Here is a 56,068-nt window from a genome sequence, read left to right on the forward strand (position 1 = left end):
GGCGGTTCGCCTCCAGCCTGTCAGCCGTCGCGGCGGCGCGGATCAGGTCGGAGGAGACCAGCACCGCCGGTTCCGGAAGGAAGGCGTGCAGCCGGGCGATCCGGTTGTCGTCGGAAAGATCAGCGGGCACATCGCGCCAGCCGACCATGGTCTTTTCATGGGTCGGGCCGTGACGCACCCACCACCAGCGGGTCACCATCGCGGCTCACCCTCTGGCAGCGTGCCCTTCAGAACCTGGGGTAGCCCGGCGATGATCTGCACGACAAGGTCCGCCTCCGCGGCAAGGCGCTGGTTCAGGAGACCCTGAGCGGTGAGAAACCGCCTGCCGAGACGGGTTTCGGGCACGATGCCCTGGCCGACCTCGTTGGTGACGACGATCACCGGCGCCGCGCTTTCGGTCATGGCCCCGATCAGGCCGGTGGCCTGTTTGTCCCAGTCCATCTCCGCCAGCATGACATTGGTCAGCCAGAGGGTCGCGCAATCGACAAGCGCGATCTCCTCGCGGCCCATGGCGGCCAGCACCGGGGCCGCCTTGATCGGGGCCTCGATCACACGCCAGCCCTGTCCGGAGCGGCGGGCCTGATGCAGCGCGATCTTGCGTCGCATCTCATCGTCGAAGGCCTGCGCGGTCGCGAGATAGGTCTTGGTCAGCCCTGCGGCGTGGACCAGCCTTTCGGCAAAGGCCGATTTGCCCGAGGACGCCCCGCCGATCACAAGGCTGAGAGAGGGTAGGCGCAATTATTTGTCCCTTTCAGTGAACCAAACGGCATATTGCTTCGTATCCCTCATAGAACCGCGATCAGCGCGGTCCAACATCAAACACTTACCGGGGGGTGAGTTATGGCTTTGGATATGGGTGGAGACCAGTCGCTTTCGCGCCGCGCCATGCGCGCCGAATTGCTGGATGCGGAAACGGAGTTGCGTCTGGCATATGCCTGGCGGGACCACCGCGACGAGGCGGCGCTGCACCGGCTGGTAACCGCCTACATGCGTCTGGCGATCTCGATGGCGGCGAAATTCAAACGGTATGGCGCCCCCATGAACGACCTGATCCAGGAAGCCGGGCTGGGCCTGATGAAGGCGGCCGACAAGTTCGACCCCGACCGCGGCGTGAGATTTTCAACCTACGCGGTGTGGTGGATCAAGGCGAGTATCCAGGATTACGTGATGCGAAACTGGTCCATGGTCCGGACCGGATCGACCAGCAGCCAGAAATCGCTGTTCTTCAACATGCGCCGGGTGCAGGCCCGGCTTGAGCGCGAGGCGATGGCCGCGGGCGAGCGGCTGGACAAGCACCAGTTGCGCCAGATGATCGCGACAGAGGTAGGCGTGCCGCTTCACGATGTGGAGATGATGGAGGGCCGTCTGGCCGGGTCGGACTATTCGCTGAACGCCACTCAATCCGTGGATGACGAAGGCCGGGAGTGGATCGACGCGCTGGAAGATGACAGCGAGCAGGCCGCCGAACTTGTGGAGCAGTCTCACGACACCGAACAGCTTCGCAACTGGCTGGTCACGGCGATGAATGCGCTGAACGACCGGGAACGGTTCATCGTGCGCGAACGTAAGCTGCGTGACGACCCCAGGACGCTGGAAAGCCTCGGGAACGAGCTTGGCTTGTCCAAAGAGCGGGTGCGCCAGCTTGAGGCTGCCGCCTTCGGCAAGATGCGTAAAAACCTCGAAGCGCAGTCGAAAGAGGTGTTGTCATTCTTCGCCGCGTAGCATTTCAGGCACCATTGGGAATGCTGGCAGGGCTGTTTGTGGCAGCTCTATTTGTCCTTCCGATATGAGCGTTCAACCAATGCTTTGAGCCGTCTTTGCCGGCGCCGGTAAAAGGCGCGGGCAAAGGCAGCGACGAATGGCGTTTTCCAGCCGGCTTCCACTGCCACCTCATCTGTATACCGCGTGCCGCTTCCCTCGGGTGTCAGGCTGATCAGGTGATCCCAAAGGCGGGCCATTTGTCCTTGGCCCTGATCACGTATGAACCTGGTGTCGCCCCTGGGCGGCGGGAAGCTGACGCGGAGGATCTGCAGGCCGAGCGGGATGCCCAGAGGCCCGGTTAACGCGGCGCGATAGGCGCCTTCCTTCCAGGTATCGGGCCAGTCTGGCAGATCGAGCGGGCGAAAGCTCAACCAGCCTTCAGTGATATGGATCAGCGTATCGGTCCGCTGCAGCAACTCCCAAACGAGATCCGGCGGACCGGGCAAGTGGCAGGTTTCGCGGATCACGCGCGGGGTCATTGCAGTTGTGTCCAGACGGTGGTGCGCCTACACCGGAGCAGGAGACCTGAGAAGAGGGCCGCCATGCTGACCGGAAAACGCATTTTGCTCATAATTGGGGGTGGAATCGCCGCGTTCAAGACGTTGGATCTGATCAGGCGTTTGCGGGATCAGGGCGCCAGTGTGGTGCCCGTTCTGACGAAGGCGGGCGAAGAGTTCGTGACCCCGCTCAGCGTATCGGCCCTCGCCGCGCAGAAGGTCTACCGGGATCTGTTCGATCTGACCGACGAGGCCGAAATGGGCCATATCGAGCTTAGCCGCGCGGCGGATCTGGTGGTTGTGGCGCCTGCCACCGCTGATCTGATGGCCAAGATGGCAGGCGGGCATGCAAACGATCTGGCCTCCACCCTGCTGATGGCGACCGACAAGCGTGTGCTGATCGTGCCCGCTATGAACGTGCGGATGTGGGAGCATCCGGCGACGCAGCGGAATCTGGCCGTGCTTCTGGGCGATGGCCTGCTTGTGGTGGGGCCGGACGAGGGCAACATGGCCTGCGGTGAATTCGGCCCCGGACGCATGGCGGAGGTGCCCGATATCGTCGCCGCGATCGGCGCTGCACTGGGCGACGGGCCGCTGACAGGACGGCATGCGATCGTGACATCGGGGCCGACCCACGAGCCGATCGACCCGGTACGATACATCGCCAATCGCTCGTCGGGCGCACAGGGCGCGGCCATTGCCGCCGCGCTGCGGGATCTCGGCGCGCGAGTGACATTCGTGACCGGCCCTGCAGCGGTGCCGCCGCCCGAGGGCGTGGCGGTGACGCGGGTCGAGACCGCACGCGAGATGGCCGAGGCCGTGGCGGCGGCGCATCCCGCGGATGTGGCGGTTTTCGCGGCGGCGGTGGCCGACTGGCGTGTGGAAAACGCAGCGGCCGAGAAGATGAAGAAGGGCACCGGTGGGCTGCCGGTTCTGGCCTTCGCGGAGAACCCCGATATCCTGGCCGATGTGGCGAAAATGAGCGAAGGCCGACCCGCGCTGGTGGTGGGTTTCGCTGCCGAGACCGAGGATGTGGTGGCCCATGCGCGTGCGAAACTGGATCGCAAGGGGTGCGACTGGATCGTGGCGAACGACGTCTCGCCCGAAACCGGGATCATGGGCGGGGCGGAAAACGCCGTGCATCTGGTGACCGCAACCGGCGTCGAGGATTGGCCGCGGATGGCCAAGGGCGAGGTTGCCCGGCGGCTCGCCTCACGGATCGCGGCGGAACTCGGCACCGGTTGAGGACGCCGGAGCCTCCGGCGAGGATTTTTTGAAGCAGAGAAGCTGGCGGCGATGGGCATTGATGTGCGGGTAATGCGGGAAGACTGGGCTGATCCGGCGGTGGCGCTGCCGGATTATGCCACGAGCGGTGCGGCAGGCGCCGATCTGCGGGCGAATTTCGCGCCGGAGGAGCGGGCGGCGGGCCTGATCCTGCGACCGATGGAGCGGCGGATCGTTCCCACCGGGCTGCGCGTGGCGGTGCCGAACGGGTTCGAGATGCAGATCAGGCCGCGCTCCGGGCTGGCGCTCAAGCACGGAATCACCTTGCCCAACACACCCGGCACGATCGACAGCGACTATCGCGGCCCTTTGGGTGTGCTGTTGGTCAATCTTGGCTTGGAAGCTTATCGCATAGCCCATGGTGACCGGATTGCGCAGGCCGTCGTGGCGCCGGTGGTGCAGGTGGAGTTTCGCGCCGTCGACAGGCTGGAGGATACCGTGCGGGGCGCGGGCGGCTTCGGCTCCACAGGTGTCGGCTGATGCTGTTCGTTCTTGGCATTGCAGGCGTGATCTGGGGTATCGGGGCGCTCATGGGCGCGCCGCGTCAGGCGCGGTTCTACATGTTGGGCCTGCTTTATGTTGCGGTTCTGGCGGTGCAGGTTGCCCTGCCCGACGGGCATCCGCTGCGCGAGACCACGGGAAGCTCGCCCGCGCTGTGGCTGATCCTTGGTGGCATGGTGGTGCTTGTTCTGGCCTATCGGGCCGTGCTGGGCCGGGTCCGGGATCGTGCCAGAGCGGCGGAGCGGCGCATGGAAGGGGCGGCCCCCGCTGCCCGTGGAGAGCCGTTTTCGGGCGATGAGCTTGAGCGATATGCCCGCCACATCACCCTGCCCGATATTGGCGGGCGCGGGCAGCGCGCGCTGAAGGACGCGCGTGTGCTGGTCGTGGGGGCCGGAGGGCTTGGCTCGCCGGCGCTGCTCTATCTTGCGGCGGCAGGGGTCGGAACCATCGGCGTGATCGACGGCGATGTGGTGGATCTGTCAAACCTTCAGCGGCAGGTGATCCACACCGATCAGCGTCAGGAGATGCCCAAGGTCTTTTCCGCCGAGATCGCGATGAAGGCGCTGAACCCGTTCGTCGCGGTGAAGCCCTATAATCGCCCGCTGAGCGCCGAGATCGCGGAAGAACTCTTCGCCGAATACGATCTGATACTGGACGGGACCGACAGCTATGCGACCCGCGCCCTGATCAACGCCGCCGCGCAGGCCAGCGGACGGCCGGTGATGGCCGGGGCGATCTCCGCCTGGGAGGGGCAGGTGACGCTTTACGATCCCTCGGGCGGTGCGCCCTGTTTCGCCTGCATCTTCCCGCAGGCGCCCGCTCCGGGCCTGTCTGCGACATGCGCCGAGACCGGCGTGATCGGGGCGCTGCCGGGCGTGATCGGGGCGATGATGGCTCTGGAGGCGGTCAAGGAGATCACCGGTGCGGGCGAAGGCCTGCGGGGAAGGATGCTGATTTACGATGCGTTTCACGGCGAGACGCGGATCATTTCGCTGAAACGGAGGGCAGATTGCATGGTTTGCGGGCAGGACTGACCGCGCCGCCCCTTGCCCTTGTCCAGCGGCTCGCCATACTCAACCGCCATAACCAATAGGGAGTACCTGACCCCATGAAACATCTGCTTGCCGCCACGGCCCTGCTGGCCGCCACCGCCACGATTGCCGCTGCCCAGGATCTGCCGGATCTTGATGGGCGCGAGGTGGTGGTGGTGACCGAAAACGCCTATCCGCCGCTGCAATTCGTCGATCCCGCGTCGGGGGAGGCGATCGGCTGGGAGTATGACGCGATGGAGATCATCGCCGAGCGGCTGAATATCAATGTCGTCTACGAGAACATCAGCTGGGACGCGATGATCCCGGCGGTGTCCGAGGCCCAATACGATATTGGCATGACGGGCATCACCATCCGGGAGGACCGGGACGAACTGGTGGACTTCTCGGACCCCTACATGGTCAGCCAGATGCGGATGCTGGTCCGTGCCAACGAAGACCGGTTCGCCACTGCCGAGGAATTCGCCGCCGATGACGGCCTGCTGCTTGGCACGCAGGCCGGAATTACACCCTTCTACGTGGGGGTTTACGAAGTGCTGGACGGCAATGAAGCCAATCCGCGGATCGTGCTTCTGGAAACCATCCCTGCGGCGGTTCAGGCCCTGCTCAGCGATGATGTGGACATGGTGCTGAGCGACAGCGCCGGCGGCGAGGCCTATGTCAACGCCAACCCCGAGCTGTTGAAAATGGTGGGCGAGCCGCTTGGCACCGAGGAGTTCGGGTTCATCTTCCCCAACGGCTCCGATCTGGTGGCGCCGATCAATGCGGCCATCGCCTCGATGCGGGCCGACGGGACGCTGGACATGCTCAACCAGCGCTGGTTCGTAGAATACTCGCTCGGCCAGTAAGGCGTTCCCGATGCCGCGATTTTCTGCCCTGGCCCGTTCGGGCCGGGGCCCGTTCCGCACATGATGCCGTCCGCGCCGCCGGATCGCGATTTCCCTTGGTGGCTGGTGGCGATCGTGGGCCTCGGGGCCTATGCGCTGTGGCAGGTGCTGACAGATGCGGTCTATCTGCAAGTGCTCGACACGCTGCGTCAGGGTATCCTGATCACGATTTTCGTCACGCTGGTCGGGTTTGCCATGGCCGCCTCGATGGGGATGCTGCTGGCGATCGCCAGCCTGTCTCGGAGCCTGATCCTGCGCCAGATGGCGCGGTTCTATGTGGAGATCATTCGCGGCATCCCGATCATCGTCCTGCTGCTCTATGTGGCCTTCGTCTTCGCGCCCGCTTTGGTGGCGTCCTACAACTGGGTGGCCGAGCTGGTGGGGGCCGAAGCGATCCGAACCCGCGATTTTCCGCTGCTCTGGCGCGCGATCATCGCGCTGGCCATCGGTTACTCCGCCTTCATCGCCGAGGTGTTCCGCGCAGGTCTGCAATCGGTGGACCGCGGCCAGATCGAGGCCGCCGAAGCCCTGGGCATGGGCCGTTGGCTGCGCTTCCGCTTCATCATCTTTCCGCAGGCGATCCGTACGATCCTGCCGCCGCTTGGCAACGACTTCGTTGCGATGGTGAAGGATTCCAGCCTTGTCTCGGTTCTGGGCGTGCTGGACATCACGCAACTGGGCAAGGTCACCGCGGCCAGCAATTTCCGCTATTTCGAAACCTACAACGTTGTGGCGCTGATCTACCTGATGATGACCATCACTCTGTCGATGGGGCTGCGGCGGCTGGAACGCTATATGCGGCAGGGGCAGGATCGCGGGACTTGAGCTGCGGCCGCGCTATCTTTCCTTGGGTCACATGAAGACAGAGGAGGAGGATGTCACATGCGGTCACTTCTGTTCGCGGCGGCGCTTGTCATGGCCGCGCCTGCCTTGGCGCAGGACACGCCCTCGGCGGAAGGCGCGGAGTTGTACTTCATCGGTCTGGAAGACGGCGATACGGTCAGCAGCCCGCTGACGATATATTTCGGGCTGCGCGGGATGGGTGTGGCGCCGGCCGGCACCGAGGTGGACAATACCGGCCACCACCATCTGCTGCTGAACCGCCCGCCGCTTGGCGAAGGGTTCTTCGGTGAGGAGGAGTTCGAGCTTGCCCTGCCGACGGATGAAAACCACCGGCATTTCGGGGGCGGCCAGACGCAGATGACGCTGGAGCTGCCGCCTGGCGATCACACGCTGCAACTGGTTCTGGGCGATCATGGGCATGTACCGCACAACCCGCCCGTGGTCAGCGAGGTGATCACGATCACGGTGGAGTAGCGCGGGCCCCGCCAATGTGCTCGGCGACCGGCCTGCCGGCCGGATATTGGTGGCACCAAACCCCGGGACATGGCGGATATCCGCGTTTCGGGGCAGAACGGGTCTGGCATGTCGGGCGCGTATCCTTACCTTCTGGAGCAAAGGAGACCCGCACATGACCAACCCGCTCTTGCAAGACTGGACCACGCCTTTCGAACTGCCCCCGTTCGAGGCGATCCGGGATGAGGATTTCGCCCCCGCGCTGGATGCGGCGCTCGATGCGGGCCGCGCGGCCTATGAGGCGATTGCGGAAAACCCCGAGCCCCCCACATTCGCCAACACGATCGAGGCGATGGAACTGGCCGATGAGACGCTGGACCGGGTCGCGGGCGTGTTCTTCAACCTCGTCGGAGCCGATGCGACGCCAGCGCGCGAGGCGTTGCAGCGCGATTATGCCCCGAGATTTTCCGCCTATTACTCAGAGATCACCAACAATCGCGCGCTCTGGCAGCGTATCAAGACGCTGTGGGAGACCCGCGACACCCTGAACCTGACGGCCGAGCAGGCCCGGGTTCTGATGCTGACCCATCGCAGTTTCACCCGCGCAGGGGCCGCCCTGGAAGGGGTGGCGTCGGAGCGGCTGACGGAGGTGAAGAGCCGTCTGGCGGTTCTGGGCACCAGCTTCATGCAGAACCTGCTGGCGGACGAGCGTGACTGGTACATGGAACTGGATGAAGCCGACCTTGAAGGGCTGCCGGACTTCGCCATCGCCGCCGCGCGCGCCGCGGGTGAGGAAAAGGGCGTGGACGGCCCGGTGGTGACCCTGTCGCGGTCGATCATCGTGCCGTTCCTGCAATTCTCGCCGCGGCGCGATCTGCGCGAGATCGCCTACAAGGCCTGGACCGCGCGCGGGGCCAATGGCGGCGAGACCGACAATCGCGAGATCGCGCGCGAGACATTGCGCCTGCGAGAGGAGCGGGCCGGGCTGCTTGGCTATGACACATTCGCGGATTTCAAGCTGGAAACCGAAATGGCCAAACATCCCGGCGCGGTGCGCGATCTGCTGATGCAGGTCTGGGAACCGGCGAAGGCACAGGCGGACGCGGATGCCGAAAAGCTGACCGCGATGATGCGCGCGGAGGGGGTGAACGGGGATCTGGAACCCTGGGACTGGCGTTACTACTCCGAAAAGCGGCGCAAGGCGGAGCATGATCTCGACGAGGCGGCGCTGAAGCCGTATCTGCAGCTCGACGCGATGATCGACGCGGCGTTCGATTGCGCCAACCGTCTGTTCGGGCTGGAGTTTTCACCACTCGATGTCACGCTTTACCACGCCGATGCACGAGCCTGGGAGGTTACGCGGAACGGCGAGCATCTGGCCGTTTTCATCGGCGATTACTTCGCGCGCGGCTCCAAACGCTCCGGCGCGTGGTGTTCGGCCATGCGGTCCCAGAAGAAGCTGGGCGGGGAGACCCGGCCTGTCGTGGTGAATGTCTGCAACTTCGCCAAGGGCGATCCGGCGCTTCTGTCCTATGACGATGCGCGGACGCTGTTTCACGAGTTCGGCCATGCGCTGCACCAGATGCTGAGCGACGTGACCTATGGCTCGATCTCGGGCACCTCGGTCGCTCGGGACTTCGTGGAGTTGCCGAGCCAGCTCTACGAGCACTGGCTGGAAGTGCCGGAAGTTCTTGAAAAACATGCAAGACATGCACGCACCGGGGAGCCGATGCCGAAGCAGCTTCTGGACCGGCTGCTGGCGGCGCAGACCTATGACATGGGCTTCCAGACGGTCGAGTATGTCGCCTCGGCCCTTGTCGATCTGGATTTTCACCATGGGCCGTCCCCGTCCGATCCGATGGCCGCGCAGGCCGAAACGCTGGCCCGGATCGGCATGCCCCACGCCATCGGCATGCGCCACGCGACGCCCCATTTCGCCCATGTTTTCGCGGGTGATGGCTATTCTTCGGGCTATTACAGCTACATGTGGTCCGAGGTGATGGATGCCGACGCATTCGAGGCGTTCGAGGAGGCGGGCGATCCCTTCGATGCCCAGACCGCGAAACTCCTTGAAACGCATATTCTTTCCGCCGGCGGAAGCCGGGAGGCGGATGCGCTTTACACGGCCTTTCGTGGGCGGATGCCGGGGGTGGAGGCGCTTCTGAAGGGTCGGGGTCTGGACAAGGTCGCCTGAGGCGCGGCGGCGGCACAGGTATAACAATCGTATATCAATTTGCCGCCGGACCGGGATCGGCCCTCCGCCGTGGACCGGGTCTCAGACCAGCCCCTTGCCGATCAGGTCGCGGGCGCAATCCCTGACGCTTTCTGCTGGCGGCCGGGCGCTCCAACCCAGCATCCGACGCGCCTTGTCGGCGCTGACCCGGCGGCGCACGCCAAGTTCCGGGATCACCTGCTGCATGGCGGGCGTGACCGTGGCCAGAAGCCGGAACAGCCAGCTTGGCAGGTTCCGCGACGGGATCTTGCGGGCGCGGTCCGGCAAGGTCGCTTTCAAGACGTCGCCGATCTCGCGGAACATCATGTAATCGGCACTGACCAGAAACCGCTCGCCCGCCGCCTCGGGGCGTTCCATCGCCAGAAGATGCGCCGCGGCCACATCGCGCACATCCACGATCTCGAAACCGAAATCGGGATAGGCGGGGACCTTGCCGGTCAGAAGCTGCGTCACCAGTTCGAGCGAGGCGGATCCGTCGCGCCCGACCAGCGGGCCGAGCACGGCGGAGGGGTTGATGGTGGCCAGTTCCATCGGGCCGCCATCGCTGTCCATGAATGCCCAGGCGGCGCGTTCGGCTATGGTCTTGGAGCGGGTATAGGCGGTGTTGTCGGCGAGATTGTCGGGGTTCGACCAGTGCGTTTCATCGGCCATCGCGGGCCGGTCCGGCGCGTGGCCATAGGCGACGGCGGCCATGGAGGAGGTGAGCACCACCCGTTTCACCCCGGCAGCGCGGGCAAACCCCAGGGCGCGCAAAGCGCCGTCGCGGGCCGGCGCGATCAGCTCCTCCGGATCCTTCGGCTGGTTCGGCGGAAAGGGGGAGGCCACATGCTGCACGAAGCTGACGCCCTCCATTGCCTCGGCCCATCCGTCATCGGCACCGAGATCGACGGCGGCGAAGTCGAGCCCGGCGGCGCGGTCGCTATGGGCGGCGAAAGCGGCGCGCAGATCCGGGGCCTTATCGAGCCTGCGCAGCGTGCCGCGCACACGGTAGCCTTTGTCCAGCAATTGCAGGATCACATGCTGCGCGATGAACCCGCTGGCGCCGGTCACCAACACAAGGGGGCCGGCGGGGCCGTCTTCGGTGGCATCTGTCATCGCGGCCATCCTTCCGGTGCTTGGTCTTGCCAGAGCAACTCTGACAGTCTAGGCAGAAAATGTCAGCCAAGGACTGACAAAATTTACAATAACTGTCAATAACGTTTGTGGCCATGCCTGACGAAAAACACACCCATCTGATCCATGCCGCGATGGAGGCGTTTCTGCTTTACGGCTTCCGGCGCACGTCGATGGAGGATATCGCGCAGCAGGCAGGCGTGTCCCGGGCCGCGCTCTATCTGCATTTCAGAAACAAGCGCGATGTGTTCCGGTCCGCCACGGCGGTGATGTTCGCCGAGGCGGTGGAGCGGTTCCAGGCCGCGCTGGTGCCCGGCGACGATGTGGCGGAGACCTTGCTGCGGGCCTTTCTGGAAAAGAACGGCCCGCTGACCGAACGTGTGTTCGCCTCGCCCCACGGGGCGGAACTGATGGGGACGGGGCTGGAGGTGGCCTGCGATATCGCGGCCGAGGCCGATGCGAAGTTCATCGCCGCGATGACCGCCTATTTCAGCGCGGTCCAGACCCGTCTGGGGGCCGATGGCAGCGTTGCCCCCGACGCGCTGGCCGATATGGTTCTGCGCGCGCTTTATGGCGTGAAGGAGCCCGGCGCCGCGACGGAGACATATCATGAGCGGCTGAGGCTTCTGGCGGCGTCGGTGGCGGCCTTGCTGAAATCCTGAAGGGGCGGGTGCCGCCGTTCGGGCGGCCGGCGGCTGGAGGCTGGGTCCGCGTCAGTCGACGATCTCGCCCGGTTCGACCCCCCAGAGCGCGCTGACAGGCACCCAGCCCCAATGCCCGCCGGTGCTGATCCGGCACCATTCGCCGTTGCATTCCTCCAGCCGGGCGACCACGCCAAGCTCGGCCTGCGCACGCACGGGCGACGCGGGATCGGGGCGCTGATGCATCTGGAGCATATCGGATTCGACAATCGCGGTGCGCACGCCCGACAGAAGCGAGTAATGCATCCAGCCGCCGGCCCCGTCGCGGTCCACCACCCGGCGCCAGTGGCCATATTCGGCCACCACCATCATCGGCATGTTCCTGCGTTGGAAGACCCAGTCGATCCGGTGGCTGCGTGACGGGCCGCGCCGGGCGTTTGCCTCGCCCGCCTTGAGCGACACGTAGCGCGGGATCGGAAAGCCGGTGACGGCGCCGGTGCGCGGCGTGGCGGTGGCGATCACGCCGGTGATCTCGACCTCCGGGCGAGGAGTGGGCGCAGTGTCCTGCGCCACGCCGGGTGTTGTGACGGCCAGCGCCATCGCGAAAAGGGCAATACGGGAAATGGTCCGCATCGGGGATGTGCCTGTCATATTGTCCCGGCCGGTGTCGCGCCGGCTTCAACTGCTGTTTTTGTCGCGGTTTTCGGGCCGCATCTTGCGCCGCCGCCTTGGATCAGAGAGTGTCACGGCAGGCGCAGAAATGCCAGCGAAGGGATTGCCGGGATGCCAGGTCAGAAGCTGAGTGTTGTCGTAACGCGACGGTTGCCCGAGGTCGTCGAAACGCGGATGAGCGAGTTGTTCGATGTGGAACTGCGCGAGGCCGATACCAAGATGGACAAGGCCGAACTGGTGGCGGCCATGACCCGGGCGGATGTTCTGGTGCCTTGCGTGACTGACCAGATCGACGCTGGCATGTTGGGCCAGGCGGGCAACCGGCTGAAGCTGATCGCGAATTACGGCGCGGGTGTGGACCATATCGACGTGTCCACCGCCCGGCAGCGGGGCATTCTGGTCAGCAACACGCCGGGCGTGATGACCGACGACACGGCGGATATGACCATCGCGCTGATGCTGGCGGTGACCCGGCGGATCCCTGAGGGGCTGTCTGTCATGCAGGAGGGGCGCTGGACCGGGTGGGCGCCCACCGCCTATATGGGCAGCCGGATCGGCGGCAAGCGGCTGGGCATTCTGGGGATGGGCCGGATCGGTCAGGCGGTGGCGCGCCGGGCAGCGGCCTTCGGCATGCAGGTGCATTACCACAATCGCCGGCGGCTGCATGAGGATATCGAGACCGCGCTGGAGGCGACCTATTGGGAAAGCCTGGACCAGATGCTGGCGCGGGTCGATGTGCTGAGCATCAATTGCCCGCACACGCCCTCGACCTTCCATCTGATGAATGCGCGGCGTCTGAAACTGATGAAGCCCGGCGCGGTGATCGTGAACACGTCGCGCGGCGAGGTGATCGACGAGAACGCGCTGACCCGGATGCTGCGCACGGGCGATCTGGGCGGGGCGGGGCTGGATGTGTTCGAGCGCGGCCATGAGGTGAACCCCCGGCTGCGAGAGCTGGAGAATGTCGTGCTCTTGCCGCATATGGGCTCGGCCACGCTGGAGGGCCGCGTCGAGATGGGAGAGAAGGTACTGATCAACATCAAGACTTTCGATGACGGGCACCGTCCGCCCGATCTGGTCGTGCCGTCGATGCTGTGACGGGACGGTGTTGTCCGTCCGGGCGGCGTCGCGCCGTTCCGGACCGGGCAGTATCGAAGGATGTGGTGTAAGGGAGCGGTTCACGGGCGGGTGCCTTTGCGGCAAGGTCAGGATCGTGGCGTCAGGGCCGCCGCGCCGCGTGGGGACCTGCCATTGCCTTGACTGCCGCAAGCATCACGGAGCGCTGTTCTACGCCGCCTCGATGTTCCCGTCGGAGGCGGTGACGGTGGAGGGAGACCCGCGAGATTATCGGGGGCGGTTCTTCTGCCCCGTATGCGGCGGGTCGGTCTTCGCGCGCAGCGGCGACGAGGTGGAACTGCATCTGGGCGCGCTCGACGCGCCGGACCAGTTGAAACCGGATTATGAATGCTGGACTGTGCGGCGGGGGCATGGCTGCCGGCTTTCCCGGGGGCGGAGCGCTTCGACCATGACCCTGACGATACGGACGCCGCCGGCGCGTAGGGCGCGGCCGGCCCGCGGGCGGCCGGCCCATGCGCTCCTCAGGTCCAGGGCCCGCCTGTCCCACGCGTCCCACCTGCCATCTCCCGCAGCTTGGCAATTCGGTTGGCCGTGTCCGGATGGGTGGAGAACAGCCGGTCATGCGCGTGGGCATGCAGCGGGTTGATGATGAACATATGCGCCGTGGCCGGGTTCCGTTCGGCGGTGTTCATGTCGATCCGCTGGGCGAAGGTCGCGATTTTCGACAGCGCCGAGGCGAGCCAGAGCGGCTGGCCGCAGATCTCCGCCCCGATCCTGTCGGCCTCGTATTCCCGGGCGCGGCTGATCGCCATCTGCACCAGCGCGGCCGCCAGCGGCGCCAGGATCATCGTCGCCAGTAGCCCGATGATGCCAAGCGGATTATCCCGCCCGCCGCGAAAGAAGAAGGCGAAGTTGGCAAGCAGGCCGATCGCGCCCGCCAGCGTGGCGGTGATGGTCATGATCAGCGTGTCGCGGTTCTGGATATGAGCAAGCTCATGGGCCATGACGCCCGCGATCTCTTCGCGCGACAGGCCGCGCAGGAGGCCGGTGGTAGCCGCGACGGCGGCGTTCTCGGGGTTGCGGCCGGTGGCGAAGGCGTTCGGCTGATCGGTGTCTATCAGATAGACTTTCGGGCGGGGCATCCCGGCATTGTCGGCCAGTTCGTGGACCAGCCCCACCAGATCGGGCGCGGTCTGCGCGCTGACCTCGTGCGCATTGTGCATCCGCAGGACCATTTTGTCCGACTGCCACCAAGCGAAGAGGTTCATCGCAGCCGCCAGAGCCAGGGCGACGATCAGGCCGGTCTGGCCGCCCAGCATCAGCCCGACGCCGCCGAAGAGCGCCGTCATCGCCGCCAGAAGCATCGCCGTGCGCAGATATCCCATTCTCAAAATCTCCAACTACCCGGGTGGAAACGCATGTGGGGACCGGTTGGTTTCCACTCAAGAGGCCCCCTTGCCATGCCGGACGACGGGGCTAGGGTGCCTTCATGGGCAAGCTGAGCGCGGATCATCTGATTATCGGACGGAGCGGGCTGGCCCGCGCGCTTTACGACACCGTGCGGGACTTGCCTGTCATCAGCCCCCATGGCCATTGCGACCCGGAATGGTTTGCCGCCGACGCGCCGTTTTCGGACCCCGCAAATCTGTTGATTGTACCCGATCACTACGTGTTGAGGATGCTGGTGAGCCAGGGTGTGCGCCTGGAGGATATGGGCGTGGCACGGCGCGACGGTGCGCCGGTGGAGACCGATCCGCGCGCCATCTGGCGGCGGTTCGCGGCGCAGTACCATCTGTTCGCGGGCACGCCGACCCGGCTCTGGCTGGATTACACCTTCGAGACGCTTTTCGGGCTGGAGACGCCGCTTGGCCCGGAGACGGCGGATGCCACCTACGACCGGATCGCCGCCTGTCTGGCGCAGGACGGGTTCCGGCCCCGGGCGCTGTTCGGGCGGTTCGGGATCGAGGTGCTGGCCACCACCGAAGGCGCGCTGGACCCGCTGGAGCACCACGCCGCGATCCGCGACAGCGGCTGGGGCGGACGGGTGATCACGACCTACCGGCCCGATCAGGTGACCGACCCGGAGCATGAAGGCTTTGCCGGGGCGCTGGACCGGCTGGCGGAGATCACCGGGGGCGAGACCGACACCTATGCCGGCTATCTGGAGGCGCATCGCGTCCGCCGCGCCCAGTTCCGTGCCCATGGCGCGACGGCGACGGATCACGGCCACCCGACTGCGGACACTGCCGATCTGTTCGCAAGCGACGCCGCCGAGCTGTATGACCGGATCCGGGCGGGGCGGGCCGAACCGGGGGATGCGGGCCTGTTCCGGGCGCAGATGCTGACCGAAATGGCGCGGATGAGCGCCGAGGACGGGATGGTCATGCAGATCCATCCGGGCAGCTATCGAAACCATAATGCGGGCGTGTTCAGAGCATTCGGGCGCGACAAGGGCTTCGATGTCCCGACGCGCACCGACTATGTCACCGCCCTCCGCCCGCTGTTGAACGCGGTCGGGATGGAGCCGAACCTGACCGTGATCCTGTTCACGCTGGATGAAAGCGCCTATGCGCGCGAACTGGCGCCGCTGGCGGGCGCCTATCCCTGCCTGCGGCTGGGGCCGGCATGGTGGTTCCATGACAGCCCCGAGGGGATGCGCCGGTTCCGCGAGATGACGACCGAGACGGCGGGGTTCTACAACACCGTGGGTTTCAACGACGACACCCGCGCCTTCCCGTCGATCCCGGCGCGGCATGACATGGCGCGCCGGGTCGATTGCGCCTATCTGGCAGGTCTGGTGGATGACGGACGCCTGCGCGAGGCGGAGGCGTTCGGGCTCGCCCGGACCCTGACCGTGGATCTGCCGCGGCAGGCGTATCGGCTGTGAGACTGTCGCCCCGGACACTGGCCGAGACGCGGAATGCGGCGCGGCCCGCCTATGACCGCGCGCGGGTGACGCCGGGGATCGTGCATCTGGGGCTGGGCAATTTCCACCGGGCGCATCAGGCGGTCTATGTGGATGACTGTCTGGGCGCCACGCCCGACTGGGGCATTCGCGGCGTGTCGCTGCGCCGGCCCGATATGCGCGATGCGCTGGCCCCGCAGTCGGGGCTCTACACGCTGGCCATACGGGATGGGGAGGGGACGCGGGCGCGGATCATCGGCGCGGTTCTGGATGTTCTGGTCGCCACGGAAGCGGGGGGCGGTGTTCTGGCGGCCCTTTGCGACCCGGCGATCCGGATCGTCAGCCTGACAGTGACCGAAAAAGGGTATTGCCGCGATGGGGCGGGCGATCTGGCGGTGGAACATCCGGCGGTTGCCGCCGATCTGGCGACGCCCGAGAGCCCCGGTTCGGTGCCCGGCCTGCTGGTCGAGGCGCTCAGGCGGCGCCGGGCGGCGGGCGTCGCGCCCTTTACGGTGCTGAGCTGTGACAACCTGCCGGACAATGGCGCGACGCTGGCCCGGATCGTGGCGCAGTTCGCCCGGCAGCGCGACGCGGGTCTGGCCGACTGGATCGCCGCCGAGGTGGCCTTTCCCGGAAGCATGGTGGACCGGATCGTGCCCGCCACGGGCGATGGGGATCTGGCCGAGATCGCCGCGCTGACCGGGGTGGAGGATGCCTGGCCCGTGGTGACGGAGCCGTTTTGCCAATGGGTGATCGAGGACCGCTTTCCCGCCGGGCGGCCCGATCTGGCGTCGGCAGGCGTGGAGTTCGTGGACGATGTGGCGCTCTATGAAAAGATGAAGCTCAGGATGCTGAACGGAGCCCATTCGACCCTGGCCTATCTGGGCCATCTTCGGCATCACGAGACGGTCGCCGATGTGATGCAGGATGCGGAACTGGCCGCGCTGGTGGCCGAGGTGATGCGGGAGGCGGCGGGCACGCTGCCCCTGCCCGCGGCCGATCTGGCGGGTTATGCGAAGCGGTTGCAGGCGCGGTTCCGCAACCCGGCGCTGCATCACCGGACGGCGCAGATCGCCATGGATGGCAGCCAGAAACTGCCGCAGCGTCTGCTGGCCCCGATCGCGGAGGCGCAGGCGGCGGGCAGGCCATGGGCGGCGATGGGCCGGGGCGTGGCGGGCTGGATCGCCTATCTGCTGGCCCGGGACGGCACGGTGGAGGATCCGCTGGCCGGGCAGTTGCGGGCCGCAGCCGCGGCGGGGCCGGAGACGATCCTGTCGCTGCGGGCGGTGTTCGGCGATCTGGCCGATGCGCGCTGGTTCACCGATGCGATCCTGGCGGAGGTTGCGCGGCTGCGGGACTAGCGGGGTTGCCCGGTGTTCAGACCGCGCAAAGCGCGCCGCGCTCGCAGATGACCTTGCCGGCAAGCGCATGGGCGCCGCGCGCGGCCTCCGGCTCGGGCGCGCCGGTCAGCCGGGCGGCCAGATAGGCGGCGTTGAAACTGTCCCCGGCGCCGGTGGTGTCCACCGGGGCGACACGGCCCTCGGGCGCGACCTGCCACGTGCCCCGGTCGCTGACGATCCGGGCGGGGCCCGGCCCGCTTTTCACCACCACCTCGGCCACACCCGCGCCGCGATAGCGCGCGATCACGGCCTCTTCGTCGGCATCGTCGCAAAGCGCGGTCTCGTCGGGCCATGTGGGCAGGGCGATCGTGGCGGCGGCGGCGGCGGCCATCAGCGTTTCGCGCATGATCCGGGGCGTTTCCCAGAGGCCGGGGCGGATATTGCTGTCGAAGGCCACATGCCGCCCGGTTGCCTTGACCTGAGCGAGGATCGTGAGCAGCGTGTCCCGCGCCTGCGGCGACAGGATCGCCAGGGTGATGCCCGAGACATAGACCAGATCGGCGCCTTCCGTGGCGCGGGCCAGTCGATCGGGGTCATCGGCCAGATGCCGCGCCGCCGACGCGCTGCGCCAATATGTGAAGCTGCGTTCGCCGCTGGCGTCGGTGTCGATCATGTAGAGACCGGGCGTTGTGCGGGGCAACTGCGTGACCGCATCGGTCGCGATTCCGCTTTCGGCCATGAAGGCCAGCATCCGGTCCGACATCGGATCGGTGCCGATGCAGGTCAGATATGCCACCTCCCAGCTTGCGGGCAGCACACGGCGCATGTGCCAGGCGGTGTTGAACGTGTCGCCGGCGAAGCCCTGCCGATAGGTGCCGGGCGCGCTTGCGGCCAGTTCGACCATGCATTCGCCGATGGAGAGGATGCGTTTGTGTGACATGGGCCGCAGTGAACAGGCAAATCCCGGGAGAGGCCAGCAGGTTTCTTGCGCGCACCCCGGCGGGGGCGGATGGGGCGCATGTCGTTTTCGCGCGGGCTTAGGTCGAATAGCGCAGGATTGTGGCGCGGCGCTCTGGCATGGAAGATGGAACGATCTTTCCGACCGGAGTGCGGCGCCCATGAAAACCCAAGTCAAAGCCCTTGTCGTCGGCGGCGGTGCTGTCGGCACCTCGATTGCCTATCATTTGGCCAGGGCCGGTTGGGACGATGTGATGCTGCTGGAACGCGACGAGCTGACTTCGGGCTCCACCTGGCATGCGGCGGGGCTGTTGCCGCTGTTCAACATGTCCTACGCCACCACCCACATCCATGACTACTCGGTCCGGTTCTACAAGACGCTGGAGGCGGAGACGGGGCTGAACGCGGGATTTGCGGTGGTGGGCAACCTGCGGATGGCGCAGACGCAGGAGCGGATGGACGAGTACATGCTCTATGCCTCCACCGCCGAGACCGTGGGTATTCCCTATGAATGGCTGACCCCGGAAGAGATCAAGGCACGCTGGCCGCTCATCGAAACCGCCGATCTGAAAGGCGCGCTCTACCACAACACCGATGGCTACATTAACCCCGCCGACGTGACACAGGCGATGGCCAAGGGCGCCCGCCAGCGCGGCGTGGCGATCGAGCGGAAATGGCAGGCGGACGGGTTCCACTGGACCGGTCAGGCGTGGGAGGTCACCTGCACGAAGATGGTGGAGAGGGGCGGTAATCTGGTGCCGTCGGACGAGCAGATCGTGATCACCGCCGAACATGTGGTGACCGCCTCGGGCAACCATGCGCAGCGCACGGCGCGGATGCTGGGCATCAAGATCCCGGCCATCCCTGTGGAGCATCAGTTCATCGTCATGGATCAGGATCCGGCCCTGCTGGCCTATCGCAGGGACGGCGGCGCCGAACACCCGGTGATCCGCGATGCGGATGCGCAGAGCTATGTGCGCGAGGAACGGGGCGGCTGGATACTGGGCGTCTACGAGAAGGGCGCGCCGGCGCGGTTCGAGTATGGGGTGCCGGAGAGTTTCCGCGCCGATCTGTTCCCGCTCGATCTTGAGCGGATCGAAGCGCAATACATGGCGATGATCCACCGCATCCCGTCCTGCGAGGAAAGCGGGCTGAAGGACGATTTCAACGGCCCGATCTGCTACACGCCCGATGGCAACCCGCTGGTCGGGCCTGCGCCGGGCTTGCGCAACATGTGGCTGGCCGAGGGGTTCAGCTTCGGCATCACCGCGGCGGGCGGCACCGGCTATTATCTGGCTCAGATGATGGTAAACGGAGAGGCCGAGATCGACATGGCAAGCCTCGACCCCAAGCGGTACGGCGACTGGATGACCACGGAATATGCCGCGCGCAAGAACGAGGAATGCTACGATCACGTCTATATTCTGCATCACCCGGACGAGGAGCGCCCGGCCTGCCGCCCGTTGCGCACAGCGCCCGCCTATGACCGGCAGAAGGCGGCGGGCGCGCAATTCGGGCAGGTGAACGGCTGGGAGCGGCCCAATTACTACGGCCCGCCGGACGCGCCCGGGAGTTTCGACCATGATGCGCGGTCGTTCCGGCGCGGAGGCTGGTGGGAGTATGCGAAGGCCGAGGCGGAGGCGATCCGCAACGGCGTGGGTCTGATCGACGCGACCGCCTTCACCAAGCATCTCGTGCGGGGGCCGGGGGCGACCGCGTTTCTCGACCGGTTCACCTGCAACGCCTTGCCGAAGGTGGGGCGGATCAACCTGACCTATGCGCTGACCGGCCATGGGACCACGCGGACGGAATACACCATCGTGCGGCTGGGAGAGAACGAATACTACCTCGTCAGCGCCGGGGCGTGGACGGCCTATGACGCGGATTTCCTGCGCAAATCCGTGGAGGATTTCATGGGTGCCGGCGGCGGCTACGTCGATGTGCATGATGTCACGACCCAATGGGGCGTATTCGCCATCGCCGGGCCGAAATCGCGCGATGTGCTGCGCGAGATCGTGAAGGACGCGGCCCCCGAAACGGTGCTGGGCAACAAGCGTTTCCCGTGGCTGTCGATGCGCAATATCGAGCTTGGCATGTGCCCTGTCCGCGCGATTCGCGTTGCCTACACCGGCGAGCTGGGCTGGGAGCTGCATCATCCGATCGAGATGCAGAATTACCTGTGGGATCAACTGGTTGCGGCAGGCGCGGGTCACGGGATGAAGCTGGTGGGCGCGCGGGCGCAGAACTGGCTCCGGCAGGAGAAATCCTACCGTGCCTTCGGGACCGAGCTGGGCCGGGACGCCACGCCGCTGGAGGCCGGGCTGGACCGGTTCGTGGACCTGTCGAAAGACTTTCACGGCAAGGAGGCGATGACGGCGCTGGGCATTCGTTCCAGATGCGTGACGCTTCTGATCGACGGGCCCGGGGATGCGGACCCCTGGGGCCGGGAGGCGCTGTATGGCGGTGAGACCAAGGTGGGCCGCCTGACGTCGGGCGGGTATTCCGTGGCCTTCGGCAGATCCATCGGGATGGGCTATGTGCGGCCCGATCTGGCCGTGACGGGACGAAAGCTTCAGGTGAAGATGCTGAACCGCCTCTGGCAGGCCGAGGTGGTGGAGGACAGCCCCTATGACCCCGGCAATGCGGCGATCCGGATGGATGGATAGACCGCAGGCGGCGCGCGGGGGCGGAGCGCGCGGATTGTCTGCTCCTAGCCTCCAGCGGATCGCTCAGGCAGCCATCAGCGACTTCATCACGTCGGACCGGGACATCGTCTCCATCAGGCCAGAGGCCCGTATCCGCTCCATCGAGACGTCCACTGACCGGGATCGTTGCGCCAGTTCTGCCGCCTTCTCCTCGTTGACGGCCGTCGGGGTTTCGGTACTCAACGACTCGACCGAGAGGATCTCCAGCCCGGCGAATGCCTCCATCCGGGCCACGTAATCGCCTGCGGCGGCGGGGAACAGCATGGCGAGGAGGGCGGCGAAGGGCTGGGCAAGGCGCATGTCGGAATCCTTGCAAAAAATGAGTTGCGCGCCGAATCCGGCGCGCGCGCAACCCGGTTACCGGCTATGACAGTGCGAATTCCTGATAAATCAGGCCATCGGCATGGTCCCGCTGCTCCCGCAGGGTCAGCACAGGGGGCCGCGCCATGGCGGCGAAAAGCGGCACGCCGCCGCCCAGAAGGATCGGGGCGCGTTTGAGCCGCAGACGGTCGATCTGGCCCATGGCCAGCAGATGCGCCGCCAGCACGCCGCCGCCGCAGAGATAGATCGGCCCGGCGCTTGCCTCGCGCAGAGCCCGCAGCGCGCTTTCGGGCGCCGCGCGCCAGATCTCCACATCCGCGGTTTCCGGCAGAGCGAGGCCCGAGGACACCACGATGCCGCGCGCCCATGGATAGGGGTTGGCCCCGGGCAGAAGCCCGAACCCGTAGCCGAACTCATAGGTCGCCCGGCCCATCAGGACCGTGCTGTAACCCCGCAGGCGGGCCATGTAGTCATCGACAACCGTTCCCTGATGGGGAAAGGCCGAGATATCGGCATTCGGGCCGGCAATGAAGCCGTCGGCGGAGACCGCCACGTCATAGATGATGGGATGCATGGAATGCTCCGTCTGATCGAGAAAGCCTTGGTCCGTTTCAGGACCGCAGAACGGGGGTCAGGCTGTCTTGATCACTGGCAGGGCACTCCTTTGAGTGGAGGTCTGATAGCAGGCGCCGGCGCGCCGGGCAAGCCGCGGCGTCAGTCCGCGGGCCGGGTCGCGCCGCTCAACTCGTCGAAACAGGCCAGCGCCTTGGCAGCATACATCAGCGACGGCCCACCGCCCATCTGCACCGCCATCGACAGGACATCGGCGATCTCCTCCCGGCTGGCGCCGGCGGAGATCAACGCCTCCACATGAAACCCGATGCAGGGCTCGCAGCGGTCCGCGACCGAGATCCCGAGGGCCACGAACTCCTTGGTCTTCAGATCCAGCGCCCCGCCCGTCTTGACCGCCTTGGACAGGGCGCCGAAGCCCTTGAGCGTGTCGGGTGCCGCGCCGTTCAACGCCTGAAGGTCGCGCCGCATGGCTGCGTTCTTTTCCATCCAGTTCATCGTCTGTCCCTTTTCAGATGTTTCCCGGGGGCGTTACGGGCTGATCGCGCCCTGTACCTTGATTGACATCAAATGCGCCGCTCCGCGCAGAGCATCAGGTTGTTGGCAGGCAGTTTCACCGTTTCGAACAGAGACAGGCCGTGCCGGTTAAGGGCCGCGGCGATATCGACCACATCCTTGTAGCCGATGGCCGGATCCTGGGCGCGCAGGCTGGCATGAAACCGGGCGTCGCCTTCGGAAGTCGCCTCCCCGTTCCGCAGGAACGGACCGTAGAGCGCAAGGATGCCGCCGGGGGACAGGGCCTTGCCGATTTCATCTATAAGAATGGCGGTTTCTGTATCCGAAATCAGATGGATCAGGTTGACCAGCACGATCAGATCGACCGGCCCTTGCCTTGCGGCCCAGCCGGGTTTGCAAGCGTCCAGCGCAATCGGCGGCAGCAGGTTCGGCGCCGGGTGCCGGGCCGCCCAGGCGGCAATGGAGGTGCGGCGGGCCGGGTCCGGGTCGCTGGGTTGCCAGATCAGCCCGGGCAGGGCCGGAGCGAAGGCCACCACATGTTCCCCGGTGCCGGAGGCGATTTCCAGCGCCCGGCCAGTCGGGGGCGCGATCCGGGTCAGGACCGACAGGATCGCCGCGCGGTTGCGCAGCGCCGACGGGGCGGACAGAGCGCCGTCGGGCGCCGGGCCGGGTGCATCGGGAAGGTCGAGCCTGCGCGGGCTCATGCGAACCGGCCCGGGCCAAGGCGGGCGACGGTTTCGAGCGAAAGCTCGGGCGGGCGGCCGGATAGCAGGTCACCCACCAGCCGCGCCGCGGCGGGGGCGGTCTGAAACCCGTATCCGCCCTGTCCGGCAACCCAGATGAAAGCGGCATTGTCCGGGGCCGGGCCCAGAACCAGACAGCGATCGGGCGCGAAGGTTCTCAGCCCCGCCCATGTGGCGGTGATGCGGGTCACCTCTTCGATGACGAAAGGCTGGTAGCGCGCGATCCCCTCGGCCAGCACGAGATCATCGGCCCAGGCATCATGGGGTTCGGCCGGGTCCTCTTCGGCGGGAGAGACGAGCCACGCGCCCGCGTCGGGTTTCGCGTACCAGCTTTCACCCGAGCCGATCACCATGGGCCAGCCGCTGACATCATGTCCCCCGGGTGCCGGCATCCGCGCCATGGACCGGCGGAGCGGCTTCAGGCCAAGCGGATGCACCCCGGCCAGCGCGGCAATGTGATCGGCCCATGCGCCCGCCGCATTGACCAGCACCCGCGCCTTGTGGGTCTGGCCGCCTGAGGCGGTGACCTGCCAGAGCCCGGAGGCGCGGGTGATCCCGGTGACCTTCGCGCCACTCCGGATCTCGCCCTGATTGTCGCGGATCGCGCGCACGTAGTTCTGCAGCAGCCGATCCGTGTCGATATCCCATGCGGCGTCGTGATAGGCGGCCATCGCCAGGTGGGAGAGGTTCAGGATCGGGACCATCGCGCGGGCGTCATCCGGGCTGATCTCGTCCAGATGCATCTGCGCCACATCCTGCGCGAAGCTGTCGGCCTGGGTGGCGCTGGCGACGAACATCAGCCCGCGGGGCGACAGGACGCCGCCATTGGCGGTCATGTGAAACGCATGGGATGCCTTGTTCAGCTCGATCGTAACCGGATGGCCGTAATGCGCCTCGAACAGCGCGGCCGATCGGCCCGAGGCGTGATAGGCCAGCGCGTCTTCGGCCTCCAGCAGCAGGACCGAGCCGAGGCGGCTGAGCTCCGCGCCGGTGGACACGCCCGCGATGCCGCCGCCGATGATGAGGAAATCATGGATCATGGGCCGGACGCTATGCGCCGGCCGCGCACTGTGCAAGGCCCCGAAACAGGGCCGGGCGATGTCATTTTCCGCGGGGCCATCGCGGAGCCGCGGCGGGCGGGTCCGTCTGCCCGCCGCGGCGTCTCATGCCGTGTCGGAGGCGGTGGAGAGGATTGGCGCGAAGCAGCCCATGATAAGACGTTTCTGATCGAACGGGGCGCCGCCCGGCGGATCGAAGCGCGGGTCTTCGGACATCGCTTTCTCGACCGCGTCCACGCTGGCCCTGTCCGGCCATTTTTGCCATGAGAAGACGATTTTCTCATCGGGTCTCGCCCGGACGGCGCGGCGAAAATCGGTGTGCTTTCCCACCGGCACATGGTCTTCCCATGCCTCCACGATTTCAAGGCATCCGTATTCCATGAGGAGACTTGCGGCCTGCCGCGACCAGAGCTTGTAATGCTCCAGCCTGTCTTCCGGAACGGGTATGACGAAGCCGACGATATACATGTGCGGGTGTCCCGGTGGGTCCGATAGCGGTATTCTCGGCGGGTCTCTGCCCCGGATCAACAGGTTTCGCAGCCGGATCGCGCCCTCGGCCACGCGGCGCCGGTATCGGGCGCCCGAATGTGGAAAGGCCCGCGCGAAACGGCGGGCCTTTCGGTATCCTGACCAGTCGATCCGTCCGGCCGGATCAGTTGGGGATCTCGCCGGTGATGCCTTCGACATAGAAATCCATGCCTGCCAGCGTACCGTCATCGGCCACTTCGCTCTCCGCCAGCCAGACGGTGCCGTCCTGCCGGCTGATCGGCCCGGTGAACGGGTGATAGCTGCCATCCGCGATGCTGTCGGCCAGTGCCTGCGCCGAGGCGCGGACATCTTCGGGGATCCGCTCGGAGAACTCGCCCAGTTCCACCATGCCCGGTGCGATCCCGTCCCAGGTGTCGACGCTTTCCCATGTGCCGTCCATCACCGCCTGCGTCCGGGCGATGTAATAGGGCGCCCAGTTATCGATGATCGAGGCGACGCGCGGGAAGGGCGCGAACTGCTCCATGTCGGAGGCCTGCCCGAAGGCCACCACCTCGGCCTCGGCGGCGACGGTCATCGGCGCGGTGCTGTCGGTATGCTGCATGATCACGTCGGCGCCCTGATCGATCAGGGCCTGGGCCGCATCGGCCTCCTGCGCGGGGTCGAACCATGTGTAGACCCAGACCACGCGAAACTCGACATCGGGGTTTACCTCGCGCGCGTGGAGATAGGCCGCATTGATGCCGCGGATCACCTCGGGGATCGGGTAGGAGGCGATATAGCCCACGATGTTGCTCTCGGTCATATGGCCCGCGATATGGCCGATGACCGCGCGGCCTTCATAGAAGCGGGCCGAGTAGGTGGAGACATTGGGGTGGTCGCGGCGGTATCCGGTGGCGTGTTCGAAATACACATCGGGAAAGCGCGCGGCCACGGCGTTGGTGGCATCCATATAGCCGAACGAGGTGGTGAAGATCAGATCGGCGCCGTTCAGCACCATCTGGGTCATCACCCGTTCCGCATCCGCGCCTTCGGGTACGTTCTCCACATAGGTGGTTTCGACCGCGTCGCCGAAATGCTCCTCCACCGCAAGGCGGGACTGGTCATGTTCGTAGGTCCAGCCCAGATCGCCGATCGAGCCGACATAGACGAAGCCCACCTGCAGCGGCTCGTCCTGGGCGATAGCCGGCGCGGCCAGCCCGAGCGCCAGCGCGGCGCCGGCGAGATATTTCAATTTGGGGTTCATTCCTTGGTCTCCTTGTTGGACGTGTTTTCCGTTTCGGTTGAGGTGCTCGGCCCCGCCTCGTATTTATCCGCCTCCAGCAGGGCGGTTGTGATAATGGCCGCCGGGCCCGCGACGATGCCCAGCCCGATGAACAGGACCAGCGTCGTGAACAGCCGTCCGCCAAGCGTGATCGGCACCAGATCGCCGTAGCCCACCGTGGTCAGCGAGGCGACGGCCCACCAGAGCGACATCGGGATCGAGGTGAAGGCCTCGGGCTGAGCCGGGTGTTCGAAGACATAGATCCCCACCGCCGAGACATAGAGCATCATCGCGGCCAGTACGCCGAAGACCGTCAACTCGCCCTTGACCGCATGGAAGGCGCGGGCCATCCGGTCCAGCGCCCGCGAGGTGCGGAAGAGTTTCAGCAGTCGGATCAGGCGCACGAGCCGCAGGATCCGCACCGCGGTCCATTGCGGTTGCAGGATCGCCAGAAGCGGCAGGATCGCCAGAAGGTCGATGAGGCCCCAGAAGCTGAAGACATATCTCAGCGGCCGGGGGGAACAGATGATGCGGGTCACATATTCCAGCGCGAAGATGACCAGCACCGCGATCTCGAACCAGCCGAGCAGGCGGGTGACCGGCTGCGGCAGGTCCGGCATCGTTTCCACCGCGATGGCGATGGCCGACAAGAGGATCAGCGCATTCAGCGCCAGCGCTACCCCGCGCCCGTCGCGCGGGTGCGTTCCATCGAGAAGCTGGATGATCCCGGCGCGTGTCATGGGCCCCCTTAACCGCTGGCATGGAACACCTTGCCCAATGCTGCGGGTGCATTCAATGCGGCCCGCCCCCTGTCGGAGGAAATAATGACCAGAACGATGATCGTCACGAGATAGGGCGACATGTCGAGAAACATGACCGGAATGTTGATTTCGGCGGCCTGCAACCGCAGTTGCAGCGCCGCGATGCCGCCGAAAAGATAGGCCCCGATCAGCGCACGCCACGGCTTCCAGCTGGCGAAGACCACGATGGCCAGCGCGATCCAGCCTGCGCCCGCGGTCATCCCCTCGGTCCAGGAGGGGACGCGGACAAGGCTCAGATAGGCCCCGCCCAACCCGGCGCAGGCCCCGCCGAACAGGATCGCGCAGATGCGGATGCGGATCACCTTGTAGCCCAGCGCGTGGGCCGCGTCGTGGCTTTCGCCCACCGCGCGCAGGATCAGGCCCATGCGGGTGTGGTGCAGGGCGTACCAGACCCCCGCCACCAGCAGAATGGAGAGATAGATGACGAGGTCATGGCCGAAGAGGATTGGCCCGGCGACGGGGATATCGCGCAGCGCCTGCGGGAACAGATCGGGGGTGAGCGGCGGGTTGATGCCGGTATAGGCCTCACCCATCAACGAGGACAGACCGAGGCCGAAGAGCGTGAGCGCCAGCCCGGTGGCGACCTGATTGGACAGAAGATACTGGGTCAGAAGCGCGAAGATCAGCGACAGGCCCGCGCCCCCCACCGCGCCCGCGGCGAAGCCGAGCCAGGGCGAGCCGGTGTTGATGGCGATGATGAAGCCCGAGACCGCGCCGACGATCATCATCCCCTCGACGCCGAGGTTCAGCACACCGGATTTCTCCACCACCAGTTCGCCGATGGCGGCCAGAAGGATAGGGGTGGAGGCGCCGATCAGCGCAACGATCAGGGTGACCGGGTCGATGCCCATCATGCCGCGACCTCCCGGCCGATCCTGACCCGATAATTCGAGAGCACATCCAGCGCGAGCAGGAAGAACAGGAGCATCCCCTGAAACGCCTGGATTGCGGAGGCCGGGATGCCCAGCATCAGCTGCGCCAGTTCGCCCCCGATATAGGTCAGCGCCATCAGGAGACCCGCCAGCAGGATCCCCACCGGGTGGAGGCGTCCCAGAAACGCCACGATTATTGCGGTGAAGCCGTAGCCGACGTTGAAATCGATGCTGATCTGGCCCGCGGGGCCCGCCACCTCGAACAGCCCCGCCATCCCCGCCAGTGCGCCGGACACGCCAAGGCACAGAACGATCAGCCGGGTCGGGTTCACGCCCGCGAATTTCGCCGCGCGCGGGGCCTGACCCGCCAGTTTGATCTGATAGCCCATCAGGTGCCGGTTCAGCAGCACATAGCTGAAGATCACCGCGATGAAGGCCGCGACCACGCCCCAATGCATACCCGTGCCCGCGACCAGTTCCAGATTGTCGGTGCCCGGATGCTGGCTCAGGTTGCGGCTGCCGGGGAAGCCGCGCCCGTCGGGATTGCGCAGAAAGCCCGTGGCCGCGGAGGCGAGGATCGCCTCGGCCACATAGACCAGCAGCAGCGACACGAGGATCTCATTGGTCCGGAACCGGGTGCGCAGCACCGCCGGGATCATGGCCCAGGCCCATCCGCCGAACAGGCCGGCCAGCACCATGCCGGGGAAGATCAGCGGGTTTTCGGACGGGTAGAAGGCCAGCCCGAATGCGGCGCCGCAGATCGCACCGATGATGTACTGCCCCTCCGCGCCGATATTCCAGATGCCGGCCCGGAATCCCAGCGCAAGCCCGATCGCGATCAGGATCAGCGGCCCGGCCTTGACCAGCAGTTGCGGGCGGGAAAAGCTCGCGAAGCGCTCGTCGAACAGCGGGTCGAGGAAGATGATCCGGATCGCCTCCACCGGGTCCTGACCCAGTATCGCGAACATGATCCCGCCTGCGATCATCGTGAGGATCACCGCGATGACCGGGGTCGCCACGATCCACACCCGTGACGGCATGGGCCGTTTTTCAAGCCGGAACATGGGGCACCTCGCCATCGGCCTCATGCATGTCATGGGCACCGCCCAGCATCAGGCCGATCTCTTCCATGCTCAGCCCGCGGGCCGGACGCGGGGCGCTCAGCCGCCCTTCGTTCAGGGCGCAGAACCGGTCGGAAATCTCCAGCAACTCGTCCAGATCCTGCGAGATACAGATCACCGCCGCGCCGTTCTGCGCCAGATCGAGAAGCGCCTGACGGATATCGGCGGCGGCGCTGGCATCCACGCCCCAAGTCGGCTGGTTGACCACCAGAACGCGGGGGGCCTGCATGATCTCCCGCCCGATCACGAACTTCTGCAGATTTCCGCCCGAGAGCGCCCGGGCCGCCACATGGGCCCCCGGCGTACGCACGTCGAATTTCGCGATCACCTGCTCGGCATAGGCCTGCGCCCCGTTCCAGTTCAGAAACCCGTGGCGGTCGAGCCCCTGTCTCAGCCGCGCGGTCAGAAGCGCGTTTTCCGTCAGGCTCATATCCGGGGCTGCCGCATGTCCCAGCCGTTCTTCCGGCGCGCAGAGCAGCCCCAGCCTGCGCCGCTCGTTCGGGCCAAGCGCACCGATCTGCGCCCCCTCCAGCGCGATCGTGCCCGGCGTCGTGCGCGCCTCGCCCGAGAGCGCCGCCAAAAGCTCGTCCTGCCCGTTGCCCGCAACCCCGCCGATGCCGAGGATCTCGCCCGCCCGCAGCTCCATCCCGATATGGCGAAGCGGGGTGCCGAAGGGCGTGGCGGGCTCCAGCGAGAGGCCCGTCACCTTCAGCAGTACCGCGCCGGGCGGGGTGGCGGCGCGCGCCGGCGCGGCCAGCGATTTGCCCACCATCAATTCGGCCATATGCGCCGCCGAGACCTCGCGCGGGGTGCATTCGGCGACCACCTTGCCCAGCCGCAGGATCGTGGCCGCGTCGCACAGCGCGCGGATCTCCTCAAGCTTGTGGGAGATATAGAGAATGGCCGTGCCCTCCGCGCTCAGTTTCCGCAAGGTGTGGAACAGGATCTCCACCTCCTGCGGGGTCAGGACGCTGGTCGGTTCGTCCATGATCAGCAGTTTGGGGTCCTGCAGCAGGCAGCGGATGATCTCCACCCTCTGACGCTCTCCCGCACTCAGATCCCCCACCAGACGGTCCGGGTCGAGCGGCAGGCCATAGGTTTCGGACACCTCCCGGATCTGTTGCGCCAGATCGCGCGGTCGGGGCGGGTCCTCCATTCCCAGGGCCACGTTTTCGGCCACGTTCAGCGCCTCGAACAGGCTGAAATGCTGAAACACCATCGCCACGCCTGCCGCGCGTGCGGCGCGCGGTTCCGCGGGCGTGAAGGGCGCCCCTTCCAGCGTCATGCTGCCCGCGTCGGGCCGGACCAGCCCGTAGATCATCTTGACCAATGTGGATTTGCCCGCGCCGTTCTCGCCCAGAAGCGCATGCACCTCGCCCGGGCGGATGGCGAAGGACACCGTGTCATTCGCGACGACCCCGGGATAGGCCTTGGTCAGGCCCGCAATCTCCAGAAGCGGGGCCGTCACCGAAACGTCTTTCGGAGGGAATATGCCGGTTTTTCGTGCATCTGCCCGCCAAGTAACCGCGTGGCGACGCCCACTGCAATGGCTTGCGGGTGCTTGCCCAGCTCCGGGTCGCCAATCGGGCAGGTGATGCCCGAAATTTGTGCAGCGCTGTGGCCCAGATCCGCCAGGCGTTTCTGGAAGCGTGCCCATTTCGTGGCGCTGCCGATCAGCCCGCAGCTTTGAAACGGCTGGCAGAGCGCCCCGTGGCAGAGCGCGAAATCCATCTCATGGGAGTAGGTCATGATCAGATGATGCGCATCCGCCGCCGCGTGGCGCATCGCCAGTTGGGGCCGCGCGGCGGGCAGAACGGTGACGCCATCGGCCACGGGATCGGGAAACCGCTCCGGCCCGGTATCGACCCAGGTGATCGCGAAATCGGGCAGCGGCGCCAGCACATCGACCAGCGCCCGCCCCACATGGCCTGCCCCGTAGATCCAGACCGGCTGGCGGCGCGCGGCAAGGGGTTCGATGAACCAGTCCGACACATGAAGCGGGCGATCGACACCGCGCGCGATGGCGCGGTCCACCGCCTCGGGCCGGGAGCCGGGCGCCATCACCGGATGGGCATGGGGGAAGCTCCCGGGCAGCCTGTCGCGGGAGAAGATCTCGAAGGAGAGCACCACCGCCCCGCCGCAGCATTGCCCGAGCGCGGGGCCAAGGGCGAAGGCCTTGCCCGAATGTAGGATCTGCCGGTCGAGGTTGCTGCGCGCCATCGCGGCCGCGTCATATTCCAGCCGCCCGCCGCCGATGGTGCCCGACTGGCCGCCGCGCCAGACCAGCATCGCCGCGCCCATCTCGCGCGGGGCGGAGCCCCGGGTTTCCACCACCACGACCCGGCAAACCTCGCCATGGGCCTCCACCGCCCGCTGCAGCCCTGGCAGATCGAAGCTCACGCGCGCGCCCTTCCGACCGCGCGCAACACCTCTTCGGCGGTCGCGGGGGCGTGCAGATCGGGATAGGCGGGCCCGGAGGCCGCACAGGCGTCGCTCAGCGCCATCAGCACCGAAATGCCCAGCATCAGGGGCGGCTCCCCCACTGCCTTGGAGCGATAGATCGTCTCCTCCCAGTTCGGCCGGTCCCAAAGCGCGACATTGAAGATGTCGGGCTGGTCCGAACAGGCCGGGATCTTGTAGGTGGAGGGCGCATGGGTCCGGAGCGCGCCCCTGGCATCCCAGACAAGCTCCTCCGTCGTCAGCCAGCCCGCGCCCTGCACGAACCCGCCCTCGATCTGGCCGATATCGAGCGCCGGGTTCAGCGAGGCGCCGCAATCATGCAGGATATCGGTGCGCAGGATCCGGTTCTCGCCGGTCAGCGTGTCGATCACCACCTCGGTGCAGGCCGCGCCATAGGCGAAATAGAAGAACGGCCGCCCCTGGCCCGCGATCCTGTCCCAGTCGAGCCTGGGGGTGCTGTAGAACCCTGTGGCGCTGAGCGAGACGCGCGCCATATAGGTCATGCTCACCGCCTCCTCGAAGGTCATCTCCGCGCCGCCCGCGCGCAGCATGCCCGCCTCGAAGATCACTGCCTCGGGCTCGGCCTGCAGATGCGGGGCCGCGATCCGGGCGATCCGGGCCCGGATCTCGTCACAGGCGGCTTTCACCGCCATCCCGTTCAGATCGGTGCCGGAAGAGGCCGCCGTGGCCGAGGTGTTTGGCACCTTGCCCGTATCGGTCGCCGTGATCTTCACCCGCTCCAGCCCCACGCCGAACCGGCTTGCGGCCACCTGCGCCACCTTCTGGAACAGGCCCTGACCCATCTCGGTCCCGCCATGGTTCATGTGGATGGAGCCATCCTGATACACATGGACCAGGGCACCCGCCTGGTTCAGATGGGTCAGTGTGAAGGAGATGCCGAATTTCACCGGCGTCAGCGCGATCCCCTTCTTCAGCACCGGCTGGGTCGCGTTCCACGCCGCGACCGCCGCGCGCCGGCCCGCGTAGTCGCAGCTTTCCGACAGGGCCTCCGTCATCTCGTGCAGGATGAAATCCTCCACCTTCATCCCGTAGGGCGTGGTGTTTCCGGTGACCGCGGGCGCCGGCGAATAGGCCGCGCCGAACCGCCGCGCGCCGCCGGAGCCGCCCTCCACCCTGACCGACCCGCGCCCGGCAAGATCGGCGGTGTCGAGCGGTGCGCCGGTCTTTGCCCCGGGTATGTCGCCGGTGCCGGCGTCCGAGGAGGCGGCCTGCGCGGCGGGGTAGTAATTCACCCGCCGCACCTCCAGCGGGTCGCGCCCCAGGATATGGGCCACATGGTCCATCACGCGTTCGATGCCCACCATGCCCTGCGGCCCGCCGAACCCGCGAAAGGCGGTGGCACTCTGGGTGTTGGTCCTGAGCCGGTGGGAGGTGATCCGGGCGGCCGGCAGAAGATAGGCGTTATCCGCATGCAGCATCGCGCGATCCGCGACCGGCAGGCTCAGATCCATAGACCAGCCGCAGCGCACATATTGGGTGAAATCCACACCCGCGATCCGGCCGTCCTTTCCAAAACCGACCCGATAATCGATCCGGAAATCGTGCCGCTTGCCGGTGATCAGGAAATCGTCGTCCCGATCGTAGCGCATCTTGCAGGGCCGCCCGGTGGCACGTGCCGCCACGGCGCAGGCAATCGCGAGGTGGTTGCCCTGGCTCTCCTTCCCGCCGAAGCCGCCGCCCATGCGCCGCACCTCCACCCTGACGCCATGCATCGGCAGGCCAAGCGCATCGGCCACCTTGTGCTGGATCTCGGTCGGGTGCTGCGACGATGACTGCACGATCATGTCGCCGTCTTCCTGCGGCAGGGCCAAGGCCGCCTGTCCCTCCAGATAGAAATGCTCCTGACCGCCGATCTCGATCCTGCCATCGGCCACATGATCCGCACCCGCCAGCGCCGCCGTCACATCGCCCTTGGTGTAAACCCTTGGCCCATCTTCGAAAATCGAGCCCGCGGCCAGCGCATCCTCGATCGTCAGGATGGCCCCCGTCTCCGTGTAGGAGACCTCCGCCGCCCGGGCCGCCTTGCGCGCCGCAAGATGGCTTTCCGCCACCACCAGAAACAGGGGCTGGCCCAGATAATGCACCGCTCCGTCGCTCACCAGCGGCTCGTCGTGGTTGGAGGGGGAGCAATCCGGGATCACGTCGAAATCCGCCGCCGCCATCACCGCGACGACCCCGGGCGCGGACCTGACCGCATCCAGATCCATGGCCGTGACCGTGCCCGCCGCGACGGAGCTGATCCCGAAGGCCAGATGGAGGCAATCTGCGGGCGTCGGGATGTCGTCTACATAGCGCGCGGCGCCCGTCACATGAAGCTGCGCCGCATCGTGGGGCAGGGGTTTGTGCGCGCTCATGCCGTCACCGCCAGCACATCGGTCGCCACGCCCCGGTCCTCATGAAAGGCTCGCAGAAGCATGTTTCGCGCCGCCTGCATCCGGTAGTCGGCGGAGGCGCGCATGTCGCTCATCGGGGCGTAATCGCGCGCGAACGCCGCCATTGCCGCCCGCACCGTCTCCTCGGTCCAGGGCCTGCCGGTCAGGGCGGCCTCGACCGCGCCGGCCCGTTTCGGGGTGCCCGCCATGCCGCCAAAGGCAATCCGCGCCGAGGTCACTGTATCATCTTCTACAAGAATATTGAAGCATCCGCAGACGGCCGAGATATCCTGATCGAAGCGTTTGCTGAGCTTGTAGCATCGAAGCCGGTCGGCCTGCACGGGCAGGGAAATCGCCTCGACGAACTCCCCGGGTTGCCTGTCCTGCCTGCCATATTCGATGAAAAACGCCTCCAGCGGCATCTCGCGCCGCGCATCTCCCTTGCGCAGATGCAGCCGCGCGCCCAGCGCGATCAGCGCGGGGGGGCTGTCCCCGATGGGCGAGCCGTTGGCGATGTTGCCGCCCAGCGTGGCGGCGTTGCGTACCTGAACCGAGCCGTAGCGCCGGATCATCTCCGCAAGGCCTGGGTGCCGGTCGGCGAAGAACGCGCCAAGCTCGGTCAGGCTGGTCATCGCGCCGATGCGGATCACGAGGTCGTCCGTCGTGATGCCGCGCAGGTCGTCACACCGGTTCAGGAACGCCACCGGGGCCAGATCGCGCAACTGCTTGGTGACCCATAGCCCCACATCCGTGGCGCCCGCGATCAGCGTTGCGTCGGGATGGTCCTCATACCATTCGGCAAGTGCGTCGGCGGAACCCGGGGTGAAGGCCGCCGGTCCGTGCCCGTCGCCCGGGGCGACGTCAGATGCGGCCACGGTGTCCAGCGCCGCCGCATCGGCGCGCATCCAGTCGGGCACCGGCTCGGGCGCGGCCGCCTCGGCGGCGCGCAGGATCGGCGCATACCCCGTGCAACGGCAGAGATTGCCCGCAAGCTGATCGTCGAAATCCCTGCGCCCGTTCAGATGCGCCACGGCCATGGAGACGACGAAGCCCGGCGTGCAGAATCCGCACTGGCTGCCATGATGGTCGATCATCGCGCGCTGAACCGGGTGCAACTGCCCCTCCGGCCCGGCGAGCCCTTCGACCGTGCGCACCGCGCGGCCCTGCACCTGCGGCAGGAACAGAATGCAGGCGTTCAGCGTCCGCACCCCGTCCGCATCGGTCACCATCACGGTGCAGGCGCCGCAATCGCCTTCGTTGCAGCCTTCTTTCGTGCCGGTCAGCCCGCGCTCCTCGCGCAGCCAATCCAGCAGCGTAGTCGTCGGAGATGCCTCGACCTCCACAGGTTCCCCATTCAGAAGAAACCGGATGTTCATGAGATTTGCCCGCCGCGTTACCGTACCTACGGGTGGTCTCCGGCCTTCGATGCGGCGTAGAAGGCGGCCCGTTTCCCTGTTCGACCGTCAGCCAGCAAAGCGGGGAACGCGGCATATTGCAAGCGTTCCCTGCCTCGGGCCTGCTCGCCATTGCGGCAGTTGCCCGTTTTTCGGGCGGCTAGCTCAGCCCGCTGGCCAGCTCGTCAAGCTGGGCAAGGGTCGTCGCCCATCCATCGGCAAAGCCCATGTCCTCATGGCGGCGCCGCGCCTCGGCGGAGTTGTGCATCACATGGGCGCGGTACAGCGTGCCGCCCTTTTGCGGGGTCAGCGTGATATCGGCTGTCATGAAGGGTATTTCGTGGCCGGGACGGAAACCGGCGCGGACGGCATCGCCATAGACCAGCCGCCGATAGGGCTCGGCAAGGAAGAAACAGCCCTCGCTCGGCATCAGCGTGCCATCGGGAAGCTTCATGACCACGAAGGCCCGCCCGCCGCTGCGCAGGTCATTCTCCACCTCGGTCACCTCGACACCTGGCGGGGTGAACCATTGCCTGAACAGATCGGGTTCGCCCCAGCAGCGCCAGATCACCTCAGGTGCCGCACGGACCAGCCGTTCGATCTCCAGATCGGCATCTGCATCGAAATCAGGCATCTTCGACCTCCATCGCGATTTCCGTCATCTTAGCGATCATGTCCGCGGTCCCGGCCTGCCGCGTTTCACGCCGGTCTCCGCCATCCAGAAACACCGCCTGTTCGGTATAGATCACCCGGCTGCCAGGCCCATGCGCGTGGATGCAGACCGTTGCGAGAGAGGCCGACAAAAGCGTCTCCGCCGTTGCCATCGTATAGCTGTAGACCAGGCGCCCGGGCGCGCGCATCTGGATATAGCGCGCCTCGAAATCGAAACCGCCGATCTCGTCATGGAGGAACCGGCCACGTTCCACACCGCCCACGCGCAGATCGGCCTCGTAGCCTTCCGTGTGCCATCCGTTCGACGCGTCCGCGGCGAACCAGCGGCGCTTCAGGTCAGGCTCGGCCCATGTGCGATAGACTGTCTCGGGGCGGGCGGCGATCTCCCGTGTCACATCGAATGTCTGAAAATCGGTACTCATTCCATCTCCTTTCGCTCCAGCTCTTCGGCCAGCGCGGCCATCCGGTCGATGCGGCCCTCCCAAAGCTGCTTTTGCTGCGCAATCCAGGCGTCGGCCACGGCGAAGGCTTCGGGGTGGAGCGTGCAGACCCGCACCCGCCCGGACTTGCGCGACCGGACGAGGCCCGAGCGTTCCAGCATATCGAGATGTTTCAGAAAGCTCGGAAGTGCCATGTCGTGGGGTCCGGCCAGTTCCTTGACTGGCGCGGGCCCCCGGCCGAGGCGCGCGATGACGGCGCGGCGGGTCGGATCGGCGAGCGCCTGAAAGAGGGTGTCAAGACCCGGTGTGATTCGATTAGCCATATGGCTAACTATCATGAGGGCTCGTGAAAGCAAAGCCAAAAGGCTAAGTTTTAGACTTTGCGATTATCCCCAATATCCGGTGGCGTTCCTGTGGCGCGCCCCATCATCCTGCGGTAGCTTTGCCCGCATGAGCAGTGATCCGCGATTCATCCATCTCCGCCTCCACACCGAATATTCGCTCCTCGAAGGGGCGATGCGGGTCAAGAAACTGCCCGGTCTTGTGGCCGATGCGGGCATGCCCGCCGTGGCCGTGACCGACACCAACAACATGTTCTGCGCGCTGGAGTTTTCCGAAACCGCCGCCAAGGCCGGTGTCCAGCCGATCCTGGGTTGCCAGATAGATGTCGAATATGAAACCGCAGCGCCGGGGGAGCGTGCGCGCCCCGCCGCGCCGCTGGTCCTGCTGGCCCAGAATGCCGAAGGCTACGCCAATCTGATGAAGCTCAACTCCGCGCTCTATCTGCGCGGTGACGGGACGCTGCCGCATGTCAAGATGGCCGAATTGGCCCGGCATGGCGCGGGCCTGATCTGTCTCACGGGCGGACCCGAAGGCCCGCTTGGTCGGCTCTTGCAGGATGGCCAGAAATCCCGTGCCGCCGCGGTTCTCTCGGCGCTCCGGCAGATCTATGCCGACCGGCTCTATATCGAGCTGCAACGCCATCCCCGCGACGATGCCAGCCCGCCCGAAGCCGAGCGGCTGACGGAACAATGGTTCGTCGAAACCGCCTATGGCGAAGGACTGCCGCTGGTGGCAACCAATGATGTCTATTTCCCCAAGGCCGATATGTACGAGGCCCATGACGCGCTGATCTGCATCGCGCAGGGCGCCTATGTCGACCAGCAGGAGCCGCGCCGCCGTCTGTCGCCGCAGCATTACTTCAAGACCCCCGCCGAGATGGCGGCGCTTTTCGCGGACCTTCCCGAAGCACTTGAAAACACAGTGGAAATCGCGCGACGTTGTGCCTTTCGGGCGCGTACCCACGACCCGATCCTGCCGCGCTTCGCCGAGAACGAGGTGGAGGAGCTGCGCCGCCAGGCCCGTGAGGGTCTGAAAGCCCGGCTGGAGATCATCGAGCCCGCCGTGCCCCTGGAGGATTACGACAAACGCCTCGAATTCGAGCTGGGCATCATCGAGGGCATGGGTTTCCCCGGCTATTTCCTGATCGTGGCCGATTTCATCAAATGGGCCAAGGATCACGACATTCCCGTGGGGCCGGGCCGCGGTTCCGGCGCGGGCAGCCTTGTGGCCTATGCGCTGACGATTACCGATCTGGACCCGCTCCGCTATTCGCTGCTGTTCGAGCGGTTCCTGAACCCCGAACGGGTGTCGATGCCGGATTTCGACATCGATTTCTGCATGGACCGGCGCGAGGAGGTGATCCGCTACGTTCAGGACCGTTATGGGCGCGACAGGGTGGGCCAGATCATCACCTTCGGCGCACTGCTGTCCAAGGCGGCCATTCGCGATGTGGGCCGGGTGCTGCAAATGCCCTTCATGCAGGTCGACCGCCTCTCCAAGATGATCCCGGTCGAAGGGGTCAAACCCGTCTCGATCGAAAAGGCGCTGGCCGACGAGCCGCGCCTGCGCGAGATGGCCAAGGAGGAGGAGGTCGTCGAGCGGCTACTGACCTATGGCCAGCAGGTCGAGGGCCTGTTGCGCAATGCTTCCACCCATGCAGCCGGCGTGGTGATTGGCGACCGGCCGCTCGACGAGCTTGTCCCGCTTTATCAGGATCCGCGCTCGGACATGCCCGCCACCCAATTCAACATGAAATGGGTGGAGCCCGCCGGGCTGGTGAAATTCGACTTTCTGGGCCTGAAGACGCTGACGGTGGTGCAGAACGCCATAGATCTTCTAAAAGAAAAGGGGATCATGATCGACCCTGGCCTGATCCCGCTGGACGATGCGAAAACCTACGATCTCTACGCCTCCGCCAAGACGGTCGCGGTGTTCCAGGTGGAAAGCTCGGGCATGATGGACGCGCTCCGGCGCATGAAACCGGACTGCATCGAGGATATCATCGCGCTGGTCGCGCTCTACCGGCCCGGCCCGATGGAGAACATCCCGAAGTTCTGCGAGGTGAAGAACGGGATTTCGGAACGCGAGCTTCTGCATCCGACCATCGACCATATCCTCGACGAGACCCAGGGCATCATCGTCTATCAGGAACAGGTGATGCAGATCGCGCAGGAGATGGCGGGTTACAGCCTTGGCGGCGCCGATCTGCTGCGCCGCGCGATGGGCAAGAAGATCCAGGAGGCGATGGATGCCGAGCGCCCGAAATTTCTCAAAGGGGCCGCGGAAAACGGCGTTGACGAAAAGAAGGCGATCGAGGTCTGGAACCTGCTCGACAAGTTCGCCAATTACGGCTTCAACAAATCCCACGCCGCCGCCTATGCGGTCGTCAGCTACCAGACCGCCTGGCTGAAGGCCAATCACCCGGTCGAATTCATGGCCGCGGTGATGAATTGCGACATCCACCTGACGGACAAGCTTGGCATCTACAAGCAAGAGGTCGACCGGCTGGAGATCAAGACGATCCCGCCATGTGTCAACCGCTCTTCGGCAAGGTTCAGCGTGAGGGACGGCAAGGTGGTCTATGCCCTTGGCGGGCTCAAGAATGTTGGCGTCGAGGCTATGAAACTTATAGAAGAGGCGCGCGGAGACACCCCCTTCGCCACGCTCTTCGACCTTGCCCGACGGGCCGATCTCAAGCGCGTGGGCAAACGCTCCCTCGAAATGCTCGCCCGCGCCGGCGCCTTCGATGAGCTTGACCGCAACCGCGCCCGCGTTTTCGACAGCCTGGATGCTCTCACCGCCTATTCCGCCGCGATCCACGATCAACGCGCCTCCGATCAGGTCTCGCTTTTCGGCGAGGCGGGCGATGACCTGCCCGAGCCGCGCCTGCCCGATCGCGACGACTGGCTTCCCAATGAACGGCTGGCCAATGAACACATGGCGATCGGTTTCTATCTCTCCGGCCATCCGCTCGACGATTACATGCCGGCCCTGAAACGCAAAGGCTGCAAGACCCTCGCGGAAGTGGAGGCGCGGGTGCAGGGCGGGGCCTTCGTCGCCAAAATGGCGGGCGCCGTGTCTTCCCGGCAGGAACGCAAGAGCCAGCGCGGCAATCGCTTCGCCTTCGTGCAATTGTCCGACCCGACGGGGCTTTACGAGGTCACCATGTTCTCCGACGTGCTGGAGACATCACGGGAGCATTTGGATACCGGCGCAAATGTCGTGCTGCAGGTCGAAGCCACGCTTGAGGGTGACAGCCTGAAGCTGCTGGCCCGCGGCGTTCAGCCCATCGACGACAACATCGCCGGCGAGATCGGCCGGGGTTTGCGGGTTTTTGTAGAAGAATCCGAGGCGATTTCCACTGTGGCGGGCCTTCTGGACCGCGCAAGATCGGAGTCCAGACTGAAAGGCCGCGGACCGGTCCACCTCTGCCTCATGCACCCGGATCTGCCGGGAGAGGTGGAGGTGCTTCTGGGCGAGGACTTCCCGGTCAACCCGCAGATCAAGGGCGCATTGAAGAGCCTTGGCGGAGTGATGACGGTGGAGGAGGCGTGATATCGGTTGAAGACTGTCGCAGGTCTCTGTCGACGACCACCACTTCGCGACGCCCGCCAGGCGCGAGGATCAGGCCAGTCGGAAAGCGGAGTCCGCGAAAAATAAGCCAATCACTCCGGCCAGCCCTCTCATGACGGTCCCGGCCGGGGCTGCACCGGTTCCAGCCGCGCCTCCGTCGGCTTGATCGGCCATGCTGACGATATCCGTCGTCACGGGTCCGGAAAGGCCCGTCGTCGGGAGTGGCGGGAGAAACAGGTTTTCGTCATGTGCCGCCCGGGCTTCCATTTTTTCCAAGCGTGAATACCGGGGCGCAGGATATCGGGGCTACGCCCGCTCGCAGGCGAAACGCTCCACCGGGCCGTTTCCGGGGAGCCTGCTCTCACCAATGCGGCGGCTTCGCATCCGCCAGCGGCACGGTCCCGCCGCTGTCCATCTCCCGCTCCGCCTCGCGCATCATCAGCATCTCGACCCGCCGGGTCAGGGTGGCGATCTCCGCGTCCTGTCGGGCGACGACCTCGGACAGCTCTTCCACCGTCCTGATCAGATGCGCCATCCGCTCTTCCAGCTTGGTCCGATCCGCCATCTTCGCCTCCTTGCGATCCGCCGCCGCGTATATACCGGTTCTATACCGGAGATATACCGCATCTATATGCCCGCTTTCAGCGCCGCCTTGCCCCTGTCGCCCCCCTCGGCTACACGTCCCGCGACCTTTCAGACCCGGACGCGAGTTCCATGGCCAAAGTGAAGAAACAGCCCCGCCCCAAGGCCGAAACGCCCAAGGGCTTCCGCGATTACTTCGGCGCCGAAGTGACCGAGCGAGAGCAGATGTTGCGGGTGATCGGCGAGGTCTACCATAGATATGGGTTCGATCCGCTGGAAACCTCCGCCGTGGAGACGGTCGAGGCTCTGGGCAAGTTCCTCCCCGATGTGGATCGCCCCAACGCGGGCGTCTTCGCCTGGCAGGAGGAGGAGGGCGATTGGCTGGCGCTTCGCTATGACATGACAGCCCCTCTTGCCCGCGTCGCGGCCCAGTTCCGCAACGATCTGCCAAGTCCTTATCGACGCTTCACCATGGGCCCCGTCTGGCGCAACGAGAAGCCTGGGCCGGGGAGATTTCGGCAGTTTTATCAATGTGATGCGGATACCGTCGGCTCGGCGTCAATGGCCGCGGACGCGGAGATCTGCGCGATGCTGGCGGACACGTTGGAGGCCGTGGGCATCCCGCGCGGCGACTACATCGTGCGGGTCAACAACCGCAAGGTCCTGAACGGTGTGATGGAGGTCGCGGGGCTTGCCGGGGCCGACAAGGAGGCCGAGCGCGGCATCGTCCTGCGCGCCATCGACAAGCTGGACCGTCTTGGTGAGGACGGGGTCCGCGCGCTTTTGGGCGCGGGCCGGGAGGATGCCTCCGGCGACTTCACCAAAGGGGCCGGGCTGGCCGATGTGCAGGCCGATATCGTCATGGGCTTCATGGCCGCCAAGCGGGACACGGGCCCGGCCACCATCGCCCGGCTGAGCGCGCTTGTCGCCGGCTCGCAGATCGGCGCGCAGGGCGTGCAAGAGCTTGAAACCATTTCCGAAATCCTGGCCGCGCAAGGCTACGGCCCGGACCGGATCGAGATCGATCCAAGCGTGGTTCGGGGGCTGGGCTACTATACCGGCCCGGTCTACGAGGCCGAGCTGACATTCGAGATCACGGATGAGAAAGGACGCCCGCGGCAGTTCGGGTCCGTCGCCGGCGGCGGCCGCTATGACGATCTGGTCAAGCGTTTCACCGGCCAGGACGTCCCTGCCACAGGCATCTCCATCGGTGTCGACCGGCTGCTGGCGGCGCTCCGCGCGACGGGCCGGATCGGCGGCAAAGCCAGCGGTCCGGTGATCGTCACGGTGATGGACCGCGAGCGGATGGGCGATTATCAGGCGATGGCTGCGGCGCTCCGGCAGGCGGGCATTCGTGCGGAGGTCTATCTGGGCAATCCGAAGAATTTTGGTAACCAGTTGAAATACGCCGATAAACGCGAAAGCCCCGTCGCGGTCATCCAGGGTTCGGACGAGGCCGCACGCGGTGTTGTCCAGATCAAGGATCTGGTTCTGGGCGCGGAGCTTGCGGAAAGCGTCAGCCATGAGGAATGGAAGTCCCAGCCCGCGCAGCGGGAGGTGCCGGTGAGCGATCTGGTAACCGAGATCCGCGCCATTCTGGACCGGCAGGGGTGAGCGACAAGGCCGCCATACGGGCCGAAGCCGCGCGGCTTCAGGCTTTTTTCTCGGCGTCCGGCGCCGTGCCGGTGGAGGCCGATCTACTGCAATCCGCCGAGACCCTGCTGGATCTCTATGGCGAGGATATCCGGGCGCGCGCCTATACCACCCACGATCCGGACCGGGGCGAACTGATGCTGCGCCCCGATTTCACCGTGCCCGTGGTGCAGATGCATATGGCCAATGGCGCGGAACCCGCCCGATACACCTATCTGGGCGAGGTGTTCCGCAAGCAACAGGCCGACAGCAGGCGCGCGAGCGAGTATCTTCAGGTGGGATACGAGGTGTTCGACCGGGCCAATCCCGCCGCCGCCGATGCGGAAGTGTTCGCTTTGTTTTCGGAGGTGTTGTCACCGCTCGGTCTGGCGCCGGTCACCGGGGATATCGGTATCCTTCTGGCCGCGGTCGACAGTCTTTCGACCACCGAGCGGCGCAAACGCGCGCTGCGCCGGCATATCTGGCGCCCGCGCCGGTTCAGGGTTCTGCTGGACCGGTTCACCGGCCGCAAACCCGCGCCGTTGGGCCGGGCGGCCCTGCTGGAGCGTGCCGAAACCGGGTTGGAGGCGCTGATCGCGTCGGGCGGGCCGATGATCGGCCTGCGCGGACCGGACGAGATTGAAAGGCGGATCCGCCATCTTCAGGAGGATGCCGCCGCCGAGCCCATCGGCACGGCCGAGGCGGAGGTGCTGGATGTCATCCTGTCGCTGCGCGAAACGCTGAACAATGCCCATGAGCAATTGCGCGACATTGCCGTGGACCTGCCGGGCATGTCCCACGCGGTCGCGCGCATGGCGCGCCGGATGGACGCGCTGGATCAGGCAGGCGTGGATGTGGCGGGCCTGCCGTTCGAGGCGAGCTACGGTCGCACGAATATGGAGTACTACGACGGTTTCGTGTTCGGATTTCTGGCCGAGGGGCAGCCCCGGCTGCCACCCGTGGCCACCGGCGGGCGCTACGACGCGCTGTGCCGGATGCTGGGCGGCGGGCGGGAAATCCCGGCCGTGGGCGGCGTGATCCGGCCCGAACTGGTGCATGCGCTGCACAACGATCTGGCGGAGGGCGGATCATGAGCCTGAAGCTTGCGGTTCCGTCCAAGGGCCGTTTGATGGAGAAGACCTTCGACTGGTTCGCGGCCCGCGGCATCGGGATGCGGCGCAGCGGCTCGGACCGGGAATACGCCGCCGATGTGGATGGGGCGGATCTTGAGCTTCTGCTGCTCAGCGCCTCGGAGATCCCCCGCGAATTGCAGGCCGGGCGCATTCATCTGGGCGTCACCGGCAGCGATCTGGTGCGCGAACGAATCCCTGGCTGGGAGCAGGTCGTGCGGGAGTTGGAGCCGATGGGCTTCGGCTTTGCCGATCTGGTGATTGCCGTGCCCCGGATCTGGATCGATGTGGACACGCTGGACGATCTTGATGCGGCCGCCGCCGATTTCCGCGCCGCCCATGGGTTCCGGCTGCGGATCGCCACGAAGTATCACCGGCTGGTCCGGGAGTTCCTGCGGGATGCGGGCGTCGCCGATTATCAACTGGTCGACAGCCAGGGCGCGACCGAAGGAACGGTGAAGCACCTTACCGCCGAGGCGATTGCCGATATCACCTCGAGCGGGGATACGTTGCGCGCCAATCATCTCAAGGTACTGGAAGACGGGTTGGTTCACCGCAGCCAGGCTATCCTGTTCAAGTCCCGCAAAGCCGACTGGCAGCCCGCCGACCGGGCCGCGCTGAAGAACGTTCTGGCGAAGATCGGCGGCTGAGCGGGGGCCGCCGTGCTGGCCGAAACTGGGCAGAGACTTGGCAGGGGGCTGGTCGCGGGGCTCAAGGGGGCGGTTGCAGGGCGGCCCGGGCGGCGACGCCGCGCATCGCAACGTCGAGTTCATGGGTCGCCGTCGCCGCCATAGAGCGAAAGATCAGGATGGTGAAGCCCTGCGCGCCGGTGCGGATGATCAGCGCCGTCATATGGCCAAGCAGGCTGCGCGCCGCATGGCCGCGCTTGAAACTGTCGCGGCTCAGACTGATCGGGGTAAGCCGGGCCAGTACCTCCGCGGCGTCCTCGCCCTCCAAATGCAACACGGCCCAGGCATCGGTCTGGTCCACCAGGGCGGCGTGGTCTGCCAGATCCGCCTGCGCGGGGTCACCGATCAGAAACGCCTGATCGAGCCCGGACCAGCAGACCCGCGTGCCGCCCTTGGCGCTGCTGCGGTTGGGCCCTGGGAAGGCCACGCCGTGGGCGGCCTTCAACGCGACCGACAGCGCGCGCGGCTTGCCGGCAAAGGGCATGAGCGCGGTAATGGCCGCCGGGGTTTCCTCCGTCAGGGTGACGGTGCCGATCCTGATCGGCAGCAGCCCGGACGCCGCGGATTTTGCGATCAGCCTAGCCACGGACGCGTGCTCCCTCGGCGTCGAAAAATACCGGATCGCAGACTTCGCAGAGCGTTTCGACGCCGCGCAGATGATCCACATGTTTCACGGTTTCGCCATGGCGGGCACGACCGTTTTTCAGAAAGCCGAGCCCCAGATAGGTGCCAAGTGTGGGCGAGAAGCAGACCGAGGTGACATAGCCCAGATCGTTCACGCGCACCGGTTCCGCATCGGGTTCGAACAGATGCGCGCCTGAGGTCAGTTGTTTCACCGTACCCACCGGTTTCAGGCCCACCAGTTGCTCCCTTTCCGGGCCGGTCAGCCCGGCGCGCATGGCCGCGGTCTTTCCGATGCAGTCCTTTCCCGGCGATATCATCCGCTCCATCCCGATATCGAAGGCGGTGACCCGGCCATGGATCTCCGCATGGGTGATGAAGCCCTTTTCGATGCGCAGGACATTCAGCGCCTCCATCCCGTAGGGGCCGCCGCCGAGGGTTTCCGCACGGGCCACCAGATCGCGGAAGAGCGCATCGCCATAGCGGGCGGGCACGGCGATTTCATAGGCGTGTTCCCCGGAAAAGGAGATGCGGAAGAGCCGGCCCGCGACCCCATGCACCGAAACCGGGCCGCAGGCCATGAATGGCCAGCTTTCCCCGTCGATCGGGGTGTCGAGCAGGCTGTTCAGCAGATCGCGCGATCGCGGCCCCGCAATCGCGAATTGCGCCCAGTGTTCGGTGACGGAGATGAACCGGACATCCAGATCGGGGCGGAGCGCCTGATGCACGAAATCCAGATGGGTCATCACCTGACCCGCGGCGGCGGTGGTCGTCGTCATCACGAAATGTGTGTCGGAAAGCCGGGCGGTCGTGCCGTCATCCATCACATGGCCATCTTCGCGCAGCATCAGCCCATAGCGGACGCGCCCGGGTTTGAGGGTGGAAAACGTGTTGGTGTAGACGAAATCGAGAAAGGCCGCCGCATCCGGGCCCTGAATGTCGATCTTGCCAAGGGTGGAGACATCGCAGATGCCGACTGCGTCGCGCACCATTGCGACCTCGCGATCGCAGGATTGCCGCCAGGTGGTTTCGCCTCGGGCCGGGAAATAGCCGGGCCTGTACCAGAGCTCCGCCTCGATCATCGGGGCTTCGCGCGCAACGGTGGCCGCGTGCGATGTGGTGAACCGTTCCGGCGCGAAGCCCTTGCCCCCGGCGCCCGCCGCCATCGCACTGATCGAGACGGGCACGTAAGGCGGGCGGTAGGTGGTGGTGCCGGTTTCGGCAATGCCGCGCCCGGTGGTATCCGCCAGAAGTGCCAATGCGGCAATGTTGGAGTTCTTGCCCTGATCGGGGGCCATGCCTTGTGTCGTATAGCGTTTCATATGCTCCACCGAGCGGAAGTTTTCCCGCGCCGCGAGCCGGATATCCTTGGTGGTCACGTCATTGGCGAAGTCCAGCCATGCGCGGCCCTTACCTTCCACATACCACAGCGCCTGCACCGCGCCGGTCTGGTCGCTGGCGGCGGGCACCGCGACCCTGGGTGCGGATTTTCCGAGCGCCTTGAGCGCCGTTTTCGCCGCCTCGACCCCGGAGGCCAGGCAGGCATGGGTGGCGTAGATCCCGGCGCAGGCCCCGGCGGGGGTCAGTCCCGGCACCGCGCCGGGGGCGGGGACAAAACCCTTGATCCTGTCATCCCATACCGGGCGGGCGTTCATGTGGCAGGTCAGATGGACCGAAGGGTTCCAGCCGCCCGACATGGCAAGGCAGTCGGTCAGGATCGTGTCTTGCATCCCCTTGTGGCGCACGGTGATTTCGCGCAGCGCCCGGCGGCCCTTGCTGTGGATCACCTGCGCCCCCGCCAGCAGCCGGTAATCGCCCTGCGCCGTCGCATCGGCGCGGCTGTCGATCACGGCGGCAACCCGGATGCCGGCCTCGATCAGGTCAAGCGCCGTGCGATGCGCGTCGTCGTTGCAGGCAAACAGGGTGATATCTCGCCCGGGCGCGACGCCATAGCGGTTCAGATAGGTCCGGACCGCCCCGGCCAGCATGATGCCCGGGCGATCATTCATCGGGAAGGCCAGCGGGCGTTCCAGCGCGCCCGCCGCCAGCACTGCCTGTCTGGCATGGATCCGCCAGAAGCATTCCAGCGGCAGATCCGGTGTCTCGGGCCGGTGCTGGCCGACCCGCTCCAGCGCGCCATAGGTGCCGCCATCATAGGCACCTGTGATCGTTGTGCGGGCCATGATGCGGACATTGCCGGTGTCGCGCAGCAGATCCAGCATATCAGCGACCCATTGCATGGCGGGCCTGCCGTCGATCTCTTCGGTTTCAGACAGGAGCCGCCCGCCCAATCGCGCGTTTTCGTCGGCCAGGATAACGTCGGCCCCGGCCCGCGCTGCGGTGAGCGCCGCCATGAGTCCGGTCGGCCCCGCACCGATCACCAGAAGGTCGCAATGCGCGAAGGCTTTCTCGTATCGGCCCGGATCGGGCTGGCCGGACAACGCACCCAGACCCGCCGCGCGGCGGATGACCGGCTCGTAGAGCTTTTCCCAGAAGGCGCGCGGCCACATGAAGGTCTTGTAGTAAAAGCCGGCGCTGAGGGCCCCCGGGAACAGATCGTTGATCGACAGAAGATCCCTGTGAAGCGGGCCGACGCGGTTCTGGCTGCGCGCTTCAAGCCCCTGGTAGATCTCCTGCATGGTTGCGCGCACATTCGGTGTTCGGGCCGCGCCCGTGCCGATCTCCATCAGGGCATTGGGCTCTTCGGATCCGGCGGTCAGCACGCCTCGGGGGCGGTGATACTTGAACGAGCGGCCCATGAGCCTGACGCCGTTTGCCAGAAGGGCGGAGGCGACCGTGTCGCCCTCGAACCCGCCATAGCTCACGCCGTCGAACCGGAACCGAACCGGGCGCGCGCGGTCGATCAGCCCCTTGCCCTCAATCCGCATGATCGCCTCCGGTCACGTCGCGGACCAGGTCCACCTTGAGCACCTCATGAGTGACGGTATTCCGCCTGACCCGCAGCCAGGCGGCACAGCCCGCGCCGTGATACCAAAGCTCTGCGGTCTCTCCGGCCGGATTGTCCCGCAGATGGAGGTAGTCGTCCCATGCGGCCTCTCCCGCGTCGGGCGCGGGGCGGTCGAGATAGGTTTCGTGGCCCCGGATACTGAATTCGCGGCTGTCGCGATCCCCGCACAGGGGGCAAGTGATACGCATCTGCTTTCCCCCTAATGCAGGTTGTGTTGAGAGCCGGTGCCCTCTTCGTCCAGCAGAACCCCGCGACGGAACCGATCCAGACGGAAGCGCGCGGCGGGCTCGTGATGCCGGTCGGTCGCGATCAGATGGGCGAAGGAGAAGCCCGACCCCGGCACCGCCTTGAACCCGCCATAGCACCAGCCGCAATCGATATAGAGCCCGTCCACATGCGTCTTGTCGATGATGGGCGAGCCATCGGGTGTCATATCCATGATCCCGCCCCAGCTTCGCAGCACCCTGGCCTTGCCGATCATCGGCATCAGCGTCAGCCCGGCTTCCATCACATGTTCGGCCATCGGCAGGTTCCCCCGCGCCGCGTAGGAGGCGTAGAAATCGAGGTCCCCGCCGAAGACCAGCCCGCCCTTGTCGGACTGGCTGATGTAGAAATGGCCCATGCCATAGGTCACCACATGATCGATGCAGGGTTTCAGACCCTCGGTCACGAAGGCCTGAAGGATGTGACTTTCGACCGGCAGGCGCAGGCCGGCCATGGCAGCCACCTGACCGGAGCGGCCCGCGACCACGATCGCCACCTTCGCGGCGCGGATCGCACCGCGGGTGGTCTGCACGCCGGTCACCTTGCCGCCCGCGATATCGATGCCCGTCACCTCGCATTGCTGGATCAGATCGACGCCGCGCCGATCGGCTGCGCGGGCATAGCCCCAGGCCACCGCATCGTGCCGCGCGGTCCCGCCGCGGGGGTGATAGAGCCCGCCATAGATCGGGAACCGCGTCTGATCATAGTCGAGATAGGGCAGCATCCGGCGGCAGCCCTCGCGGTCCAGCAGGATCGCATCATCGCCTTGATTGATCATCGCGTTGCCACGGCGGGCATAGGCGTCGCGCTGCCCGTCGGAATGGAACAGGTTGATCACGCCGCGCTGGCTGTGCATCACGTTGTAGTTGAGGTCGGCCTCCAGCCCTTCCCAGAGCTTCAGGGAGTGGGAGTAGAACTCGGAGTTGCCGGGCAGATTGTAATTGGCGCGTACGATGGTGGTGTTCCGGCCCACATTGCCGCCGCCCAGATACCCCTTTTCCAGCACAGCGATGTTGCCGAGCCCGTGTTCCTTGGCGAGGTAGAAGGCGGTTGCCAGCCCATGGCCGCCGCCGCCGATAATGACAATGTCGTATGCCGGTTTGGGTTCGGGGTCGCGCCAAACTGGTTTCCAGCCCCTGTTGCCCATCAGGCCCTGTGCCAGAACCTGAAGCCCCGAATAGCGCATGCGCCATCTCCCCTTGGTGACCGCTATCCAGTCAACCGGTTTCCAGAGGACTATTCAATGGAGATGTGACAAGCGAAAGCGCGTGCGCGACACCGAAGCGTCACCCCGCGACTTAACTGCCCGCAGGGCCGCTATCCGTGTCGGGATCGGGTTCCTCGTCGCCGTCACCGAAGTTGCAGCTGCTGCCGCAATATAACGGGTCACTGCCATCGTCGAATTGCAGCTGGCCGGCAAAACGGGGACGGGTCACGGTGAAGTTTGTGAACTCGAGTTCGCGCAATCCCACATTGAAAGCAGGGCGATAGGGCAAGAAGGTTTCAACCACGATGATCCTTTCGCCAAACACCATGTTTGGCAGTTGCGACTGGATTGCGGGAATGTTGGAGTTGAAAAGCCGCGCCGTGCCGTCTGTGGCATAGGACCAGTCGATCCTGTATTCGCTCGTGTTTCTGCGTATCTGAGTCACCCGCAATGAGGATTGCTCCACGTTACGTGTGATATGCTGGAACACATCCGCCAGCCCTTCGATATCCGAGCCATAGATCCAGTCGGTCTCCCGCGACAGCACGTCGGCCACCGCGTAGGTCGCCTTGAGCGAGGTGTTGTAGGTCCGGAACGCGTCGAAGAAGACGAAGCTGCCCACGAAGAGCCAGGCGAGGATCGGTGTGATGATGACGGCCTCGAACGCGACGGCCGCGTCGTCTTCGCGAATATATCGTCTTATCAGGCGTTTCATCATGTGTTCCTATGACGGCTCGTTGACGAAGATAGTAGCCGAGGTCATGTGGATACCGCCGGTGTCGTCGCGGGTGAGGTTCAGGCCGAAACCCGAGATCGGCAGGATCCTGTCCACCACGGCGCAGGCCCGGATCAGCATGAGCTGGTTTTCCTCGTTCACGTCGCGACCTGCATCGAAGGTGTTGGGCGGACGCACCATGCCGTCGCGGTTCACGCAGAGCGTTTGCTCATCGGGAAGAATATAGTTGGTCTTGTCGATCGGCCGCAGATCGAGCACGAGGATATCGTCGCAATGCGGGATCACCAGTGTATTGGCGCAGATGTTCTGGGCGATCTGGTCGTGGGTCACCTCAAGATCGGCCGTGATCCGCAGAAAGCGCACCGTCCGGTCAAGGGCGCGTTCCAACATAACCTGCCGCGTCAGGATCATCGCGGTTTCGAACACCGCAATGAACAGGATCAGGATAATCGGAAAGACGATCACGAACTCGGTCGTGGCCGTCGCCCGCTCGGACCTTGCGAATTGGACGATATGGTATCCGACGCTATTCATCCGGTCTACTGGACCAGCTTCAACTGGTCGATCGTGTTCGCGATCGAGGCAAAGGCTTCACTGATTTCGGTGCCTTCGACATCGTAGTAATTGGCCGGTTCGGTCGCGCAATACCGCATCACTTCTTCGCCACGCTGCGGCGCTTCGAAGGCGATGGTGAAGACGATGATCCCCTGATCCCGGGCGGCATCGCAGATTGCACGCAGGTTTGCGTCCGCCTGGTTCGCGCCTGCGTAAAGCTCGATCGAGTTGTAGCGAAGATCCCGGTAGTAATCCCAGTCGCCGTAGTATCCGCGGCTGCCATGCCAGTAGAACTCTCCGGCCATCATCCGGGCGGACCAGCGGGCCCAGAAATAGGGCCAGGGCAGCGCGACACTTTCATGCCCGTCACTCGGGTTGCCGTCATTGTAGGGCTGAAGAGAATAGCGGCCATCATCATCATCGTAATCGCGATCGGGGATCCAGTAGACACCCGTTTCAGGCATGTACATCGACCAGCGATCATCCTCTTCATGATACAGGATTGTCGAAGGCCCGCGTTTGAACTCCTGCACCACATCATATTGATTGGTGTTCTCCCCATCAGTCATCAATACGATGATCTTCATGGTTTCGCGGTCGTTGAATGCCTCCGGGCGCTCAACGAAATCGCTGTGCACCACGCCGCTGCTTTCCAGAGCCTGCAAGGCGGGAGCGGCCGCGGGGTCGAGCAGACCGACAGCCCATTTCATGCCAAGATCGATAGCGGTCCATCCATCGGCATTCAGGCTGTCGATGTGGCTGTGCAAGGCGGCGATATTATGCGACCAGGGCAGGATCGCGCCATAGTCATCGGTCTGGCAATGCGGCCAGCGGAACGTGGAATATCGCGCCCGGTTGTCGTAGTCGAAATGCGCCAGGCGTTCGATCGGCTGGCTCGGGTCGATCGCTGTCGTCTGGAAATCGGCTTGGTCAAAGCGCGTGCAGCTGGATGCGTTATGTTCATTGGAGAGCGTGAACACGCTTTCGATCGTCGAGCCCGCGTTGACCCGGCCATTGTAGGGAACGATGGACATCGAGACGAGCATCTCGTCGCTGGCGTAATCATTCGGTTCCATCACCGCGGTGACGAATTCGCGGGCGGCGGTCTGCATATTGCGGAGTTTGCCGTTCCAGCCCATTGAGCCGGAGATATCGAGAACCAGAGAGATTTCGACATTCTGAACGCGTTCTTCGGCCACGCCATATGCGGGCGATGTCATTGCACGCACACCGAACATGTGCATGAAGACCGAATTGATATCCATCTCTGCATGTGCGGAAACGCGGCGATAGTTGAACCCTTCCTCGGGCAGGATGGTCAGGCGGTAATTCTCAAGGCCTGAAACCTCGAAGTAATTGCGAACGACGGCCTCGGCATCCTGCTCCTGCGTCATGGCGGCGGCGGCCAGGATGGCGCGGTCCAGCGTGTATTGAAGCTGAACTCGCTGTGTTTCATATCGCATGACATCGATCGCGATACCGCCCACGCCAATCATCAGAACGAACATCATCAGTCCGAAAATGGTGACTGTGCCGTCTTCCTCGCGCGCAAAGCCGCACAGGCTGGCGCTTTCACGAAGCTTTTGAAGGGTCTTACGTGTCCGAGCGATCATGACATCCAAGTCCTTGCATCAATCCATTGGTCATCGCACTTGCGCCCAAATTCCCAGAAAACGGTTGTGCGCCGGAACAAAGGCAGAAATTGGGCAGCAGAGGGGAAGAAACGCGATGTTTGCAATACGGAAACAAACAATTAATCCGTAATTAAGTTTTTGCAGTCATGCCTCCCGGTCCCTGCCGTGGCGTGTTTTCTTGCTTTGTTGCCAAGGCTGTGGTCGGGTCTGGCCAAGGCCTTGTTTCCGTGCAAGTCCACAGGTCATGCGTCTAGGGAGGGATATGCCATGACAACCGAGCCGAGCTTTCGCCAATCCGTCGATCTGATGTTCAACCGTGCCGTGGCCCTGATGGATCTGCCGCCTGGGCTGGAGGAGAAGATCCGGGTTTGCAACTCCACCTATGTGGTTCGGTTCGGCGTGCGTCTGCGGGGCGAGATCCAGACCTTCACGGGCTATCGCTCGGTTCATTCGGAGCATATGGAGCCGGTCAAGGGGGGCATCCGATACGCGCCCAACGTGCATCAGGACGAGGTCGAGGCGCTGGCCGCGCTGATGACATTCAAATGCGCCCTCGTTGAGGCGCCCTTCGGCGGCTCGAAAGGGGGGCTTTGCATCGATCCGCGTCATTACGAGGAACACGAGCTGGAGCAGATTACCCGCCGGTTCGCCTATGAGCTGATCAAGCGCGATCTGATCAACCCGTCGCAGAACGTTCCGGCGCCCGACATGGGCACGGGCGAGCGGGAAATGGCGATCATGGCGGACCAATACGCGCGTATGAACACGACCGACATCAACGCGCGCGCCTGCGTGACGGGCAAGCCGCCCCATGCGGGCGGTATCCAGGGCCGGGTCGAGGCAACGGGCCGCGGCGTGCAATACGCGCTTCGCGAGTTCTTCCGCCATCCCGAAGACGTGAAAAAGGCCGGGCTCGACGGCAAACTCGACGGCAAGCGCGTGATCGTCCAGGGGCTTGGAAACGTGGGCTATCACGCGGCCCTGTTCCTTTCTACGGAGGATGGTTCGATCATCACCCATGTGGTGGAGCGCGATGGCGCGCTGCACAACGCCGCGGGTCTGGATATCGCGCTCGTCCGCGACTGGATCGCACATCACGGCGGCGTTCGCGGCTGCCCGCACGGCACCTATATCGAAGAGGGTAGCAAGGTGCTGGAGGAAGAGTGCGACATCCTGATCCCCGCCGCCCTCGAAGGCGTGATCAACATGAACAATGCCGACCGGGTAAAGGCGCGGCTGATCATCGAGGCGGCGAACGGGCCGATTACCGCCGGGGCCGACGAGGTTCTGCGCCACAAGGGCGTGGTCATCATTCCCGATCTCTATGCCAATGCCGGCGGTGTGACGGTGAGCTATTTCGAATGGGTCAAGAATCTCAGCCACATCCGGTTCGGCCGGATGCAGCGCCGTCAGGAAGAGGCCCGGCATGAGTTGATCGTGAACGAGCTTGAACGCCTGTCTCGGGACAAGGATCTCGGCTGGACCCTCAGCCCAAATTTCAAGGAAAAATACCTGCGTGGCGCCGATGAGCTTGAGTTGGTGCGCTCGGGCCTCGATGACACGATGCGCGTGGCCTATCAGTCGATGCGCGAGGTCTGGCATTCGCGCAATGATGTCACCGACCTGCGCACCGCCGGGTTCCTCGTTTCCATCGGGCGGGTCGCGTCAAGCTACAAGGCCAAGGGCCTGTAGGCCTGGCGGGATCGCGGGCGGTTCGGGCGCCCTTGCCGCGCCTAATCCGCGTGATCGCGTTCGACCATCAGGATCTTGATCAGGTCGGCCACGGATTTGGCCTGTGTACCCGAGGTCACGCCGCCGACCATGATCGTGCGCCTGTAGCGCCACCACAGGCCCGGGGCGTAGACCGCACTGTCGGCGGTCTTCAGGCGCATCATGAACCCGTTCGATGGCTTGAAGGCGAAGAAGCCGCGATCGACAGAGGCGATATTCTCGATCCGCGCCACTACCCGACCGCCGGCCTCCCGTAGTTCCTGTCGGGTCAGCTCCAGTGTAATGCCGCTGGCCTGCCATAGCCGCCAGGACAGAAAAAGGCTGCCCAGCCCCATGATGATCAGAAATGCGAGCCAGCCCGGATCGACGGGCGGCGTGGCGGCGGCGATATAAAGCAGGATCATACCCAGAAGACCGATCCCGCCGGTCGCGACATAGCGCCGTACCGCGCGAGGTTCGATCACCCCGATAATCTCGTCATCCATGATCCAACTCCATTCTGCCGGGCTGCCATAGCCGGTTGCGCCCGGATTGGCGAGACCTGCGTCGCTTGCGTCGCGCGCGCGTGCACGCTCTCGACGGCGGCGATCCCGCAGGTTTCCCGCCTGCGTCCCCCGAGCCGACGGAACCGGTCTTACCATCGCCCGAAAGCGACACCTGCAGGGCTGCACAGGCCCCGTTCAGTGGCGCCGAATTGCCTGATCCCCGCATCGGCGTATATCTCAACCCGTACCTGCAAGGAGGTTCCCGATGTCGATCCGCCCCGTGACCGAAGCCCGCCGCGCCATGCCGACCATGGAAGGCGCGGGCGTCCATCTGCACCGTGCTTTCGGATTTCAGGACCCGTCCGAATTGGACCCGTTCCTGCTGTTTGACGATTTCCGGAACGACCGGCCCGAGGACTATCTGCGCGGGTTCCCCTGGCATCCCCATCGCGGGATCGAAACGATCACCTATGTGCTGGCCGGATCGGTCGAACATGGCGACAGTCTGGGAAATACCGGAACCCTTGGCGCGGGCGATGTGCAATGGATGACGGCGGGTTCCGGCATACTGCATCAGGAGATGCCGCTTGGAAACGCGCGGGGACAGATGCATGGCTTCCAGCTTTGGGGCAACCTGCCGTCCAGCCTGAAGATGACCGCCCCGCGCTATCAGGATGTGCAGGGAACCGAGATCCCCGAAATGATTGACGATGATGGTACCGTCGTGCGGGTGATCGTCGGTGAGTTCTGGGGCAGGCGAGGGCCGGTCGACGGGATCGCCGCCGACCCGCAATATCTGGATGTCTCGGTTCCGGCGGGGGTGAAGAAAACCTTCCGGATCGACACCTATCGCAGGGCGTTTGCCTATGTGTTCGAAGGGACGGCGGCCTTTGCCGATGCCAGCCGGCCCACGGGCGTGCTCCTGGAGAAGGAGGTGATGGGCCAGGAACTCAATATCCGCGACATGTCCGGCGACCGCACACTGATCCGTTTCGGCACCGGCGACGAGGTCACGGTGCAGGCCGGCCCGGACGGAGTGCGGTTCCTGCTGATATCCGGTGCGCCGATCGAGGAACCCGTGGCCTGGCACGGGCCGATCGTGATGAACACGCAGGATGAGTTGCGGCAGGCCATGCGCGATCTGCAGAACGGGACGTTCATCAAGGCCGCGCACTGAACCCGGCCCTCCCCCGCCCGGCGTTGCGGGCTGTCAGATGTATCCGCGCCAGACAAGGAATCCGATCAGAAGCGCCAGAAACACGGCGGCGCGAAAGCCGATCTCGGCCCAGAATACGGCCCGGTCCATGGCCTGCCGTTTCCCGGGCTCTATCCCGCGCATCTGGGCGCTGAACCGCGTCAGAGCCTCTCGCGCAACGCTCGGGTCCACCCGGGAGGCCAGTTTCGGGTTCCGCATCCGCGCTTCGATCTCAAGCAGGCTGCTGGCGGCCTGACGTGCGCCTGCGGGCAGCAGGCGGCCGGCCCGCTCCACGGCACGGCGGAAACTGCGCGCGCGGATACCTAGCCGTTCCTCGATCTGCGCGCGGGCGGCGTCGGTGATGTCCTGAAATTGCTCCGGCGTCATGCCCCGCCCCCCGATGTTCGAGCGCCACAGCATAAGGCGCCGCGGAGAAGGCTCAACCCCTCTGGTCCCGGTCGAATGCGACGGATAGAACATGACCCATGTTGGCCAGCTATTTCTTCGGCGATCCCGGTGATCTGCCCCCGATCCTCATCGCGCATGGTCTTTACGGCTCGGCGCGGAACTGGAACGTGATCGCCAAGCGCCTGTCCGGCAAGCGTCGGGTGGTCAGCGTGGACATGCGCAATCATGGCGAAAGCCCGTGGGCGGACAGCCATGGCTATGCCGATC

The 56,068-nt window shown here is 65.4% G+C and carries 54 protein-coding genes and 1 pseudogene (2 of these 55 cut by a window edge); 21 read left to right on the top strand and 34 right to left on the bottom strand.

All coding sequences use genetic code 11. From position 1 onward, the window contains the following. Together D9R08_RS02505 and cobU are read right to left on the bottom strand one after the other, a co-directional pair. Positions 1-196, bottom strand: the beginning of a protein-coding gene (locus D9R08_RS02505; protein ID WP_121896811.1) for a histidine phosphatase family protein. The gene continues 383 nt to the left of window position 1, outside the view; the window shows 196 of its 579 coding nt (coding positions 1-196); its start codon is at positions 194-196; its stop codon lies off the left edge, out of view. Further along, positions 193-738 (bottom strand): bifunctional adenosylcobinamide kinase/adenosylcobinamide-phosphate guanylyltransferase, encoded by a 546-nt coding sequence (cobU, locus tag D9R08_RS02510; protein WP_121896406.1) that lies wholly within the window; start codon positions 736-738, stop codon positions 193-195. Before cobU ends, D9R08_RS02505 begins: the two co-directional genes overlap by 4 nt. A gap of 102 nt (positions 739-840) precedes the next feature. Between cobU and D9R08_RS02515 the strand changes: the two genes are divergently transcribed. After that, positions 841-1,722 carry an RNA polymerase factor sigma-32 gene (locus D9R08_RS02515; protein ID WP_121896407.1) on the top strand — a complete coding sequence of 294 codons (882 nt, stop codon included), beginning with the start codon at positions 841-843 and terminating at the stop codon, positions 1,720-1,722. Between the two features lie 47 nt (positions 1,723-1,769). Here D9R08_RS02515 and D9R08_RS02520 read toward each other — a convergent pair whose 3' ends face one another. Beyond that, complete coding sequence (locus tag D9R08_RS02520) at positions 1,770-2,228, bottom strand: SRPBCC family protein (protein WP_158598915.1); 459 nt, start codon at positions 2,226-2,228, stop codon at positions 1,770-1,772. A gap of 75 nt (positions 2,229-2,303) precedes the next feature. On the opposite strand from D9R08_RS02520, the gene coaBC reads away from it, so the two are divergent. From coaBC to D9R08_RS02555, 7 genes are all read left to right on the top strand, one after another. Then, positions 2,304-3,503 (top strand): bifunctional phosphopantothenoylcysteine decarboxylase/phosphopantothenate--cysteine ligase CoaBC, encoded by a 1,200-nt coding sequence (gene coaBC / locus D9R08_RS02525; protein ID WP_121896409.1) that lies wholly within the window; start codon positions 2,304-2,306, stop codon positions 3,501-3,503. Positions 3,504-3,554: 51 nt separating this feature from the next. Next, positions 3,555-4,022, top strand: a complete 468-nt coding sequence (gene dut, locus D9R08_RS02530; protein ID WP_121896410.1) for a dUTP diphosphatase — start codon at positions 3,555-3,557, stop codon at positions 4,020-4,022. Then, positions 4,022-5,077 carry a HesA/MoeB/ThiF family protein gene (locus tag D9R08_RS02535; RefSeq protein ID WP_121896411.1) on the top strand — a complete coding sequence of 352 codons (1,056 nt, stop codon included), beginning with the start codon at positions 4,022-4,024 and terminating at the stop codon, positions 5,075-5,077. The genes dut and D9R08_RS02535 overlap by 1 nt, the downstream gene beginning before the upstream one ends. Positions 5,078-5,151: 74 nt before the next feature. Beyond that, positions 5,152-5,940: a substrate-binding periplasmic protein gene (locus tag D9R08_RS02540; protein ID WP_121896412.1), complete on the top strand. Its 789-nt coding sequence runs from the start codon at positions 5,152-5,154 to the stop codon at positions 5,938-5,940. 60 nt (positions 5,941-6,000) lie between these two features. Continuing rightward, complete coding sequence (locus D9R08_RS02545; protein ID WP_121896413.1) at positions 6,001-6,804, top strand: amino acid ABC transporter permease; 804 nt, start codon at positions 6,001-6,003, stop codon at positions 6,802-6,804. Between the two features lie 57 nt (positions 6,805-6,861). Continuing rightward, entirely contained in the window at positions 6,862-7,296 is a 435-nt protein-coding gene (locus D9R08_RS02550) for a DUF4399 domain-containing protein (RefSeq protein WP_121896414.1), read from the top strand. 154 nt (positions 7,297-7,450) lie between these two features. Beyond that, a complete protein-coding gene (locus D9R08_RS02555) occupies positions 7,451-9,469 on the top strand; it encodes a M3 family metallopeptidase (protein ID WP_121896415.1) in 2,019 nt (672 codons plus the stop codon). A gap of 81 nt (positions 9,470-9,550) precedes the next feature. On the opposite strand, the gene D9R08_RS02560 is transcribed toward D9R08_RS02555, so the two are convergent. Next, positions 9,551-10,603: an SDR family oxidoreductase gene (locus D9R08_RS02560; protein WP_199709211.1), complete on the bottom strand. Its 1,053-nt coding sequence runs from the start codon at positions 10,601-10,603 to the stop codon at positions 9,551-9,553. A 113-nt stretch (positions 10,604-10,716) separates the two neighbouring features. Between D9R08_RS02560 and D9R08_RS19190 the strand changes: the two genes are divergently transcribed. Next, complete coding sequence (locus D9R08_RS19190) at positions 10,717-11,283, top strand: TetR/AcrR family transcriptional regulator (RefSeq protein ID WP_199709213.1); 567 nt, start codon at positions 10,717-10,719, stop codon at positions 11,281-11,283. A 51-nt stretch (positions 11,284-11,334) separates the two neighbouring features. On the opposite strand, the gene D9R08_RS02570 is transcribed toward D9R08_RS19190, so the two are convergent. Next, a complete protein-coding gene (locus D9R08_RS02570) occupies positions 11,335-11,895 on the bottom strand; it encodes an SH3 domain-containing protein (RefSeq protein WP_121896417.1) in 561 nt (186 codons plus the stop codon). Between the two features lie 150 nt (positions 11,896-12,045). Here D9R08_RS02570 and D9R08_RS02575 point away from each other — a divergent pair, with 150 nt between their 5' ends. Then, positions 12,046-13,032: a 2-hydroxyacid dehydrogenase gene (locus D9R08_RS02575; RefSeq protein ID WP_121896418.1), complete on the top strand. Its 987-nt coding sequence runs from the start codon at positions 12,046-12,048 to the stop codon at positions 13,030-13,032. Positions 13,033-13,084: 52 nt separating this feature from the next. Next, positions 13,085-13,494, top strand: a pseudogene (locus D9R08_RS02580) (GFA family protein). Between the two features lie 38 nt (positions 13,495-13,532). On the opposite strand, the gene htpX reads toward D9R08_RS02580, so the two are convergent. Further along, positions 13,533-14,396 (bottom strand): zinc metalloprotease HtpX, encoded by an 864-nt coding sequence (htpX, locus tag D9R08_RS02585; protein ID WP_121896419.1) that lies wholly within the window; start codon positions 14,394-14,396, stop codon positions 13,533-13,535. Positions 14,397-14,500: 104 nt separating this feature from the next. On the opposite strand from htpX, the gene uxaC reads away from it, so the two are divergent. Both uxaC and D9R08_RS02595 read left to right on the top strand, forming a co-directional pair. Beyond that, positions 14,501-15,898, top strand: coding sequence for a glucuronate isomerase (gene uxaC / locus D9R08_RS02590; protein ID WP_121896420.1), 1,398 nt, complete (start codon positions 14,501-14,503; stop codon positions 15,896-15,898). Then, positions 15,895-17,277 carry a mannitol dehydrogenase family protein gene (locus tag D9R08_RS02595; protein WP_121896421.1) on the top strand — a complete coding sequence of 461 codons (1,383 nt, stop codon included), beginning with the start codon at positions 15,895-15,897 and terminating at the stop codon, positions 17,275-17,277. Before uxaC ends, D9R08_RS02595 begins: the two co-directional genes overlap by 4 nt. 16 nt (positions 17,278-17,293) lie before the next feature. On the opposite strand, the gene D9R08_RS02600 is transcribed toward D9R08_RS02595, so the two are convergent. After that, positions 17,294-18,196 carry a sugar kinase gene (locus D9R08_RS02600; protein ID WP_121896422.1) on the bottom strand — a complete coding sequence of 301 codons (903 nt, stop codon included), beginning with the start codon at positions 18,194-18,196 and terminating at the stop codon, positions 17,294-17,296. 178 nt (positions 18,197-18,374) lie between these two features. Between D9R08_RS02600 and D9R08_RS02605 the strand changes: the two genes are divergently transcribed. Continuing rightward, on the top strand, positions 18,375-20,879 hold the full coding sequence (locus D9R08_RS02605) for a GcvT family protein (RefSeq protein WP_121896423.1): 2,505 nt from the start codon (positions 18,375-18,377) through the stop codon (positions 20,877-20,879). A 63-nt stretch (positions 20,880-20,942) separates the two neighbouring features. On the opposite strand, the gene D9R08_RS02610 is transcribed toward D9R08_RS02605, so the two are convergent. The 17 genes from D9R08_RS02610 to D9R08_RS02690 form a co-directional block, all read right to left on the bottom strand. Continuing rightward, positions 20,943-21,218 carry a hypothetical protein gene (locus tag D9R08_RS02610; RefSeq protein WP_121896424.1) on the bottom strand — a complete coding sequence of 92 codons (276 nt, stop codon included), beginning with the start codon at positions 21,216-21,218 and terminating at the stop codon, positions 20,943-20,945. A 64-nt stretch (positions 21,219-21,282) separates the two neighbouring features. Next, the gene (locus D9R08_RS02615) at positions 21,283-21,813 is read right to left on the bottom strand and encodes a dihydrofolate reductase family protein (RefSeq protein WP_121896425.1); all 531 of its coding nucleotides are present in this window, start codon (positions 21,811-21,813) and stop codon (positions 21,283-21,285) included. A gap of 140 nt (positions 21,814-21,953) precedes the next feature. Then, the gene (locus tag D9R08_RS02620) at positions 21,954-22,307 is read right to left on the bottom strand and encodes a carboxymuconolactone decarboxylase family protein (RefSeq protein ID WP_121896426.1); all 354 of its coding nucleotides are present in this window, start codon (positions 22,305-22,307) and stop codon (positions 21,954-21,956) included. Between the two features lie 68 nt (positions 22,308-22,375). Continuing rightward, on the bottom strand, positions 22,376-23,029 hold the full coding sequence (locus D9R08_RS02625) for a DUF938 domain-containing protein (protein WP_121896427.1): 654 nt from the start codon (positions 23,027-23,029) through the stop codon (positions 22,376-22,378). Further along, positions 23,026-24,108, bottom strand: a complete 1,083-nt coding sequence (locus D9R08_RS02630; protein ID WP_121896428.1) for an NAD(P)/FAD-dependent oxidoreductase — start codon at positions 24,106-24,108, stop codon at positions 23,026-23,028. Before D9R08_RS02630 ends, D9R08_RS02625 begins: the two co-directional genes overlap by 4 nt. 123 nt (positions 24,109-24,231) lie before the next feature. Next, entirely contained in the window at positions 24,232-24,594 is a 363-nt protein-coding gene (locus D9R08_RS02635) for a DUF1428 domain-containing protein (RefSeq protein ID WP_121896429.1), read from the bottom strand. A gap of 184 nt (positions 24,595-24,778) precedes the next feature. After that, on the bottom strand, positions 24,779-25,858 hold the full coding sequence (locus D9R08_RS02640) for a BMP family ABC transporter substrate-binding protein (protein WP_121896430.1): 1,080 nt from the start codon (positions 25,856-25,858) through the stop codon (positions 24,779-24,781). Beyond that, positions 25,855-26,616 (bottom strand): ion transporter, encoded by a 762-nt coding sequence (locus D9R08_RS02645; protein WP_121896431.1) that lies wholly within the window; start codon positions 26,614-26,616, stop codon positions 25,855-25,857. The genes D9R08_RS02640 and D9R08_RS02645 overlap by 4 nt, the downstream gene beginning before the upstream one ends. An 8-nt stretch (positions 26,617-26,624) precedes the next feature. Further along, entirely contained in the window at positions 26,625-27,548 is a 924-nt protein-coding gene (locus D9R08_RS02650) for an ABC transporter permease (protein ID WP_121896812.1), read from the bottom strand. Further along, the gene (locus D9R08_RS02655) at positions 27,548-28,633 is read right to left on the bottom strand and encodes an ABC transporter permease (RefSeq protein ID WP_121896432.1); all 1,086 of its coding nucleotides are present in this window, start codon (positions 28,631-28,633) and stop codon (positions 27,548-27,550) included. Before D9R08_RS02655 ends, D9R08_RS02650 begins: the two co-directional genes overlap by 1 nt. Next, the gene (locus D9R08_RS02660) at positions 28,620-30,158 is read right to left on the bottom strand and encodes an ABC transporter ATP-binding protein (protein WP_121896433.1); all 1,539 of its coding nucleotides are present in this window, start codon (positions 30,156-30,158) and stop codon (positions 28,620-28,622) included. Before D9R08_RS02660 ends, D9R08_RS02655 begins: the two co-directional genes overlap by 14 nt. Beyond that, complete coding sequence (xdhC, locus tag D9R08_RS02665; RefSeq protein WP_121896434.1) at positions 30,155-31,090, bottom strand: xanthine dehydrogenase accessory protein XdhC; 936 nt, start codon at positions 31,088-31,090, stop codon at positions 30,155-30,157. Before xdhC ends, D9R08_RS02660 begins: the two co-directional genes overlap by 4 nt. Next, a complete protein-coding gene (xdhB, locus tag D9R08_RS02670; RefSeq protein WP_121896435.1) occupies positions 31,087-33,525 on the bottom strand; it encodes a xanthine dehydrogenase molybdopterin binding subunit in 2,439 nt (812 codons plus the stop codon). Before xdhB ends, xdhC begins: the two co-directional genes overlap by 4 nt. Further along, positions 33,522-34,919, bottom strand: a complete 1,398-nt coding sequence (gene xdhA, locus D9R08_RS02675; protein WP_121896436.1) for a xanthine dehydrogenase small subunit — start codon at positions 34,917-34,919, stop codon at positions 33,522-33,524. Before xdhA ends, xdhB begins: the two co-directional genes overlap by 4 nt. A 178-nt stretch (positions 34,920-35,097) precedes the next feature. Beyond that, entirely contained in the window at positions 35,098-35,571 is a 474-nt protein-coding gene (locus D9R08_RS02680; protein ID WP_121896437.1) for an SRPBCC domain-containing protein, read from the bottom strand. After that, the gene (locus tag D9R08_RS02685; protein ID WP_121896438.1) at positions 35,564-36,031 is read right to left on the bottom strand and encodes an SRPBCC domain-containing protein; all 468 of its coding nucleotides are present in this window, start codon (positions 36,029-36,031) and stop codon (positions 35,564-35,566) included. The genes D9R08_RS02680 and D9R08_RS02685 overlap by 8 nt, the downstream gene beginning before the upstream one ends. Further along, complete coding sequence (locus D9R08_RS02690) at positions 36,028-36,372, bottom strand: ArsR/SmtB family transcription factor (protein ID WP_199709215.1); 345 nt, start codon at positions 36,370-36,372, stop codon at positions 36,028-36,030. The genes D9R08_RS02685 and D9R08_RS02690 overlap by 4 nt, the downstream gene beginning before the upstream one ends. A 127-nt stretch (positions 36,373-36,499) precedes the next feature. Between D9R08_RS02690 and dnaE the strand changes: the two genes are divergently transcribed. Further along, a complete protein-coding gene (dnaE, locus tag D9R08_RS02695) occupies positions 36,500-39,946 on the top strand; it encodes a DNA polymerase III subunit alpha (RefSeq protein ID WP_121896440.1) in 3,447 nt (1,148 codons plus the stop codon). Between the two features lie 379 nt (positions 39,947-40,325). Here dnaE and D9R08_RS02705 read toward each other — a convergent pair whose 3' ends face one another. Next, positions 40,326-40,529, bottom strand: coding sequence for a SlyX family protein (locus D9R08_RS02705; protein WP_121896442.1), 204 nt, complete (start codon positions 40,527-40,529; stop codon positions 40,326-40,328). A 149-nt stretch (positions 40,530-40,678) separates the two neighbouring features. Between D9R08_RS02705 and hisS the strand changes: the two genes are divergently transcribed. Genes hisS through hisG form a run of 3 tightly spaced genes read left to right on the top strand, consistent with a single transcriptional unit; the run spans position 40,679 to position 43,958 of the window. Beyond that, positions 40,679-42,160: a histidine--tRNA ligase gene (gene hisS, locus D9R08_RS02710; protein WP_121896443.1), complete on the top strand. Its 1,482-nt coding sequence runs from the start codon at positions 40,679-40,681 to the stop codon at positions 42,158-42,160. Further along, a complete protein-coding gene (locus tag D9R08_RS02715) occupies positions 42,157-43,272 on the top strand; it encodes an ATP phosphoribosyltransferase regulatory subunit (protein ID WP_121896444.1) in 1,116 nt (371 codons plus the stop codon). Before hisS ends, D9R08_RS02715 begins: the two co-directional genes overlap by 4 nt. Then, positions 43,269-43,958 carry an ATP phosphoribosyltransferase gene (gene hisG / locus D9R08_RS02720; protein ID WP_121896445.1) on the top strand — a complete coding sequence of 230 codons (690 nt, stop codon included), beginning with the start codon at positions 43,269-43,271 and terminating at the stop codon, positions 43,956-43,958. Before D9R08_RS02715 ends, hisG begins: the two co-directional genes overlap by 4 nt. Positions 43,959-44,019: 61 nt before the next feature. Here hisG and D9R08_RS02725 read toward each other — a convergent pair whose 3' ends face one another. The 7 genes from D9R08_RS02725 to D9R08_RS02755 all read right to left on the bottom strand — a co-directional run bounded on the left by D9R08_RS02725 (position 44,020) and on the right by D9R08_RS02755 (position 51,961). Further along, positions 44,020-44,583, bottom strand: coding sequence for a sarcosine oxidase subunit gamma (locus tag D9R08_RS02725; RefSeq protein WP_233557177.1), 564 nt, complete (start codon positions 44,581-44,583; stop codon positions 44,020-44,022). Then, complete coding sequence (locus D9R08_RS02730; RefSeq protein WP_121896447.1) at positions 44,576-47,506, bottom strand: sarcosine oxidase subunit alpha family protein; 2,931 nt, start codon at positions 47,504-47,506, stop codon at positions 44,576-44,578. The genes D9R08_RS02725 and D9R08_RS02730 overlap by 8 nt, the downstream gene beginning before the upstream one ends. Then, positions 47,496-47,774 carry a sarcosine oxidase subunit delta gene (locus tag D9R08_RS02735; protein WP_121896448.1) on the bottom strand — a complete coding sequence of 93 codons (279 nt, stop codon included), beginning with the start codon at positions 47,772-47,774 and terminating at the stop codon, positions 47,496-47,498. Before D9R08_RS02735 ends, D9R08_RS02730 begins: the two co-directional genes overlap by 11 nt. 11 nt (positions 47,775-47,785) lie before the next feature. Beyond that, a complete protein-coding gene (locus D9R08_RS02740; protein ID WP_121896449.1) occupies positions 47,786-49,036 on the bottom strand; it encodes a sarcosine oxidase subunit beta family protein in 1,251 nt (416 codons plus the stop codon). Between the two features lie 112 nt (positions 49,037-49,148). Further along, a complete protein-coding gene (locus D9R08_RS02745) occupies positions 49,149-49,772 on the bottom strand; it encodes a TadE/TadG family type IV pilus assembly protein (RefSeq protein WP_147450604.1) in 624 nt (207 codons plus the stop codon). Positions 49,773-49,781: 9 nt separating this feature from the next. After that, a complete protein-coding gene (locus D9R08_RS02750; RefSeq protein WP_121896451.1) occupies positions 49,782-50,327 on the bottom strand; it encodes a TadE/TadG family type IV pilus assembly protein in 546 nt (181 codons plus the stop codon). A 5-nt stretch (positions 50,328-50,332) separates the two neighbouring features. After that, positions 50,333-51,961, bottom strand: coding sequence for a Tad domain-containing protein (locus D9R08_RS02755; protein WP_121896452.1), 1,629 nt, complete (start codon positions 51,959-51,961; stop codon positions 50,333-50,335). Between the two features lie 288 nt (positions 51,962-52,249). Here D9R08_RS02755 and D9R08_RS02760 point away from each other — a divergent pair, with 288 nt between their 5' ends. Next, the gene (locus D9R08_RS02760) at positions 52,250-53,674 is read left to right on the top strand and encodes a Glu/Leu/Phe/Val family dehydrogenase (RefSeq protein WP_121896453.1); all 1,425 of its coding nucleotides are present in this window, start codon (positions 52,250-52,252) and stop codon (positions 53,672-53,674) included. 41 nt (positions 53,675-53,715) lie between these two features. Here the strand turns inward: D9R08_RS02760 and D9R08_RS02765 are convergent, their stop codons facing one another. Then, on the bottom strand, positions 53,716-54,198 hold the full coding sequence (locus D9R08_RS02765) for a hypothetical protein (protein ID WP_121896454.1): 483 nt from the start codon (positions 54,196-54,198) through the stop codon (positions 53,716-53,718). A gap of 265 nt (positions 54,199-54,463) precedes the next feature. On the opposite strand from D9R08_RS02765, the gene D9R08_RS02770 reads away from it, so the two are divergent. After that, positions 54,464-55,375, top strand: coding sequence for a pirin family protein (locus D9R08_RS02770; protein WP_121896455.1), 912 nt, complete (start codon positions 54,464-54,466; stop codon positions 55,373-55,375). 33 nt (positions 55,376-55,408) lie between these two features. Here the strand turns inward: D9R08_RS02770 and D9R08_RS02775 are convergent, their stop codons facing one another. After that, the gene (locus D9R08_RS02775) at positions 55,409-55,780 is read right to left on the bottom strand and encodes a hypothetical protein (RefSeq protein ID WP_147450605.1); all 372 of its coding nucleotides are present in this window, start codon (positions 55,778-55,780) and stop codon (positions 55,409-55,411) included. A 98-nt stretch (positions 55,781-55,878) separates the two neighbouring features. On the opposite strand from D9R08_RS02775, the gene D9R08_RS02780 reads away from it, so the two are divergent. After that, on the top strand, positions 55,879-56,068 hold the start of the coding sequence (locus tag D9R08_RS02780) for an alpha/beta fold hydrolase (RefSeq protein WP_121896457.1). It continues 575 nt past the right edge of the window; the window shows 190 of its 765 coding nt (coding positions 1-190); it begins with the start codon at positions 55,879-55,881; its stop codon lies off the right edge, out of view.

It is taken from the genome of Rhodophyticola porphyridii, from assembly GCF_003688285.1.
Classification (GTDB): domain Bacteria; phylum Pseudomonadota; class Alphaproteobacteria; order Rhodobacterales; family Rhodobacteraceae; genus Rhodophyticola; species Rhodophyticola porphyridii.

Coding starts and splice junctions, on each gene's coding strand:
- D9R08_RS02515 (WP_121896407.1), top strand. CDS start 841: ATGGCTTTGGATATGGGTGGAGACCAGTCGCTTTCGCGCCGCGCCATG.
- coaBC (WP_121896409.1), top strand. CDS start 2,304: ATGCTGACCGGAAAACGCATTTTGCTCATAATTGGGGGTGGAATCGCC.
- dut (WP_121896410.1), top strand. CDS start 3,555: ATGGGCATTGATGTGCGGGTAATGCGGGAAGACTGGGCTGATCCGGCG.
- D9R08_RS02535 (WP_121896411.1), top strand. CDS start 4,022: ATGCTGTTCGTTCTTGGCATTGCAGGCGTGATCTGGGGTATCGGGGCG.
- D9R08_RS02540 (WP_121896412.1), top strand. CDS start 5,152: ATGAAACATCTGCTTGCCGCCACGGCCCTGCTGGCCGCCACCGCCACG.
- D9R08_RS02545 (WP_121896413.1), top strand. CDS start 6,001: ATGATGCCGTCCGCGCCGCCGGATCGCGATTTCCCTTGGTGGCTGGTG.
- D9R08_RS02550 (WP_121896414.1), top strand. CDS start 6,862: ATGCGGTCACTTCTGTTCGCGGCGGCGCTTGTCATGGCCGCGCCTGCC.
- D9R08_RS02555 (WP_121896415.1), top strand. CDS start 7,451: ATGACCAACCCGCTCTTGCAAGACTGGACCACGCCTTTCGAACTGCCC.
- D9R08_RS02560 (WP_199709211.1), bottom strand. CDS start 10,603: ATGACAGATGCCACCGAAGACGGCCCCGCCGGCCCCCTTGTGTTGGTG.
- D9R08_RS19190 (WP_199709213.1), top strand. CDS start 10,717: ATGCCTGACGAAAAACACACCCATCTGATCCATGCCGCGATGGAGGCG.
- D9R08_RS02570 (WP_121896417.1), bottom strand. CDS start 11,895: ATGCGGACCATTTCCCGTATTGCCCTTTTCGCGATGGCGCTGGCCGTC.
- D9R08_RS02575 (WP_121896418.1), top strand. CDS start 12,046: ATGCCAGGTCAGAAGCTGAGTGTTGTCGTAACGCGACGGTTGCCCGAG.
- htpX (WP_121896419.1), bottom strand. CDS start 14,396: ATGGGATATCTGCGCACGGCGATGCTTCTGGCGGCGATGACGGCGCTC.
- uxaC (WP_121896420.1), top strand. CDS start 14,501: ATGGGCAAGCTGAGCGCGGATCATCTGATTATCGGACGGAGCGGGCTG.
- D9R08_RS02600 (WP_121896422.1), bottom strand. CDS start 18,196: ATGTCACACAAACGCATCCTCTCCATCGGCGAATGCATGGTCGAACTG.
- D9R08_RS02605 (WP_121896423.1), top strand. CDS start 18,375: ATGAAAACCCAAGTCAAAGCCCTTGTCGTCGGCGGCGGTGCTGTCGGC.
- D9R08_RS02610 (WP_121896424.1), bottom strand. CDS start 21,218: ATGCGCCTTGCCCAGCCCTTCGCCGCCCTCCTCGCCATGCTGTTCCCC.
- D9R08_RS02615 (WP_121896425.1), bottom strand. CDS start 21,813: ATGCATCCCATCATCTATGACGTGGCGGTCTCCGCCGACGGCTTCATT.
- D9R08_RS02620 (WP_121896426.1), bottom strand. CDS start 22,307: ATGAACTGGATGGAAAAGAACGCAGCCATGCGGCGCGACCTTCAGGCG.
- D9R08_RS02625 (WP_121896427.1), bottom strand. CDS start 23,029: ATGAGCCCGCGCAGGCTCGACCTTCCCGATGCACCCGGCCCGGCGCCC.
- D9R08_RS02630 (WP_121896428.1), bottom strand. CDS start 24,108: ATGATCCATGATTTCCTCATCATCGGCGGCGGCATCGCGGGCGTGTCC.
- D9R08_RS02635 (WP_121896429.1), bottom strand. CDS start 24,594: ATGTATATCGTCGGCTTCGTCATACCCGTTCCGGAAGACAGGCTGGAG.
- D9R08_RS02640 (WP_121896430.1), bottom strand. CDS start 25,858: ATGAACCCCAAATTGAAATATCTCGCCGGCGCCGCGCTGGCGCTCGGG.
- D9R08_RS02645 (WP_121896431.1), bottom strand. CDS start 26,616: ATGACACGCGCCGGGATCATCCAGCTTCTCGATGGAACGCACCCGCGC.
- D9R08_RS02650 (WP_121896812.1), bottom strand. CDS start 27,548: ATGGGCATCGACCCGGTCACCCTGATCGTTGCGCTGATCGGCGCCTCC.
- D9R08_RS02655 (WP_121896432.1), bottom strand. CDS start 28,633: ATGTTCCGGCTTGAAAAACGGCCCATGCCGTCACGGGTGTGGATCGTG.
- xdhB (WP_121896435.1), bottom strand. CDS start 33,525: ATGAGCGCGCACAAACCCCTGCCCCACGATGCGGCGCAGCTTCATGTG.
- xdhA (WP_121896436.1), bottom strand. CDS start 34,919: ATGAACATCCGGTTTCTTCTGAATGGGGAACCTGTGGAGGTCGAGGCA.
- D9R08_RS02680 (WP_121896437.1), bottom strand. CDS start 35,571: ATGCCTGATTTCGATGCAGATGCCGATCTGGAGATCGAACGGCTGGTC.
- D9R08_RS02685 (WP_121896438.1), bottom strand. CDS start 36,031: ATGAGTACCGATTTTCAGACATTCGATGTGACACGGGAGATCGCCGCC.
- D9R08_RS02690 (WP_199709215.1), bottom strand. CDS start 36,372: ATGGCTAATCGAATCACACCGGGTCTTGACACCCTCTTTCAGGCGCTC.
- dnaE (WP_121896440.1), top strand. CDS start 36,500: ATGAGCAGTGATCCGCGATTCATCCATCTCCGCCTCCACACCGAATAT.
- D9R08_RS02705 (WP_121896442.1), bottom strand. CDS start 40,529: ATGGCGGATCGGACCAAGCTGGAAGAGCGGATGGCGCATCTGATCAGG.
- hisS (WP_121896443.1), top strand. CDS start 40,679: ATGGCCAAAGTGAAGAAACAGCCCCGCCCCAAGGCCGAAACGCCCAAG.
- hisG (WP_121896445.1), top strand. CDS start 43,269: ATGAGCCTGAAGCTTGCGGTTCCGTCCAAGGGCCGTTTGATGGAGAAG.
- D9R08_RS02730 (WP_121896447.1), bottom strand. CDS start 47,506: ATGCGGATTGAGGGCAAGGGGCTGATCGACCGCGCGCGCCCGGTTCGG.
- D9R08_RS02735 (WP_121896448.1), bottom strand. CDS start 47,774: ATGCGTATCACTTGCCCCCTGTGCGGGGATCGCGACAGCCGCGAATTC.
- D9R08_RS02740 (WP_121896449.1), bottom strand. CDS start 49,036: ATGCGCTATTCGGGGCTTCAGGTTCTGGCACAGGGCCTGATGGGCAAC.
- D9R08_RS02745 (WP_147450604.1), bottom strand. CDS start 49,772: ATGAAACGCCTGATAAGACGATATATTCGCGAAGACGACGCGGCCGTC.
- D9R08_RS02750 (WP_121896451.1), bottom strand. CDS start 50,327: ATGAATAGCGTCGGATACCATATCGTCCAATTCGCAAGGTCCGAGCGG.
- D9R08_RS02755 (WP_121896452.1), bottom strand. CDS start 51,961: ATGATCGCTCGGACACGTAAGACCCTTCAAAAGCTTCGTGAAAGCGCC.
- D9R08_RS02760 (WP_121896453.1), top strand. CDS start 52,250: ATGACAACCGAGCCGAGCTTTCGCCAATCCGTCGATCTGATGTTCAAC.
- D9R08_RS02765 (WP_121896454.1), bottom strand. CDS start 54,198: ATGGATGACGAGATTATCGGGGTGATCGAACCTCGCGCGGTACGGCGC.
- D9R08_RS02770 (WP_121896455.1), top strand. CDS start 54,464: ATGTCGATCCGCCCCGTGACCGAAGCCCGCCGCGCCATGCCGACCATG.
- D9R08_RS02775 (WP_147450605.1), bottom strand. CDS start 55,780: ATGACGCCGGAGCAATTTCAGGACATCACCGACGCCGCCCGCGCGCAG.